The organism is Klebsiella oxytoca NBRC 105695 (assembly GCF_001598695.1).
GTDB classification, from domain to species: Bacteria; Pseudomonadota; Gammaproteobacteria; order Enterobacterales; family Enterobacteriaceae; genus Klebsiella; species Klebsiella oxytoca.
In genome coordinates, this window is record NZ_BCZK01000002.1 from 57,436 (window position 1) to 115,106 (window position 57,671).

Consider the following 57,671-nt stretch of genomic DNA (forward strand, 5'->3'; position numbering starts at 1 on the left):
GTGTTGTTGCTGCGATCCTGATAGTCAATGCCTATCAGCAGGCGATGGTTCACGGCCCAGGTATCGACGCTGCCGTCGAGCTGGTTATCGAGAGTGATGGCGTTCATCTTTTCGTCCGAGCCGGAGTAACCGCGGTTCAGTTCGGTTTCGTTCAGCCAGCCCGCGGCATAGACCTGATTCAGCTCGACTTTGGTATGCAGGTAGCGCAGCTTCTGCCGCACCGACCAGCCGTTATCAAACATATGCTCGAAATTGTAGCCGACCATATTTTCACGGCGGTCGTACTTGTCGTAATCATCTTCACCTTCGAAGAAGGTGTTAGCAATTTTCTTGCCGTAGTGCGGTACCACGGTACCTTCATAGGGGAGACCCGAGTGGCTGCCGCCCTCCGGATCGCGATGCAGATAGGCCATTAAATCAAGGCGCGTCTGGTCGGTGATGCGCCAGGTCAGGCTGGGCATAATCGCGTAGCGCTGCTCTTTCAAGGTATCAAACTGGGAGTCCGCATAGCGGGTCATGCCGCTTAATCGCGCCGCCACCCGATCGTTATCGTCCAGCGCGCCGGTGACGTCAAACGCCGCCCCGCGCTGGTTGTTATTACCGGCAAACAGCTTGATTTCCCCTCCGGGATCGAAAGAGGGCTTACGCGAGGTGAGGGCGACGATGCCGCCGGGCGAAGAGCGACCATACAGCACCGAGGCCGGGCCGCGCACCACTTCGATATTCTCCAGGAACCACGGATCGACCACCAGTGAGCTATGGGAGTTGGTATCGCCCATCATTTTCAGGCCGTCAAGATAGACGTTATCCAGGCTGCCATCGGAGAAGCCGCGCAGGACGATATAGTCAAAGCGGTTGGAAGCGCCAATCTGGTTGCTATAAACACCGGGGGTGTAGCTCACGGCCTGACGGACGCTGATCGCTCCCTGCTCTTCAAACTGCTCGCGCGTGATGATGGATACCGATTGCGGGGTCTCAATATCCGGCGTGGCAATTTTGGTCGCGCCGCTTTGCATCTGCGAAGTGACGACGATGGTTTCGTTTTTTGTTGTTTCCTGGGCCAGCAGCGGGAAAGCGACGCCGCCGGTCACCCATCCTACCAGTAGCGCCAGGCGAGTTTTCGCAAACATGAACATCTCCAAAGGCATTTCTAATTGTTAATAAGAATTATTACCTTTTTGAGGCGTTCTATAGCTATGCGCAATGCCAGGATGCGTATGCGCGCTGCCAAAGCGGCGAAACAGACTTCGCGAAAAGGTGAAAAATAGATTAGCCCGTCTTTTGCACGTCGCAGGGGGAGATACCGTAGCGTCGACGAAAGGCGGTAGAGAAATTGGTGGCGTGCTGATAGCCCGACATCCAGGCCGCCTGCTGCACGCTGTACCCCTCCAGCAGATAGCCTCTGGCCCGCGCCAGTCGGCAATCGCGCAGGTAATCAAAAACCGAACAGCCGTAGGCCTGGCGAAACTTACTGCGCAAGCTGCTGGAGCTCATCGCGGCCCGCTGGGCCAGCTCGTTCAGGGTGTAGTCGTTTTCCGGCGCCTGCTCCAGCAGGCGGCGAACTCTCTCCAGGCGCAGCTGCTCGCCGCCTGCCGGGAGGATCTGCTTCGCGCTTTCATCCTGGCACACGCTCAGACCATGGCCGAACAGCTGCAGGATCAGCCCCTCCAGCATCAGTTGCCGGGAAACGCGGCCCGGCGCGCTCTGCTGGGCATATTGCAGGCCGCTCAGCAGAAAACCCGGTATCTGCCAGATGAGCGTTGGCGTCTGGCATCTTTCCCATTCGCGCATTAATGAAGCAAGCAGTCCGTCGCGCCAGGCGCCGTCCGGGTAGAGTCCAAGGGAGAGCGTGCGGAGCCTGCTGTTGGCATCGTGACGGGCGCACATGACCTGATGTTCGCTAAGGCGTGAGGTGAACGCCATCCCGGAACGCACAAGGTGCTGCTCGCCGTTGAGAGTCAGGGAAACGCTGCCTTCCAGCACCACCAGCATATAGAGAGGGCTGCTATGGCGGGAGGTGGTTTCATAGGGCTGCAATACGTGAACATCTGAGTGGGTGATGCACATCCCGCAGGGCAGCGTCATCTCTTCCACTTCACCTTGCAGCACCGGGCTGGCGTGCGAGGGCTCCGGCGTTTGCAGCAGCGGAAAGCGATAGTCGATACCATAGCGTTCACCAAACGCCATAAACTCTCTGACGGAGAAGGTTCTTCTCAGCGCCTGGCGGGCCGGCTCGTTCTGCCCAGGAGTATTGTTCATGCGGTTTTCTGCACTGGAGATGAGGCTTCATCGGATGAGGTAACCTTACCATTGTGCGGGCAGGGCGACAATAAAGATGAGAATGATTATCAGTGTTTGCATTGCATGCTGCGGTTACTGCAGAACGGCGCGCGGATAGCCGCTATCCGCGCGCGGGAGAGTCAGGCGTCGGCGTTATCCAACGGCCAGGAGTCAAACAGGTAGCCGTCGAAGTAAATATCATCGACGTTGGAGAACTCCAGCAGACGGCGTTTAACATTTTCCAGATGCTGCCACATGGCGAGTTTTGCCGCCCGGGCGTCTTTTTTGATTAAGGCGGCAAGGATCCGTTTATGATCCACCAGCCACTCCTCGCGGTAGTGAGTGTCGCCGAGATGGCGGTGCAGCTGGATCCACATGGGATTATTTTCCCGCCACTGCCATGACTGGCGGAACAGTTCTACCAGCATACTGTTGTGCGTCGCTTCGGCGATGGCCAGATGAAACTGCATATCGCCGCTTTCGGAACCGCCCGGCGCGCTGCTGGCCAGCTCGCGCTCTTCCAGCTGTAAGGCCTGGCGCATTTTGATGATATCTTCCCGGGTTGCCTGCAGGGCGGCAAATTCGGCGATATTGCTTTCCAGCAGTTGGCGGGCCTGCAGCAGCTCAAATGGACCGGCATCATTACAATGCTTCATGTCCGCGCTCTCCACCGCGCCTTCCGCCGCGACGTTATCCAGCACATAGATCCCGGCGCCGCGGCGCACTTCGACCAGCCCTTTAATTTCCAGCATGATCAGCGCTTCGCGGACCACGGTACGGGTTACATCCAGCATCTCGGCGATCTCGCGCTCAGGCGGCAGGCGATCGCCAGGGTTATAGGGCGTCTTGACGATGAGATCGCGAATTAACGCGCCGACTTCCTGATAAGGTCTGTGCTGAGAAGTTTGTGATTTCATGGTGTTAAGTTGTGATATGCAGTAGCCCGGTGGTTGACTATAACATTTGGCCGGCGGGTTGGCATCACTCTCGGCCCGGAGAGGGAAAACGGGTCAACCAAATTATTGTTCAGTTGACCCGTGAAAGAAGGGAGACTACAGACTGGCGCTAACCGCCGCCACGCACTCGCGGGCGCCGCGCTCGCACAGCTGTTGATACGCCAGGGTAACCGCGTTGACGAAGTCGCCATTGTCCGGCAGATCGTGGGCAAAGATCCCGCTGATGGCCAGCAGCGCGGCGACGCGCTCCGCGCCCTGATAACGCTGATTAATCTGCTGGATCTCCATTAGCAGCGGGTCGACAACATCAATGGGTTGTCCCTGCTCATCGCTTCCCTGGGTATAGCGCATCCAGCCCGCCACGCCGAGCGCCAGATGGCGCCAGCTGCTGCCGTTTTGCAGATGCAGACGAATTGGGTCAAGCAGGCGCTGCGGCAGCTTCTGGCTACCGTCCATGGCGATCTGCCAGGTGCGGTGACGCAGGGAAGGGTTGCTGAAACGGGCAATCAGCAGCGTGGCGTAGGCCTGAAGATCGGTGCCTTCCGGCATCGAGAGCGTCGGCGCCTGCTCCTGCATCATCAGGGCAAAAGCCGCTTTGCGGTATGCCGGGTTAGTCATGGTGTCGGCGATGGTTTCATAGCCGCCGAGATAGCCGAGATAGGCCAGGAAAGAGTGGCTGCCGTTGAGCATGCGTAGCTTCATCATTTCAAACGGCACGACGTCTTCAACAAACTGCGCGCCGACTTTGTCCCACTCCGGGCGGCCGTTGACGAAGCTATCTTCAATCACCCACTGACGGAACGGTTCACAGGCGATGGCGCACGGATCGTAGACCCCAAGCTGGTCGGCAATCTCCTGTAGGGTTTCAGGCGTTGCCGCGGGCACAATGCGGTCAACCATGGTGCACGGGAAGGTCGCGTGAGCTTCAATCCACGCCGCCAGCGCTGGGTCACGGGCCTGGGCCAGGCCAAGTACCGCCACTTTCGCCACGTGGCCATTCTCGCGAACGTTATCGCAGGACATCACCGTAAAGGCGTTTAGCCCCTCTTCGCGGCGCAGGCGCAGCGCTTCGACGATGTAGCCTATAGCGGATTTCGGCGTCGCCGGATGGGCGAGGTCGTGTTGAATCAGCGGGTTATTCAGATCGAGCTGACCGCTGGCCGCATCGGTGCAGTAGCCTTTTTCCGTTACCGTCAGCGAAACGATCGCCGTTTGCGGTCGCGTCATGGCGCGCAGAATACCGTCACAGCCGTCGATTTCCGGATGCAGCGCCTCTTTCATCGAACCGATAATTTTCAGCGCGGTGCTGTCAGCGCCTTTTTCCGCCACGGTATAAAGCAGCTGCTGATTTTTCAGATTCTCAATCAGGAGGCGGTCGTTGCCCGGCATCAGGTTGACTTCGCAGATGCCCCAGTCGCTATCGCTGGTTTCCAGCAGATGATGGGTATAAAGCGCCTGATGCGCGCGGTGAAATGCGCCGCAGCCCAGATGAACGATGCGGGATTCGAGACGAGAACGATCCCACGCAGGGCGCGTAACCGGCAGGTTGCTGTCGGCAATGGTTGCAGTCATAGCAAACTCCAGAGTGGGCCGCAACAGGCGGCCGAAGAGGAAAAGGCGGAGCCTGCTGCTCCGCCGGTCAGGAATTAGCGGCTAAAAAAAGCGCGCTGGATCGCCAGCTCCACGCCGCGGACTTCGGCCAGCCCTTTCAGGCGACCAATTGCGGAATAGCCGGGGTTGGTTTTCTTTTTCAGATCGTCGAGCATCTGGTGGCCGTGGTCAGGACGCATCGGGATAAGATCCTCTTTACCTTCCGCTTTACGGCGGTGCTCTTCTTCGACAATGGCCTTCACCACTTCATACATGTCCACGTCGCCGTGCAGGTGCGCCGCTTCGTGGAACGTTTTCGGGTTCTCTTCACGTAGCGTAGAGCGCAGGTGGGTAAAGTAAATACGCGGACCGAACTGCTTAATCATATCAACCAGGTCGTTGTCGGCACGTACCCCGTAGGAGCCGGTGCACATGGTAAAGCCGTTCGCCATGCTGTTCACGGTATCGACCATCCACTGCATATCTTCAATCGTTGAGACGATGCGCGGCAGGCCGAGGATCGGACGCGGCGGATCGTCCGGGTGGACCGCCATACGCACGCCAACCTCTTCGGCAACGGGAATAATCGCTTTCAGGAAGACGGCGAAGTTCTCGCGCAGTGCGGCTTTATCGATATCTTTGTAGGTTGCCAGATGCTGGCGGAACTGGTCGAGAGTATATCCTTCTTCCGCGCCCGGCAGACCGGCGATGATGTTACGGGTCAGGCGCGCTTTATCCTCTTCGCTCATGGTGGCGAAGCGCTGATTCGCCTGGGCGACCTCTTCGGCGGTGTAGTCCGCTTCCGCACCCGGACGCTTAAGGATATGCAGCTCAAACGCCGCAAATTCAATTTGATCGAAACGCAGGGCTTTGGAGCCGTCCGGCAGGACGTATTCCAGGTCGGTACGGGTCCAGTCGAGGACCGGCATAAAGTTGTAGCACACGGTACGAATGCCGCACTGGGCCAGATTGCGTAGGCTCTGCTGATAGTTAGCGATCCACTGCGCGTAGTTGCCGGTATGGGTTTTGATCTCTTCGTGAATCGGTACGCTTTCAACTACCGACCACACCAGCCCGGCTTCTTCCACGATGGCCTTACGCTTGAGGATCTCGTCAACCGTCCACACTTCGCCGTTCGGGATATGGTGCAGGGCGGTGACCACTCCGGTCGCGCCCGCCTGACGGACGTCAGCTAAAGTGACCGGATCGTTAGGGCCATACCAGCGCCATGTCTGTTCCATGCTTAACCTCTTTCACGTTTTGACCTGTTCCAGGCCGCTGCTTTGATGGGAGTGTCGGTTCCGGTCAACCATCGTAACGGAGAGAAACCAGACGATATGGCGTATAAGTTCCTCCAATTGGTCAAACATGTCAACCATAACAGCGAAATTGGTAAACCAAAATGTGATGGAGATTCGCTAATGGCCTGAGTGCTAACCCATCGATATTTTAGACTCGTTGCGTCGCGCGGAGAGATTCTGCTGAAGCTCAGGAGGGCATGAGGTCCCGCGAAGCGGGTCTTTATAAATGGTTAACCAATGGCGTCAACATATCGACCAGATGCGTCAGAAATCCGCTGGGCTTGCAACAGATCACACTTTTTAATTAATACGATTTCCTTATAAAAACTACGTGTTATCATTTCGCTGGTAAATATCTTTTCAACTCTCACCGAGGCTTTGATGCTGGAGAATGTCATCATTAGATAATCAGCTTCCCGACCTTATCAGGCCGGACTGGTTATCGCTGCGCTTAAACTTTACGCGAACACCCGTGGGTGTTGGCTCGTTTTTACGCATGATGATTAACAGGTTTCTTCAGTATGAATCTATCCCGTCAGGAACAACGTACCTTACACGTTCTCGCTAAAGGTGGCCGGATCGCGCATATTCGCGATGCATCAGGCCGCGTAACCTCTGTTGAATGCTACAGCCGCGAAGGGCTCCTGCTCAGCGACTGCACGCTCGCCGTTTTCAAAAAACTCAAAACCAAAAAACTCATTAAGTCCGTCAACGGGCAGCCCTACCGTATCAATACCACCGGGCTGAACAACGTTCGCGCTCAGCTGGACAACCGCTAAGGAGCAACTGATGACAAACCATAACTTCACCTTTCACATCACCTCAGAGCGTGATGCTGATGATATTCGCGAAGTTGAAACCCGGGCCTTCGGCTTTAGCAAAGAGGCCGATCTGGTTGCCGCTTTGCTCAACGATGAAAGTGCTCACCCGAGCTTATCTCTGCTGGCCAAACATAATGGAAAAGCCGTTGGGCATATTTTGTTCACCCTGGCGACGTTCAAAGGGGAGTCTGACTCTCCGATGATGCATATCCTTGCCCCCCTGGCGGTGGTGCCGGAATACCAGGGCGTGGGCGTAGGCGGATTGCTTATCCAGCGCGGTATTGAGCATCTGAAGGCAATGGGGAGCCTGGCGGTATTCGTTCTGGGACATGCCACTTATTACCCGCGGCATGGCTTTGAACCCTGTGCCGGAGATAAAGGCTATCCGGCGCCTTATCCCATTCCCGAGGAGCATAAAGCCTGCTGGATGCTGCAGCGGCTTTCGTCCCGGCCGCTGGGGAGAACCGGTCAGATACAGTGCGCCCGGGCGTTAATGAAACCCGAGCACTGGCGCGAGTAATCAATAAGGAAATGATGATGACGATTAGTACGATTATCAGGGATTCCGCAAACGCAGTTTTGCCGGAGGTGGAGCGCAAAATCCCCTGGGATGAACCGGCGTTTAGCCAGCGTATGCTGGAGAATCATCTGTCGCAGGAGCACGACTGGGCCAGCCGCAGGCTGGCGGTTATTGAACAACAGGTGGCATGGCTTGCCGGGCAGCTGCCCGCCGGCGCGCGCATTCTGGATCTCGGCTGCGGGCCGGGTTTTTATACGCGCCAGCTGGCGGAGCGCGGCTTTTGCTGTACGGGCGTGGATTTTTCTCCGGCGTCGATCGCCTGGGCTCGTCAGCAGGCGCAGGCGGCCAGCCTTGATATTACCTATCACCAGCAGGACGTTCGCCACTACCAGCCGGAAGAACAGTTCGATTTCATTATGATGACCTTCGGTGAACTGAATGTGTTCAGCGCGGCTGAAACCCGGGCGTTGGTTAATCGCTGCGCGCAGTGGCTGGTGGCTGGAGGAAAACTGCTTATCGAAGTTCATACTTATGCTGAAGTTAAACGGCAGGGGATGGCTGAACCCAGCTGGCAGCGCTGTCCGCAGGGGCTATTTCTGGATGTACCGCACCTGCTGCTGACGGAGCACGCCTGGGATCCCGCTGCGCAAACCAGCGCAACGCGATTTATGGCGATTGAAGAGAACGGCAACGTGACGCGCTTCGGCAGTCAGATGACCGCCTGGCAGGATGACGCCTGGCTCAACCTGCTGCATACGGCAGGTTTTACCTCAATTATCCGCCCGGATGGGGCGGCATGGCCGGTCAGCGATACTTTTACCGACAAGCTGTACGCGCTGCTGGCCGAAAAAAACGAATCTTATTTTCTTACTACCCACTCAATGAAAGGAATACCAACATTGGATATCCCACGTATTTTTACGATTAGTGAAAGCGCCCACCGCATCCATAACCCGTTTACGCCGGAAAAATACGCCACGCTTGGCCGCGTGCTGCGGATGAAGGCCGGAACGCGGATACTCGACCTTGGCAGCGGATCGGGGGAGATGCTCTGTACCTGGGCGCGCGACCACGGTATTAGCGGCACCGGCGTCGACATGAGCGCGCTGTTCAGCCAGCGGGCTAAGCAGCGGGCAGCAGAGCTCGGGGTTGCCGACCGCGTCACGTTTATCCATCAGGACGCCGCTGGTTATGTGGCCGATGAAAAATGCGACATCGCCGCCTGCGTAGGCGCGACCTGGATTGGCGGCGGCGTAGCCGGGACGATCGAACTGCTGAGTAAAAGTCTCAAGCCCGGAGGCATACTGTTGATTGGCGAACCGTACTGGCGCCGGGTTCCGGCAACGGAAGAGATAGCGCAAGCCTGTGGCGCCTCTTCGCTCGCCGATTTTCTGACGCTTGCCGATCTGGTTTCCTCTTTCGATGCGTCTGGCTATGACCTCGTCGAAATGGTGCTGGCGGACCAGGAAGGCTGGGACCGCTACGAAGCGGCGAAATGGCTCACCATGCGCCGTTGGTTAGAGGACAACCCCGGCGATGAATTTGCGCCAGAAGTTCGGGCGGAGCTGACAATTGCGCCAAAGCGCCATGCGACTTACACGCGTGAATACTTTGGTTGGGGGGTATTTGCGCTGATCAAGCGGTAGTTGAAATCCCCGGCGTAGCAGGCAAGCTATGCCGGGGTATCGCGCTTAATGTTGCGGATGTTCTTTAATAAACAACGTCAGCACGAAGAAAATCGCCACGAAAGCAATAATCAAGTTGAAGCCCAGCGAGACGCCGTAAATCTGAGAAACCTGACCAATCAGCCAGCCTGCAAAGGCTCCGCCCATGCCTGAGGCGACATAGATCAGTCCCATCGTTGAGCCGCTTTTATCGGTGAGTTTTGTCGCCACGGCGGAGGCCGTAGGGAACAGTACCGACATCGCGAAACCAAATACCATAAACAGCCAGACAAACTGGCTGGCAAAGTAGCGGCTGGCAATAATGGCAATCAGCGAGAATAGTGAAAACAGGATCAGCGTTTTGCGATCGCCCAACTTCAGATTGATAAACCCGCCAATAAACCGGCCAACGGTGAACAGCATGGCAAAACTGGATATGACGTAGGCCGCCGTCACAATCTTCTCTTCTGCGGTAGCGCCGACGATATCCAGCGAGCTATAGAAGATAGGGAAAAAGTTCAGAAAAGCCGCTTCCGCAGCAACGTAGAACAGGATAAAACCAATCACCAGCATCAGGCGTTTCTGGCCAAGGATATGCATAAAATCAGAGAGCTGCATATCCATCCCCTGCGCTTTTTCCAACCGCAGACTGCTGAGTACCAGAATGATAATCGCAACAATAATGGCAATCCCGACATAGAACAGGCGCCATGAGACATGATGCGAGAAAAGCTGCTGTAAAATCAGCGGAGTGACGATCATCCCCACGCCGAACATCGCGTTGGAAACGTTGAACATCATGCCGGCTTTTTCTTTGTAGAAGGTCGGGATGACGGTAATGATGGAGACCAGCATCGAGCCGATACCCAGGCCAACAATCAAATAGAAGCCGAAAAACAGCAGCACGCTGAACGCCAGGCTGGTGCCGACCAGACCAACGGCCATCATCAGCGAGCCAATCAGCATCATGATCTTCAGCCCCTTTTTATCGGTAAAGTAGCCGGTGAGCAGACTGGCGACCAGAAAGCCTATCTGGAAGAACATGATCAACGTGCCTATCTGCCCCATGTTCAGATTGATATCGTGCTGGACCTGCTCAAGAATCAGACCCTTGGTGTTCTGTATGCCGCCAAGAAGGAACATGGTGACGAACAGCAGGAAAAATACTTTCCATTTTTGTTGGTTAGCCATTGTTTTATTTCCCTGTGTTAGCAAGTGGGCTTTTGGTAATGGTGGCCAGCGGCGTCGAAAAGCGACTGTTCCGCCCAGCCGTAGCAGTAATAGAGCAGGTCGTCGCAGTCGCTCTGTTCTGCCGCATCGATGGCTTCCAGTAGTGCCATCGGGGTCAGGTTCCACATCTGGATGCCGCTGTAAATGAAGGTGCCTGGCTGTGATTTTTCACGCACCAGATTGTTTTGCTGTTTTACAAATTCAATCGGGAAGCCTTCGGCTTTGAACTGTTGATAGCTAATGTTGTAAGGCAGTTTGAACAGGCGCATAAAGGCGCTGAAGGCGCTTTCACGCTGGGCATCATCTTTGGCGAAATGTTCAATGAGTCCCTGCACGTCCGCACCGCCGCCGAGCTTATGGTAGGGGAAGTGCTTGAGTGCTTTAGAATAACGGGTAAGAGACTGATAATCCTGACCTAAAATCCACGAGTAAGCCGGGGGCCAGAGATCGAGCCACAGTTCGCTGCCGCCAGCATCCCGGTCACTAATGCCGGCCAGCAGATTCTGTACAAAGCGGGAGACGCTATGCTGGCGGAATGCCATCCAGCGCTGCAGAAGTTCATCATTTAATAACGCATCGACGGTCGCATCATACTGGCCGCTGTGCATTTGCGCCGTGAGGGTGGCCAGACGTTGGCGGACCGCATCAGCATTGATGCCTGTCCGATGCATTTCGCGCTGACAGTGCGGGCAGAAGCAGGTGAATAATCCTCTGGGGCTCACGCTCTTTCCTGCCCAGTCGGGGTAGCGGATGCGGTCGATCAGAAACGTCGAATAACCGTACCGGGCCTTAATCGCGCTGAAGGTGTTGATCCACAGTTCAATGACGTCAGGGCCATTAGGGCATAGCCAGTGTTCAACCGGATTGCCGCGAAAATCGATCACCTGATTGTTTTCGATCTGCCCGGCAAAATCGCCGTTGAGAATATTCACCCAGGGGATCACTTTATAAGGGCCGCGATCGGTGGCCTGCTGCAGATCCAGCAGAGGATCGGCGCCCGCAACAATCGTAGGATCAACGCGCTGGTGCAGACGTAGTGGCGGCATATCGAGTTTGACATGCAGCGTGGCGGTACCTTGCACAAACTCATGTTTTGGATTGTGCGGCAGGCGGCCGGTAGGGTAGGGGTTACGTTCAAAAATGGTGTTAACCTCAACAAAGAGGCTATCGACGCCGTTCATTTTGTTAATACGTTCCAGTACTGAATCGACGCCTTCATCAAGAATATCGTGTGGGTGTAGATGGATCCCGGCCATGAGATGCTCCTTTTTTATTCCGGCTGCTGGTTTGTCTTTAAATAAGCTGCGTGTCGGGCATAAATTGAATCGAGGGATACACCGCATGGAGCGCCAGCATCGCCATTCCATACAGCGGTGCTTTTTCTTTTAAATCGGAAAGCTCAACGGATACCCGGGTATTGGCAAACAGATGCCTGTCGAGATTGGCTTGTACTCTTGGGAGAAAAAGCTCTGCGGATTGGGAAACGCCGCCGGTAAGAATGACTTTCTCAAGGTTGGCTATTGTCACCATATTGAGAATGCCGATGGTTAAGTAGTCCGCCATCTCCTCCAGCAACATGGCGGGTACCGTTTCCCCCTGGGCAGCGGCGATAAGTATTTCATGGGCGTTCATGCTTTGGCCGCTGAGCGCGGACATTCTCTCTTTGAGTCCGGAGCCGGAGCAGTAGTTTTCGAAGCAGCCCTTATTTTTCCAGTTCTGAGTCAGATGGTTGCGTTCGAAGAGCATATAGCCGATCTCACCGGCAGCATTATTGATACCCCGGATAATTTTGCCATCCATCAGCAGCGCCGAGCCCAGGCCGGTGCCGATACCAATAAGTGCGGCGCTATGAACGTGGCGACATTTCCCCTGCCACATTTCGCCAATCAGCGCTGCCCGAATATCATTTTCCAGTACCACCCTGATGTTCAGACGCGCGTTGAGCTCATCGGCAAGCGGAATGTTGTCCCAGTCAGGGAGATTGGGGGAGCCTTCAAGCACCGTTCCGCTACGGTAATCAACGATGCCCGGCGTGGCGATGCCGATGACTTTCAGCTTGTCGCGAGAAATAGGCTGCCGTTCGATAAACGCCTCGATACTGGCGCTGAATCGGTCGAGAAACTCCCGGCGAGTCGTGACCTCATAGGTTGATTCCTGATGCTGGGCCAGAAGCTGCGCATTGAGATTGAAGAGGGAGAAGGTGATTTTCGTTCCGCCTAAGTCAATGCCGATCCCAAGGCCATGGTTGGGATCGAAGTTAACCAGAATCCCTTTGCGCCCGAGACCGCCTTCTTCGCTGACGCCGCTTTCGTAGATAATTTTCTCTTCCAGCAGGTCGCTCACGATTTCAGAAATTGTGGCTTTAGTAATGCCGGTTGCCTTGGCGATCTGAGCGCGAGAAAGAGGAGAGTTCTCACGGATGACGTTGAGGACCACAGAGGCGTTCATTTGTCTTAATGTGTTGGGAACATTCAGCTTCAAGATGTTATTCCTTTGGTTTGTAAACTAAACTAATTAATCAAAAAAAAGCTTTTTTAGCTTGTTTAAAACACATTAACGCTTTTTGTTTCGGCTTATAAAGCGTTATTTTTGATCATATAGTTTGTTTTGTATATTTTATGGGGGCGATCACAAAATGTACTGTACGGCCATTATCGGGAGGGGCCACGGATGGAACCACGCCCTCGGTCATAGGCAGAGACTGATAACGAACACGCTCTGGAAACACCCACGCTATAGCATTGACAGCGTCGCCTGTAACGTTACACTAAACCGTTGTAGTGCATAATTTATAATAAGATGGCAGCGTTGACCGTTATGCCTGATGCCATTCATTCATTGCCGCAAAGGAGAGGTATGGCGAACATTCGTGATGTCGCAAAACACGCTGGCGTTTCCGTGAGCACCGTATCCAACGTGCTAAACGGTCGTACCGATCAAATGCGGGCTGAAACGCTGACGCGCATCCAGCAGAGCATGCAGACGCTGAACTACTTCCCGAATCGCGTGGCGCAGCAGTTGAAGACCGGCCAGGCCAAAATGATTGGCTTGCTGGTTCCCTCCATTGTGAATCCCAGTTTTGCCGCGCTGGCGCGTGAAGTCGATCTGGCGGCGAAAGAACGACAGTACCGGGTACTGATTGGCAACACCTATCGGCAAATCGAAGAAGAAGCCGCCTTTCTTGATGATATGTTCTCCCATGGCGTGCGGGGGATTATCGTCGCCGCTTGCGATATCGAAAAGCCGCATTTTGCCCGCGCGGTAGAGCAGGGCATGGTGATGGTGAACTATGATGGCCGTATGCCTGTGCGGGCACAGGCGGATAATTTTTCCCTCGACAGCGTCTCAATGGACAACATTGCTGCGGGGCGAATGGCCGCAGAACATCTTATCGCGCAGGGGTGTCGTCGTCTGGCGTTTGCCACCGTGGCTGGAATGACGCCGAGTCGCGCTCACAAAATAGAAGGGTTTCTTTGCGCGGTGAAAGAGCAGGGGATATATCGCGATGGGATGATCGTGGAAGGACAGGCGATGGCGGCCTATGGCGACACCGAAATGACCGAACTGGGGCGCGCGCTGGCGTTAAAAATCAGCCAGCAGCCTACGCTCCCGGATGGCATCGTAGCGATTAACGATGCGCTCGGCATCGGGCTGATGACCGGCCTGCACCAGGCCGGAATCACGATACCGCAGCAAATTTCCCTTGTGGGCATCGATAATATCTCCCTTTCCGGGTTGATTTTCCCGGGTCTCACTTCCATCATGCCGCCGCTGAAAACGATGGCAGAGGTGATGGTAGACCGGTTGATTATGCGCATAGATAACCCGTCTATCCCGCCTGCGGAGTTTTTATTCCCGCCATCGCTGGTTTCCCGGCAATCTGTGCGTAGCCCGGAGGCCTGAGCCCGGAGCGGCAGAGAAGAACAGGCTGTTCTTCTCTGCATTTCATACCAGCGTTGGGGCCACGGTCAGAAGAATGTTGGCGAAACGGCGCGTTTCACCAGAAGCGATGACCAGCATGGTGTCCGGCGATTTCGCCTGTAAATAAAATGCATTACGCTCAACATGTTCAAATTCGATGGTTTCTGCCAGCAGGCTACGATACTCACGCTCAATCGTGTTATCGAATTCCGCCGGGCTACTCATCAACGTTGCTTTTTCAACATTTATATACCGGAGAATTTTCTCGAGTATAATTACGCTACCGATCAGCCCCGGTGAAAAATTAAGCCAGATAATACGTGCCTGCGTTGAAGTATTGGTTAAAAAAGAGTAATTAGCGTCGGTGATTAAAATTTTCGCCTTATGCCCGCATTGCGCCAGCGCCTGTAATAAATCAGGATGAATAATCTCTGCGTTGATCATATAGCCTACCTTTTAAAAGCTGGCGGGCATAAATACCCGCCACGTTTTTATGCCCGATAAACTCCACCATTAATATCGATGGTCGCTCCGGAAACAAAACCGTCATATTCGGATGCGAGGAAGCAAATAACCCTTGCTACATCTTCCGCGGTGCCCGCTCTGCCTAAAGGAATCTCCTGAATTGTCCGATCGGCAGAGGCCTGGGTTGTATGCTGGTTATGAAAACGCGTCCCCAGAATCAGCCCCGGGGCAACGGCATTAACGCGGATGCCGTGTTCGCCCAATTCCGCAGCCAACGAGCGCGTCCAGGTCAGTACGGCTCCCTTGGTGGTGGAATAGACCAGAGATCCAGCATGCCCGCCAGAACGTCCGGCTAAAGAAGCCAGGTTAACGATACTTGCGCCTTCGGAGGCCGCTTTCAGCCAGGGGAGCGCCTGTTGGGTGACGTTCATCATCGTGGTCATATTGACGTCGATGACCGTGCGCCAGAAATGCGCGTCAATCTCTCCCAGCCATTTGCGGGCAATAATACCGCCGACGTTATTGACCAGAATATCAATGCCGCCCAAAAATTCTGCCGCCTCCGCCACGCAGCGTGCGGCATCGTCCTCATTGGTTAAATCAGCGAAACCGCAGGCCGCGCGAGCTCCCCGCTGTTCGGCAAATGCAAGTAATTCCCTGGGGCCTTCCTCGCCGCTGAAATAATGTATATAAATATCACATCCGGCCTCGATAAGTTTTTTCGCGCTTTCTTTACCAATACCTTGTTCTGCGCCGGTAATAAACGCTTTTTTACCCGTTAATAATCCCATCGTATACTCCTGTTATTCAGTGTGAAACGGCGCCAGCTTATTATCTGGCACAGTGTTAGCGTTTTCTTCGCGTGGTTATCCCTGCCTGCTGAACGTGGCAAATAGCAGGGTTTAATAACTAATAGCCGGCGAGTCCTGGCAACCAGGTGGTTAAAGGGGGAGCCATGGCGACAATAATGATGCCGACAAAAACCACCGCCAGATATTTCGCCATGGGTTTAATCACGTGCTTCATCTCTACGCCGCAAATAGCGCAGGTGGTATATAATCCCAGACCGATCGGGGGGGAAAACAGGCCAAAACCCATCGCCATGATCATCACGATGCCAAAGTGCAAGGGATTAAAGCCAAGCTGAATGGCAATAGGCACCAGGATAGGAGCGAAAATAATCAGCGCAGGCGCGCCTTCGAGAACCGCGCCAAAGATTATCAAAATCACGATGGTTAATATCAGGAACAGCCAGGCACCTTGCTCCATACCAATTCCGACCAGCAATTCAGCGATCTGCTGGGGGATCATTTGTATCGTCAGGGCATAGGACAAGCTGGTCGCGCAGGCCACGATGAACAGCAAAACACCCGACATCGCCGCAATATCCACGAACATTTTTATCGTCGCTTTCAGCGTCAGCTCACGAAACGCCAGTCGGCCCACCACAATGGCGTAGATGACGGCAAAAGCTGAAATTTCCGTTGATGTGGCAATCCCCATCATCACTCCACGGCCAATCATGAAGATCATAACCAGACCGACGGCGGCGCCAAGATAAAGCTGGGTTCGCGGGCGCAATTCCGGGTACGCTTCGCTGACGTTGATTTTCCCGCCGAAGCGGTTGGCGGCCACCATTAACAGCACCAACAGGCAGGCTGCCGGCACCAGACCGGCGATAAACAGCGCGCCGATAGAGATATTGGCGACGAACCCCATCACAATCAGGTTCACGCAGGGTGGAATGGTTTCTGCCATTACCGCAGATGCGGCAAAGACCCCGGCGGCCTCTTCGCCGTCTTGTTTCGCCCGGCGCACCGCAGGCATTAACACGCCGCCTACTGCCGCCACATCCGCCAGCTTTGAACCCGAGATGCCGGAAAAGAAGGCCATCGACAGTACGGTTGTCATATTCAGGCCGCCGCGAAATCGTCCCATGCCACGCACAATAAGCTCCACCAGACGCGTTGACATGCCGTTGATTTCCATCGCCGCACCGGCAAGTAAGAAGAAGGGAATTGCCAGCAGGACAAAGTGATCAACCCCAGCCGCGACCTGTTGAGAAAAGAAAACAAACGGCAGGGAAGGGTCGCAGATAAAAAATACCATTGCCGACATGCCGAGCGTGAAGGCAATGGGCACGCCGGCGAGGATGCCCATGACAAAGCAAATCAGCATGAGTCCGGCAGCCGCGCTGGCCGGATCGGCCATCAGCGAGAGTTTCAGATAACCCAGTGCCGCTAGCGCCAGGATCCCCGCACCGCTGAGCAGAACGATCTTTGCTCGTTCGCGTAGGGCATGTTCCAGCGCAGCCACCATCATCACCACGGAGCCGATCAGGACCGGGATCACATAGATGGTTTGCGGTAGGCCCGTTTCGGTGGTTTGTAGCCGCGCAGCCTGGACGAGATCGTAGCTGGAGATGACCAGGCCGACGGAGACCAGGAACAGGATCCAGCGACTGGCATGCACGACATACGGTCTAATGGCATCAGGTAGAAAGCGCAGGAAAAGATCGACGCCAATATGTCCTCCTCTGCCCGTTGAGGTAGCGACACCAAAAAAGACCAGCGCTATCATCAGCGCGCGCGCCACCTCTTCTGCCCAATGAATGGGCGAATGCAGCGCGTAACGCCAGATAACGGAAGCAAATACCACCAGGACGTTGATAAATAACACCAGCGCTCCGGCCCAGGAGGTGAAGCAGGTTAAGCATTTGCTTAGCTGCCCCAACAGCGTCAACAAAGTATTTTCATCCTTTTTTTTCATAGAGATATCAGCCATGATGAACTCCTCACAGGGTTTATAGCTTTATCGTCAGCCTGGTTGAACCGCGTGGGCCGACGCTCTCCGGCTTAGGGTTTAGCGCTCGACGCCGTAGCGCTGAACTCATCCATCATCGGTTTTAAATCAGGATATTTATCAAGGAAGGTTTTCCACACGGGCTGTACGGCCTGCGCAAAGTAAGCGCGATCGGTTTCCCGAAAGGTCACTCCTTTAGCCTCGAGGTTTTTAATTGCCTCAAGCTCTTTTTGACTGGCCTGCTGACGTTCGTACTCGGTGGCTTCTTTTGCCGCGGCCAGTACGTCTGCGCGTAAGGGTTGCGGAATTTGCTCGAAGCTTTTCTTGTTCATGGCAATCATCAGCGGGTTATAGCTGTGGCGAGTCAGCGTACCGTTTTTGATAATTTCATAGTATTTGCTGGCGTAGATGGTTGGGGCATCGTGTTCCACTCCGTCGATAACGCCCATTTGCAGGCTGGAATAGACTTCCCCGCCCGGCATAGGAATGGCAACGGCACCCATGTGATTTAGCGTGGCGATAAAGTTGGGAACCGGCAGCACGCGGATTTTCAGATTTTTTAAATCCGCCGGTTTTTCAATCGTCTTTTTGGTATACACGTTACGTGCGCCGAGGTTATAGCCATAGCCCAGTACCATAACGTTTGCTTTATCCATCATCAGGCTGGAAAGCTTTTCGCCGACTTTGCCATCCAGCGCTTTTCCCACCTGATCGTAATCTTTGAACAGATACCCCAAATCCAGTACGCCAATTTCGGGTACCAGCGTCGCCCAGATTGAAGTGCCTGAAATCATCATGTTAATGGCGCCGATACGCACCTGCTGAGTAGCATCAGCCTCTTTTCCGAGCATCGCGTTTGCGAAGTAATTGAGCTTGATCTGGCCTTTTAACTTCTCGTTTTTATTGATATTTTCCTGGAAACGATTGAACCAAATATAGTGGGCGGAGGAATCATCAGCCGGCAAAGAAGAGTACACACGAAAATTGATGGCGGCCTGTGCTGAAGCGGTCAGTACACTACCTGCTATGAGCGCGGTACCGAGGCAAGCGAGTGCCAGAAAGCGCCTGGCGGAACGAAACGGTTTTGTTTTCATCATGATAATCCTTCTCACAGTGTAGGGGTCGCGATAAGGTTCTCTGGCATGGCTGAGTCAGCCAGTAGGGTTAACGAAAAATGGTTGTTTTCTTTTTCTGTAACGTTTTAGTGTAACGTTACAGACGCTATCTGACTCATTCTGCAAATGCAAGATGCTTGCTTTATCATTGGGAGTGATATGTGAATTTTGTGGCGGGTATCGCTAATTTTTTGGGGCGTGTTACAAAATGGAAACGAGGCTTTCGCTGTTTAGTCACTGTTTAGTTGAGCTGGCCTGCTATAGATATGCACGGGTCGACGGCAGCACCTGACAAGCAGTCGATGCGCAGCGCCGCGCGAGAAGCCTTTGCCTGATCTATCCTTCCATGCTTTGTAAGATATCCACTTGATTATGTGGGAAAATTATTCTGATTCGTAAAACAACCTAATTTCTCGCTGCTATCCTATGAGATTTAAAAAGTCAGGAAGACGTTTAACTTCGTCCTTCGATATTCAGTAGAAATCTGATCGTCTGGCTCAATTTGCATCCAGAGAAAAAGGAGTGCGATGATTTCTCATCTCACTCCGTATTTATTTGGCCATCCCGTCGGACCGGGACCCAATACCTGGCGCTTAAACTTGATAAAGTAAGCCCATATTTTGGATGTTCACCATCGTCGCTCATTCTGATTAGACCTGACGGTAGCGGTCCGTTTTATCAGAATTTGATGGTTACCTGATTGCCGAGCACCCAGGCGTTTTTAATCTCTTCGCTTCCTCCCGGATGAACGAGCAGCTGCAGGTTAGGGCGGACGCTCAGCCATGGCGTCGCGCGAAAGCTATAATGCAGCTCTGCGGCATACTCGGCTCTGCGAACCGGGACATACAGGGGGTTATCATAATCATCTATCCCCCGCATCTGGTTCAGGAGCTGCGCCCGACGGGCGACCCTGTCGTTGGCGTGCATTTTACTGACGCCGAAGCTGATAAAGTCCTGCGGACGGCTGGCGAAAGGGCCTTTATAAATAGCCCCCGCCTGGATCTGATAATCCATGGTCGCCGTCTTTTTATCATTTATTGCCAGATGGCCGAAAAGGCTCAGGCCATTTTGGCGCTGGCTGCTCGAGGGGGTTATCTGCTGGCCAATATAGAGATAACCTCCGTAACGCCCTCCGTGTCGCCGGGCGGCCTGCTGCGTGAGGACATAGGGATCGCCATTGTCGTCATCCAGCACATCATTGGCGTCCGCCGTGTTATACCATCCGCCGAGTTTCCAGCTTCCGGGGAGTTTTGCCGCGCCGAGAGTAGGTCGATATCCCAGTTCAAAAAGGTACATGTACCCCAGATGCCCGGTACCATCCAGCTGGAAGCTTCCGTGGCGGGTGGCGTAGGCAGGGTTGTACTGAAACGCGCCGGCCTGGACGTAAAGCGCCGGGGCAGGGCTGTATTTAATACGGCCGCCCCACTGGCCTATGGGGGTGTTATACCAGACGCCGCTGCCGTGGCCGGCTAAAGAGCCGCACAGCGACAGGTTTTGAAAAAAGCAGCCGTTGTTATCAAAATCCTCTCCCGGCGGCATCAGGCCCACCTTGAGATCCAGCTTTTTATCCCACCCGGTTTTTTTGAACCAAAACTGCGTCGCGTGCCATGTTTGCCCCCGACCGTAGTTGCTCTGAACGCCGGAGCCTATTACCGGCGCACGCGGATCCTGCAGGCGATCCTGAGTCAGGTCTCGCCCGTTACGATTATTCACCGAGGCTTTAAATTCACCGTCCTGAATACCAAAAACCTTTTCCAGGTCCATATCTATGCCGAGAATATACTGGTCGCTATAGCGCAGAGTTTTATCGCGATCGTAACCGCCGGACATATTTGTGGCCGTCATTGCGCTATATTCCAGCGTAAAATCATAACCATGACGGCGCAGATCCGTACGCACGCCTCCCCACTCTCCGGTCATATTTTTTGCCGTGGGAGAAAAAAGCGTCTCGTTGGCCAGCGCCAGAAAAGGATGTAGTAAAGCCAGCAGCATCGTGCCGCTGTGGATGAGTTTATTCATGTTTTTCACCGCCCGTTGATGAGCCAGGTCTATGAATGATCCCGGGTCAGGCGCAGCTGAATCAGCCGACTACGCCGACCTTCTGTCAGAAGCGGCTCCGTGCTTCCCGGAGCCACCGATCGTCTATGGCGACAGCTCTTCTAACGATTTCCCTTTGGTTTCAATGGCAAAAAGCCAGGTAATTAAACCGCCAATCAGCGCAATGACCGCGAAAGTGATAAACACAAAGCGGATCCCGAAGCCGCTGACGATAAAACCGACCATCAGTGGGCCTATGGAAGACCCCGCCCGGAGCCATGCGCTGGAATAGGCGGTGCCGATAGCGCGCAGTCGGGTGGGATAAAGCTCAGCCGCGTACAGATAAAGCGAAAAGGCGATGGTTTGCAGAATGGCGTAGGTGAGGCTGCCCAGAATCAGAATTTCAACGGCGGATTTTGCCCCCAGAACAGAAAGCGCAATCAGCGGAACGACGGCCAGGAGAAAGGCCCATGTGTACCAGCGCTTGCGGCCAACACGGTCGATCATCAAGGCGCAGATCACCGAAGCCACGACGCCGCAGGAGGAGGTGATCCAGCCGTAGGCCAGGCTGGTGTCGAGGGAGAGGTTAAACCAGGTTTTGTACAGGGTAGGGAACCAGGTGATCATCCCATTGTTGACGCTATATACGGTCAGCCACAGCCCCCACAGCATAAAGGTTCGGGATTTGTAGATACCGCCGAAGAGGGCTTTTACTCCTTCCGGAGCCGCTTTGTGCACCGTCGGGGCTTTTATTTCCGGTTCGGGCAATGACATCCCGCGCCTGATAACCTCAGATTCCAGCGTTGATACGACGTTCTCCGCTTCTTTCAGTCGGCCTTTTGCGGTCAACCAGCGCGGTGATTCCGGCATCAGCCAGCGCAGGGGAACGGTCAGCGCAGAAGGCACCAGACCGATTAAAAACATGACTTTCCATCCATAGATGGGCACCAGAAAATACCCCACCAACCCGGCAAACATCATGCCGATGGGGAAAATTACCTCATACAACAAAAAGAAACGCCCGCGCTTTTTGGCGCCGACAAATTCATTGATATAGGCGCTGGCCACGGGAACCTCGGCGCCGATGCCCACGCCCTGTAAAAAGCGAATGATAAGAATTGACCAGCCGTTCCAGGCAAAAAGGCAGGCGGCATCCATCAGCACGAACATGATAATGGTGATACGTAAAACGCCGATACGGCCTATTTTTTCCGCCAGTGAGCCAAAAAAAAGTGCGCCGCACAGCTGTCCCACATAGCTGGCCGCAATAATAAGACCGACAAATGTCGGCGTAAGACCCCATTCCTGAGTAAGCTGGGGGAGAGCAAATGCGATTGCAATAATGGTATAAGCATCAAAAAACGTCGATAAGCCGACGATAACGCGGATCGCTTTCAGCCGTCGGGTGATGGGGAGGCGTTCCAGCCTTGCCAGCAGCGCATCTGGCGTGGACGCCGTTCCGCTGGCAACGGCGTAATCTGAAGCAATGGCCTGAGTTGACATAGTATTACCCTGTTAAACGTTGTCTGGGGCATACACGTAAGGTTCTGAATAACCACAGGGCAACGAACCCTTATTCATAGACGTGCTGCATATAATGCTGTCTGAATTGGTTTGTGATAACGTTACTGCAATCGATTTCACTTGCAGCTAATCCTTTGCTGGATTTGTCGCTAAGTCAATTGCGCCAGTTGTATAAATGTCGAACAGTTCACAATCTGAAAAAACTTACGCGTAAAAAGGCCAGGCGGCGAACGTCGAGTAAAGTGAACAAGCTGAGTGAATTAACCACCGGGGGAGCGGCCCCTGGCAAAGTGAAGCACCATTCCTTTTGTCCGGGCGAGGTTTGACGTAAGATCCTTTAATCTCTCGGTTTGCATGATGGTATCCCTTGAACGGGCAACACGGATATTTACCCGCTTTGATGAGTTGGAGCAGCAGATGGATCAAGAAAGTGAACTGAACGATTTGCCGGAAAAAAAGCTGGCGACAATGCGGGATGTTGCTCGCGCTGCGGGCGTGAGCGTCTCGACCGTTTCGCGCGTACTCGATGAAAGGTTACCCACCTCGCGCAGCGCCTCGGCAGATAAAATTCGCCAGGTGGCGCGCGAGCTTGGCTACCGTCGGGACTATGTTGCTTCCAGCCTGCGGCGTGGCGATACCGGAACGCTTGGCGTCCTGGTTCCGAGACTGACCGATGCCGTCACGGCGATGCTTTTTGAAGAGATAGCCAGGGCGGCGGCCCGGCGAGGCTACTTTGCTATTGTCGCGACCTGCGGAGATAGCAAGGAGCAGGAGAAAAACGCCGTTGAATCGCTGCTGGATCGCCGCGTCGATGGGCTGATCATGTCCACCTGCCGGCTGGACGATCCTTTGCCGCAAACCCTGCGTGAACGGGATGTTCCTCACGTACTGGCGCTGCGCACCGATGGCTTTAGCCCCTCTTCGGTCGGGGACGATGAGCTTGGCGGCTATCTGGCTACCCGACACCTGATTGATTTAGGCCACCGGGATATTGGCCTGATTGGCGGCCCTGATTTTGCCTCCAACGCGCGCAACCGGCGTAAGGGTTTTGAGCGGGCAATGCAGGAAGCCGGGCTCAGGATCGAAGCGGAATGGTGCTGTCACTCTGATTTTAATATCGCCTCGGGGGAGCAGCAGGGAATGAAGATCCTCAGCCAGCCTCATCGCCCGAGCGCGCTGTTTGCCGTTAATGATGAGCTGGCGATTGGCGTCCTCGCGGCCGCGCACCAGCAGGGGCTGGTGATTGGCGAAGATCTCTCCCTGGTGGGCTACAATGACATTCCCCTGGTGAGCAGACTCCCCGTGGCGCTGACCTCGGTCAGGACGCCGCTGGAGCATATTGCCAGCAATGCGGTTGATATGTTATTGAATCCAGAGATAAATAATAATATGCGGGTTACCACGCCCTCCCTTATTCCACGTAAGTCTACCTCGTCTCCACGTAAATAATCCGCCTGAGATCCTCCCCGGCTTTCCTGGAGAAAGCGGGGAGGGTTGATTTTTGTAAAACGGATCTCATCCCGGATGCGGATCGCTGTTTAGTTTGTGATCTGCGTTGCATTTTTAACCAACATGGCGTTGACGGTTTTATTTTTCAGGTTCAATGTCAATGGCGTGAAAACGATTGCAGAAACGATTTCACTTGCGTTTCAAATAATCGATTAACCGTAAACAAATGCTTATTCATCAAGGGGATATTTATGATTAACATCGATCTGAGAGGTTTGACTCCGGCTCCGGTTACACCATTCACTCGCGATGGACGCGTAGACTATGATGCCATTCAGCGCCTCGGTAGCTGGCTGGGCAGCATCGACGGTGTGAAAGGTCTGGTGGTGCTTGGACACGCGGGAGAAGGGACTTTTCTGACCCAGGAAGAGCAGGCGAATGTGATCCGCGCATTTGTGAAGTCCGTGGATGATAAGCTTCCCATTATTGCCGGTATCACCGGGGAAGGGACGGAAGTGGCCGCGCTGGAGGCGAAGCGCGCCGTTGCCGCCGGCGCATCCGCAGGTTTGCTCTATCCTTCACACGGCTGGCTGCGCTTTGGCTATCAGGACGGCGCGCCTCAGGATCGCTACCGCGTGGTGTATGAGGAAAGTGGCCTGCCGCTGATTCTTTTCCAGTATCCGGATGTCACTAAAGCCACCTACAACCTGAAAACGCTGCTGGATATCTCCGCGCAGCCGGGCGTATTTGCCATGAAGAATGGCGTGCGTAATATGCGCCGCTGGGATACTGAAATTCCGGTTATTCGCCGCGAGCGTCCGGATCTGCAAATCTTAAGCTGCCACGATGAATATCTGCTGCATACCGCCTTTGATGTGGATGGCTTCCTCGTCGGCTACGGCAATATCGCGCCTGAACCGTTAATTGAGATGATCAAAGCGGGTAAAGCGGGCGATTACGTTAAAGCGCGTCAGCTGCACGATCGACTGCTGCCGGTGACCAAAAGCGTCTACCACCGCGGTTCTCACATGGAAGGGACCGTGGCCCTTAAACATGCTCTGGTTGCGCGCGGGATCCTTGAACATGCCACCGTTCGCTCTCCGCTGCTGCCGCTGGAAAATGGCGCTGAAAAAGAGATCCACGACGCCATGCGCGCCGCTGAGCTGGGCCGCGTCGGTTAATTTGTTCTGAGTCTGTTGTTAATCCGCAATACAGAAATATCGCTTACTGTATTGCGGATCATCGGTTACTTCGCCCCGCTATCTTTTGCTGCTCTTCATCATAATGCCGGGGCTTTCACCTCTGTATATTCCTGGGTGATTTATGAAACTATTAAGCTTTCGCGTTAATGATAAAAACAAATATGGCCTGGCGACCGCTGACGGCGTCATTGATCTACAGGCGCAGTTTCCTCAATATGGCAGCCTGCTGGAATTTATACCGCATCTTCATCTTGTTGATACTCTGCCGCCGTCTGCGAAACAAGCGAACTACTCTTTCGACGAGATCGCTTTTCTGCCGGTCATTACTGAACCGAAAAAAATCATCTGCGCTGGCGTGAATTATCGCGATAAAAACGCTGCCGGTAACGAGAAGTCCTCTAATCCCGTGTTGTTTATCCGCTTTGCGGATTCACAGACCGGCCATCTGACACCGCTCCTCAAGCCGGAGTGCAGCAATGAGTTTGACTATGAAGGCGAAATGGCGCTGGTGATTGGCCGTGGGGGGCGCAATATTCCTCAGCAGGAGGCGCTGCATTATGTGGCTGGCTACAGCTGCTATATGGATGGCTCGGTGCGCGACTGGCAGCATGCCTGCTTTACCGGCGGGAAAAACTGGCCTGCGACGGGCGGCTTCGGCCCCTGGCTGGTGACGGCGGATGATATCCCCGACCCGCAAAATCTGAATATTACCACCCGGCTCAATGGCCAGACGGTGCAGCAGGATAATACGGGCAGCATGTTGTATTCAATTGCCGAACTCATTGCGTATATCAGCACCTTCAGCGCGCTCTCTCCGGGAGATGTCATTCTGACCGGTACGCCCGGAGGTATCGGAAAAAAACGTACCCCGCCACTCTTTATGCAGCCCGGGGACAGGGTGGAAGTCGAGATTGAGCAGATCGGATGCCTGATGAATACCGTACGCAGCGATGCCGCTGTAGCGCGATAAATTGTCTTTCACCGGCAGGTGACATCCAAAGGTATGGTGAGCGCGCGTTTGTCCGGCGGCCATGTCTTCTTGCGAAGGGGTAATGCCGGATTGGGAGCCGTGGAGGCAATATATGATATTGGTTCAGTTTCTGGTGGTGCTGCTGTTTCTGTACATCGGCATGCGGGTCGGGGGGATCGGCGTGGGGTTTGCCGGCGGTGCCGGCGTAATTGTGCTCAGTGCGCTCGGCGCCACGCCGGGTGATATGCCGATGCTGGTTATCGTATTTATCATGGTGGTGATCGTGGCGATTGCCGCCATGCAGGAGGCGGGCGGTATTGAATATCTTGTTGACCTCACCGAGCGTCTGCTGCGCCGCTATCCGCGATTGTTAGTCATCACCGCGCCGCTTTCCACCTGGCTATTGACCATGATGGCCAGCACCGGTCAGGTCTCCTTTGCCTGTATGCCGGTTATTGTCGGCGTGGCGAAAGAGAACAATATAAAACCTACCCGGGCGCTTGCTCTTTCCGTCAGCGCCTCTTTGCTGGGCATTGTGGCGTCGCCCATTTCTGCGGCGGTGATTTTCTTCTCGGGGATTCTGGAAAAGGGCCATTCCGGCTGGGGCTATATTGAGCTCATTGCGGTATCCATACCCTCCACCTTTCTGGCGCTGCTGGTCACCTCCGTTTTTTACCTGTGCTGGGACAGGATCCGCCATCAGGATCGGCTCGATGACAATCCGGTTCCGATTAAAGCAAGGACTGAGCGGGCGATCCCGCCCTGTGCCGGACGTTCGGTGCTGATTTTTATCGTCGGACTGGTTGTGGTGCTGGTTTATGCGATTGTCACCAGTCCAAAATTAGGGCTGATTGTCCATCCGGCCATGAGTAGCGGACAGGCGCGGGTAGGGGTGATGCTGGGCGTTGCGCTGCTGATTGTGGTGTGCTGCCGGGTTAACGTACACAAGGTCCCGTCCGGATCGGTGTTTAAAACCGGCATGACCTCCTGCATCTGTATCCTCGGCGTCGCCTGGCTGGGTTCAACTTTTATGGATAGCAATCAACAGTGGTTGCAAAGCGCGGTCTCGTCACACTTGTTGGATTCGCCCATTATGTTGGCCATCATTATTATGGCGGCCTCATGCTTCTTGTATTCTCAGGCGGCCTCCACAAAAATTTTATTTCCCGCCGCGCTGAGCATGGGCGTAGCCCCGGCTATTTTGGTGGCCTGCTTCCCGGCCACGGCTTCTCTTTTTATTTTGCCAAACTATCCGACGCTGTTGGCGGCGGTAGAGCTGGATGATACCGGCTCCACCAGACTGGGCCGACATATTATCGATCATCCTTTTCTGCTGCCCGGCCTGGCATCGGTGCTGCTGTCAATGCTCTTCGCCGCGGGGCTGGCTTATGGCATTCAGTGAATCCTAATAGTCCTTCATGTTGGGATGAGAAACGGATATGGGCCGTATCATCATTTAGCTCAATCCGACATGTTATACCTTGTGTAGGCCGGTGGAATATCGAAGATAGCTTTATCTGGCAGGGAACTTAAAAAGCCTGCGAGGCTAAACGGGGGATTTACAGTTTTCCGGTATCCGTCTAACCAGCCGTACTCGGACTACCTGACCCGCCCCTTTCTTGCGGAAGGGGGCTTTCACAATGGGGCTGAAAATTGGGGGTGCCTACAAATTTGCGCGGGTGACGGAACGGGTTCTGGAGGACTGGGTAAATTAACGGGAACGGCTATCAGGGGAAATTCCCACCCATCAGCCTGTTCTGAGGGGGGTTATTTCTTTTTCACATCGGGCAAATCAGCGTCCTCCGTTCCGGGGGGCACGGGGACACTTTCGCAGCCGCGTTTCTGACTCATGCTGGCGCCCGTCAGTGATGCGGACGACAAGGGGGGCGACGTTTTCGCCTGAATATCGTGAATATAATTTGCCTGGCAGGCCGGTAGCTGCGGAGTGAAGGCAGCAACAGAAACCCTGTGTGAATATTTTTCATCTTTATTTACTCCTATAATAGTAATAATATCCGGAATGAGAACAACAGCTTGCAACGTTTTTCTTCCCCGCTGAGGGAATGTTGTTCTGACTAAGAGTTAGCCATAACGTCCCCCGTGAAAAGGAGTTTATATGGGCAACACTACTGTAGATAACCGGTATGCTAACCGGGCGTTACTGTTTGTTACGCTGGCCTGCATCATACCGTTGCTGATTATCTTCTCTGTTTCTCTCAGCAACCCGGGCAGCCCGTTTCTTAATCAGATCGCTGATGCCACCCGCAGCACTCCTTCCGTAACCTCGGCATTCAATCCGGTGATGACTAAAGTGATGGATATCTACGTTAAGTCGGCGCCTGTTGCAGGTATATTGGCCTTTATGTTCTTGCTCAAAAAAAGAAAACCTCTGGAAATAAAAAAACGGGCCGAACTTATACGGGCATGTTTTTTAAGTCCTTTCGTTTATGTGTTTTTTATTTATTTCTTTCTTATGCACAACCTTGAGCTGACCACTGCCGGAAGAACGATTAGATGGATGTCTGAAAATAACTTTAGTTTATTGCTTTTATATATCATGCTTTATATAGCAACATTCTTCATAACCTATGCTGTTTGCTACACTCCTGTTCTCGCCTGTAAATTAATGAGAGAAAGGCAGTAAGCTGCCTTTCTCCTGTTCAGTTAGTAGGCCGGGCGAATAATCTCGTTGTTCAGCTTGTCAATGAACTTATCGTCAATCAACGCCCCTATGAGACCCGCGATAATAATGCCAATAATGCCGACCACAGCTGTAGACACACCAGCAGCAACGAGCATAGCCCCCAATGTGGCCGAAAAAACGGCCAGAGCTACTGATGAGGTTAGTCCGCTGACAGTCCAGGACTCTACTTCCCTCATCAGAGGCCCCCAGTTACCGGTCTCGTAACCCGTAATTGACTTCTCCCTGACATTATTTCCCTTCGTGACATAATCAGCCACTTTAAAGGCTCTACCAAGCGCAGTGAATTTGTTTCCCATATCTTCAACATTAAATGCTTTCCATGCATTAATAACTGCAGTTTTATCCGCAGCCTTGATCTTCATATTGGGGTTAGTCATCAGTTTATTCATTGAAGCCATCGCCTGATCATAGGTGCGGATCTGCTTCCCCTGAAAATTTTGGATATTACTGGCAACTTCGCGGGATAGCGCTTTATATTTTTCTCCCAGAAGAGCACCGGCCTTATCCCCGACGCTGATGATGACTCCGCTGGTTTTATCCAGAACCTCTTTATCACTCTCATTTTTAACTGATGCAAAATTTCTGACAATATCTTTAGCAAATTCTGCAGTAAATAAAGGATGCCCCTGCGCAAGGGTGGTGAGTTTCATGTTATCCAGGTCACCGTTTTTTACCTCAATTTTATACAGTGCTTTGATATCTTTAGCCTTAAAATACATGGTGTATGTATCAGTCTCTTTATTCCTTGAGACTGTAAGATGGTGTAGTAGCCGCATTGGTACTGTCGTTCCGACATAATAAAAGGATTTCTCGTCAGTCGCTCTCCAGTTCCGGTATTTTTTTGGGGTAGTATCTATATTTTCACCTCCGTTAAAACCATCCAGTGGAGTACCGACTCCGATAGAATTGAGCTTTTCCGGATTTTTCAGATTGTATTTATGTCCTGTTTCAAAATCTCCGACCGAACCAATATATCCGGGTACAGTTATTCCCATGACTAGCCCCGTGAGACCAGCCTGTCTGGCCTGAGTGGCAGTAAGACCTTCCATACTTATCGCCATAGTCCCTTCCGGGGAGATTGCGTGCACTGTAATCTTCACTGAAGGGTTGAGCTTGCGCGCGGCCTTAATTAGATTTGAAAGCCTGGCTCTTACGTTTTTATCAGCACGTATGGCATTGATCTGTTTCTGCTCAGCTGGTGTCGTATTACTATGGTTCCCACTGTTGCCTGAAGATCCTCCACCTGGTAATGGACCCGTTCCCCGCTCTTTACTCCAGGTTGTACCGTCACCGAAACCACCATAACTGAATCCCGCCATATGAATTTCCTCTTTGATTTTAATAGAAAAAATAATGATAAACTGTATAAGTAAACACTGTATATTTATACAGTGTTGTACCCTGGTTATTTTCACCTGTCAACAGTGTGGATTACGTTTTCAATGAGTTTTATAAAATGGTAGATAGCAGGGGAATGATAACGGAATTGAATGTTTCCCTGTTGTGGCACACTAAATTTGGCCACGTGATTAAAGGTGATATTCTCACCTCAACACAAAACAGGTGACTTAATGAACAAGAAAACCTAACGTACTTTTACCCCTGAGTTCAGACTGGAATGTGCACAGCTGATTGTCGATAAGGGTTACTCATATCGACAGGCTAGTGAAGCGATGAATGTCGGTTCTACCACGCTTAAGAGCTGGGTTCGCCAGCTCAGGCGGGAGCGTCAGGGTATTACGCCCTCTGCAATTCCCATTAGCTCAGAGCAGCAACGTATTCGCGAGCTGGAAAAGCAGGTTCGCCGCCTGGAGGAACAGAATACGATATTAAAAAAGGCCACTGCGCTCTTGATGTCCCACTCGCTGAACGGTTCACGGTAGCCGCCAGATTGAGTGGCAGCCACACAGTTGTCAGCCAGGATAACATCAATACTAAAATGCCCGTCAGGCGTATACATGCCTGCCGAATCTGCTTAAGCGCCAGTTCGCGGCACCGAATCCTGACCGGGTATTGTGCGGAAATATTACGTATTTCTGGTCACGAAATTGCTGGTGCTATCTGGCGGTCGTTATGGATCTTTTTGCCCGCAGAATCATCGGCTGGAGTCTGTCAGCAAATGCCGATACAGCGTTGGTAAGCGGTGCCTTGCGGATGGCCAGTGAGATGTGTGGCCAACCACGTGATGTCATGTTCCATAGCAACCAGGGAAGCCGGTTACCGGCCTTAAATATCAGTCACTTCTCTGGCGTTACAGAATAAGTCACAGCATTAGCCGGCGGGGAAACTGCTGGGATAATAGTCCCATGGAGCGCTTCTTCCGCAGTCAGAAAACAGTATGGGTGCCGACGGAGGTTTACGCAGGCAAGGACAGGGCCCGGCAGCAAATTAATGATCATATATGGAGCTACTACAATAGCGTCAGGCCTCACCATTACAACGGTGGGCTGACGCCGGAAGAGTCGGAGAACAGATTTCTTAGCCTTCTCTGTCGCACCGCGGCTTTCCATTCGACGCAGTACATTCAGCAGCACCAAAGGCTTAATGTTTTTCACCGGCAAGTGGCCGAGAAAGGGGAAAATATTTTTATTAAAGGCTTCGATAATGTCAGAAGCATACCCTTCTGACCATCTGCTCGCCTTCGTACCGTGCCATTCAAGCGCCACAGACTGGAAGGTATTATTGAGTTGCACATCGCGAACCAGCTTTTCTTCTTTCTTGGCAAACGATGGATCCATACCTTCGGCCAGTTTTTTCTTGGCTTCATCATGTAGTGCCCTCGCTTGTGCAAGGGACACTGCTTGATAAACACCAAAAGCCATACGCTTCTCTTTTCCATTGAAGCGATATTTCATCCGCCAGTATCGGGAGCCAGAGGGAACAACCTCAAGATACAAACCAGCACCATCTGCCAGCTTATAGGCTTTCTCTCTGGGTTTAGCAGCGTGCGCATTAAGCTTCATTGGGGGCATCTCTCAGGACTGAACCCAAAATGCCCCCACTTATGCCCTCAACTATGTCTTGATTTCGGATGAGTCCAGTTGATAACAGCAAATAAGATACGCGCCAGAAACAGCAGTAGAAGGGCTTCGAGTTGATTTAGATAGATCTGGGAAAAGTTTGAAATGGTGCCGATAATAGGAGTCGAACCTACGACCTTCGCATTACGAATGCGCTGCTCTACCAACTGAGCTATATCGGCCCTGCAAGACGTGCTGACGAGCGTAAGCACGGGTTAGAAGGTTAAAACTAAGTGGGTGATGCGTCAATGCCCTTGTGAATCAAACGGCTACTTTTGCATCACCCAATGCGCATTAAGCACGAATGGTATCGTCGCCGAAACCAATCCACTTATAGGTCGTCAGGGCTTCCAGCCCCATCGGGCCGCGCGCGTGCAGCTTCTGGGTGCTGACCGCCACTTCCGCGCCGAGGCCGAACTGGCCGCCGTCGGTAAAGCGGGTAGAAGCGTTGACGTACACTGCCGAGGAGTCCACCTCGTTGATAAAGCGGTTCGCGTTGCCCAGGGTGCGCGTCAGGATGGCGTCGGAATGCTGAGTACCGTGCTCGCGAATATGCGCTACCGCTTCATCCTGATCGGCCACCACCTTCACGTTCAGATCCAGCGACAGGTACTCATTGTCATACTGCTCCGCTTTCACCGGCTCTACGCTGGCCGGGCCGTTTTGCAGCGCGGGCAGGGAGGCCGCATCGGCGTGCAGGCTGACGCCGCTTTCCGCCATCTGCTTGCTCAGCGCGGGCAGGAAGCGTTCGGCGATATCCTGATGTACCAGCAGCGTTTCGACCGAGTTACAGGCGCTCGGGCGCTGCACTTTGGCGTTAACGATCACTTTCAGCGCTTCGGCAACGTCAGCGGAGTGGTCGATATAAATATGGCAAACGCCGATCCCGCCGGTGATCACCGGAATCGTCGACTGTTCGCGGCACAGCTTATGCAAACCTGCGCCGCCGCGCGGGATCAGCATATCGATATACTTATCCATCTTCAGCATCTCGCCGACCAGCGCCCGATCCGGACTCTCAATCGCCTGGACGGTGGCTGCCGGTAAGCCGCACTCCTGCAGCGCCTGCTGAATCACTTTCACCGTGGCGGCATTGGTGCGCCAGGTCTCTTTGCCGCCGCGCAGAATCGCCGCGTTGCCGGTTTTCAGGCACAGAGAGGCGACGTCGACGGTCACGTTCGGGCGCGCTTCGTAAATCACGCCGACCACGCCCAGCGGCACGCGGCGGCGCTCAATGCGCAGGCCGCTGTCCAGCAGGCCGCCGTCGATCACCTGACCAACCGGGTCCGCCAGGTTGCAGACCTGACGAACATCGTGAGCAATCCCGCTCAGGCGCGCCGGGTTAAGCGCCAGGCGATCGAGCAGCGCCTCGCTCAAACCGTTAGCGCGCGCTTCCGCCAGATCCTCAGCGTTAGCCCGCAGGATCGCGTCGGTCTGCGCTTCAAGATAGTCGGCAATCTTTTCCAGCACCTGGTTTTTTTCGCGGCTTGAAAGCTGCGCGAGTTTGTACGAGGCCGCTTTGGCAGCAATGCCCATTTGTTCCAGCATTTTCAGCTCCTTAACGGATAATCATGTCGTCACGGTGGACGGCGACCGGGCCATATTCATAGCCCAGAATGGCATCGATCTGCTGCGAGTGCTGCCCGGCGATACGGCGCAGCGCATCGCTGTTATAGCGGCTGACGCCGTGGGCGATATCGCGGCCTTCAAGGCTGCGAATGCGGATCACTTCGCCGCGCGAGAAGTTGCCGGTGATGGTTTTAATCCCTTTAGGCAGCAGGGAACTGCCGCGTTCAAGAATTGCCTGGGTCGCTCCGGCGTCAACGGTAATTTCGCCCGCCGGCGGTGCGCCGAAAATCCAGCGTTTGCGGTTTTCCAGCGGCGACTCCTGGGCGTGGAAACGGGTGCCTACGGAAACCCCCTCCATCACGTCGCCAATCACGCCAGGGCGGCTACCGGCGGCAATGATCGTATCAATACCCGCGCGGCAGGCGACGTCGGCGGCCTGCAGCTTGGTGCCCATACCACCGGTACCTAAACCCGACACGCTATCGCCCGCGATAGCGCGCAGGGCGTCATCAATGCCGTAAACGTCTTTAATCAGCTCGGCCTGCGGGTTGTTGCGCGGGTCGGCGGTGAACAGCCCCTGCTGATCGGTCAGCAGCAGCAGTTTATCGGCGCCCGCGAGAATTGCCGCCAGCGCCGAAAGATTATCGTTATCGCCGACTTTAATTTCAGCGGTCGCCACGGCGTCATTTTCATTAATGACCGGCACGATATTGTTATCCAGCAGCGCGCGCAGGGTATCGCGGGCGTTAAGGAAGCGTTCGCGGTCTTCCATATCGGCGCGGGTCAGCAGCATCTGGCCAACGTGAATGCCATAAATAGAAAAAAGCTGTTCCCACAGCTGGATAAGACGGCTCTGGCCGACAGCTGCCAGCAGCTGTTTCGACGCAATGGTCGCGGGCAGTTCCGGGTAGCCGAGGTGCTCACGTCCGGCGGCTATCGCCCCGGAGGTGACGATCACAATTCGATGACCCATCGCGTGCAGCTGCGCGCACTGACGCACTAATTCAACGATATGGGCGCGGTTCAGGCGGCGGGATCCGCCCGTTAAAACACTGGTGCCCAGTTTTACCACCAGCGTCTGGCTATCACTCATGATTCTCTGCCGTTCAAAAAGGAGTTTCGATATCGAATTGATGTTGTAACAGGAGTGAGCCCGCTTGCCAACACCTGGCGTGGTGGACGAACCACTTCATTGCGCGGATCGGGCATTCTGGCGAGAAAATATGACACATTCATGACGGAAATAATTTAATACCCTTTTTTAGAAAAAGTTCCATGTTGTCATAAATTTTTAATATTAGAGCGTTAAAAAACCTGCAGTTTTTGACAGGGCTTCCGCCCGGAATTGATTAGCGCGTATAAATAAATTACCAGGACTGAATAATGAAAAAGAGCTCACAGGCATTAATGATGATGGGTCTTATTGCTTCTTCGGCTACCCAGGCGGCAGAAGTTTATAATAAAAACGGTAATAAACTGGACGTCTACGGCAAAGTCAAAGCGATGCACTATATGAGCGACTATGACAGCAAAGATGGCGATCAGACTTACGTTCGTTTCGGCATTAAAGGTGAAACGCAGATTAACGACGATCTGACCGGCTACGGCCGTTGGGAATCGGAGTTCTCCGGCAACAAAACCGAAAGCGACTCCACGCAGAAAACGCGTCTGGCGTTCGCCGGGGTGAAAGTGAAAAACTACGGCTCATTCGACTATGGTCGTAACCTCGGCGCGCTGTACGACGTCGAAGCCTGGACCGATATGTTCCCGGAATTCGGCGGCGACTCTTCCGCGCAGACCGATAACTTTATGACCAAACGCGCCAGCGGCCTGGCCACCTGGCGCAACACCGATTTCTTCGGCGTGGTAGATGGCCTGAATCTGACCCTGCAATATCAGGGCAAAAACGAAGGGCGCGACGCGAAGAAACAGAACGGCGACGGTTTCGGTACCGCCCTAAGCTACGACTTCGGCGGCAGCGACTTTGCCGTCAGCGCGGCCTATACCAGCTCCGATCGCACGAACGACCAGAACCTGCTGTCTCGCGGTACGGGTAAAAAAGCGGAAGCCTGGGCAACCGGCCTGAAATATGACGCCAACAATATTTACCTGGCGACCATGTACTCAGAAACCCGCAAAATGACGCCAATCAGCGGCGGTTTTGCCAATAAAGCGCAGAACTTCGAAGCCGTGGCGCAGTACCAGTTCGATTTCGGGCTGCGTCCGTCCCTGGGCTACGTGCTGTCAAAAGGTAAGGATATTGAGGGCGTAGGCAGCGAAGATCTGGTCAACTATATTGACGTTGGCGTGACGTATTACTTCAACAAAAATATGAATGCCTTTGTGGATTACAAAATTAACCAGCTGAAGAGCGATAATAAGCTCGGCATCAACGATGATGATATCGTTGCTGTCGGTATGACCTATCAGTTCTGATAAGTTAACAGCTAACAGACAACAAAGCCGCCGTGGTGACAGGGCGGCTTTGTTATGAGTGATTAACGATTTTTTGCCAGATGCAGATTATCGTTATTCATGGTTATCTGGGCGTTATATTCCTTCGGCAGGCGGCGAGCCTGGTAGAATACCGATTGCCAGTATGGATTATCCAGCGAAGAGCGCATCACGCCCTGGCTGGTGGAGGCATGAAGAAAATTACGGTCGGTATCATAGAAACCGACGTGCATGCCGCCTTTAATACGGAAGAAGACTAAATCTCCCGGCCGCAGCTGCCGCGGGCTTACGCGCTCGCCCATATGCAGAAGCTCGCGCGTCGTAATGCGCTCCATCGGCAGGTTGAAGCGATCTTTGAGCGTGCGCCAGACAAACCCGGAGCAGTCGACGCCGCTTTGCTCCGTCCCGCCCCATTCGTAGGGCGTTCCCTCCCAGGTATGCATTTGATCGTGCAGCGCGGCGATCACCGGGATCAGATCGTCTGAACCTCCGTCGATGGTCGAGTGACTACTCTGGGCGGCGGTTTTATGCGGTTTCGATGAGGATGAACATCCTGCCAAAAGCAAAAAAGGAACAAACAGTAGCGCGTGAGAGAGTCTGGGCTTCATATCATTGTTTTTCGTCACTGAAAACGGGCCGTGATATTTTATAGCCGATTCGCTACGGCCTCAGAATGACCAAACGCAAAATTTACGAAACCTTACGTAATTAATAGGGGCAGGATCGTGTAGTGAAAAATAACGCGCATTATTTAACGCCAACCTGAACTTATCGTATTAATAAATTTTTTCTCCGTGAAACAATATTTCACAAATATTCGCGTGTGACGCAACCGGGCAAATTCACTTCAAGGTGAAAGATCCTCATCATCCCGCCATTGCGCCGCCAGGCTCCCCTCCAGTACTTTTGAGGGATAAAAGAGAGAGTGGGGCGGGCTAATGCATCTGGATTTTCGCCAACTGCGCAACTTTGTGGCGCTCGTTGAGTACGGCAGTTTTAATCGTGCGGCCGAGGCGGTGTGCCTGTCGCAGTCGGCATTCAGCCGCAGCATCCAGGCGCTGGAGCAGAGCGTCGGGCATCCTTTATTTGACCGGCAGAGCAAGCTACCGACGCTCACTCTGCACGGGCAAAAGCTGCTGCCCTACGCCCGCCGTTTTCAGGAACTTAACGTCGAGCTCAGCAGCCAGCTGCGCGAAGCGGACGATGCGCAAACCGGCGAGGTCGCCTTTGGCTGCGGCCCGGCCCCCGCCGCGAGGCTGATTCCGGCTGCCATCGGCGAGTTTCATCGTCTTTTGCCGCAGGCGAGGGTGCGCTTTCAGATTGATAACTGGCTGGCTCTGCATCAGGCGCTCACCTCCCAGAGCTATCCTTTTGTCGTCGCCGACAGCTGGCAGGCCGAGCTCGACCCGCAGCTGCGCGTTCAGCCACTCAGCCCGCAGCGCTGCTTTTTCGTCTGCCATGCCGGGCATCCGCTGGCAAAACAGGGTCCGGTCTCTATTCAGGCGATGCTGCGTTACCCCTTTGCGGCACCCTATCTGCCGCCGGGCGTGCGCAAAGTGCTGGCGACCCTCAGCCAGCAGCAGGACTTCGCGCCGGCGATTCAGTGCGACCATATCTACGCGCTGCTTTCGACCCTGGCGCGAACCAATGCGATTAGCTTCGCCAGCGAGGATGGCTTCGCGCTATGCCAGCACAGCCATCGGCTGGTTAAGCTGGAGCTCAGCGATCTGCCTGAAGAGTGGCGGCTGATGCAGACCCGGTTTGCCATTATCTCTCCGGTTCATGCGGCTCAGCCGCCGCTGGTTGCGAAACTGATAGAGATGATCCTCCATACCGATCGTCAGCATCAGCTGCAGCTGCTGGCCCAGGAGGAGGGGAGTTAACCGGCGTTTTTCGCCTGGCCTTGGGCATCGTACTGCGGCCAGCGATTTTCCAGCTGCTGGGCTTTCAGCGCCCGCTCGACAAACTGGCCGTCCACCCACTGGCTGACGTCGAAAGCGCTGCGGATCAGGCGGCCCGAGTGAGCCTGCCCGACGCTGCTGCTAAAGCTGGCGGTCAGGAACGGGTCGATGCGCGGCGAGGTGGTAAAGTTCAGATCCTGCGGCTGCAGCTCTTCGAGAAACAGCGCCTGCGGGATCTGGCTCTGCTGCGCCATCTCGGCGGACCAGGCGTCGCGATTGGCGGGGTCACTGATTTCAGCGGCGTTCTTCACCAACACGTTAACGATCTGCTGGGTCGCCTGCGGCCAGGCGTCTATAAACGTCTGCGTGCCGAGGAACCCGGCCTGAGTGGTGTTCTGGCGGCCGGAGTCACCGCTTTTGACGACCACATCAATCTTATCGCCGCGTAGCGCCAGCAGCGAAACGCCGCCCCACACCGCATCGACGCGACCGGCCGCCAGCGCCGCTTTGCCGGCGTTCCAGTCGAGGTTGATCACCTGCAGGCTGCGCTCGTTGAGGCCGACGGTTTGCAGCGCCCGGTCAAAGGCCAACTGGTCCGCCGTGCCGCGATAAACCGCCACCCGTTTGCCTTTCAGATCGGCGAGGGTTTTAATCCCGGAAGCTTTGGTCACCGCGAGGTAAGATTCCGAACCCCGGCTGCCCAGCAGCAGGCGCGTCGGCAGCCCGTTGGCCTTACCGATAATCGCCGCCAGATCGCCGAGGTAGACAAAATCCAGCTGGCGGTTGGCTAACGCTTCATTTACTGCCGGACCGGCGCCTTTGAAAAACTGCCACTGCACTTCCACGCCCTGCGGCTTAAACACCTCTTCCAGCTGATGGCGGATAAACGCCATGCCGACCGGCCCCTCAATAAAGGGTTTACTGCCCGCGCTCTGGTCCGGCACGCCGATGCGGATAGTGCGTAGCGTTTCGGCCTGGACGCTGGACGCCAGGCCGATGACCGCGACCAGCGCCAGCAAGGTGCGGTTGAATATTGCTTTCATCATAACGTGTTGCTCCCTTGAGTTTTTTCTCACCCTAAAGAGCCGACGGGCAACGTGTTAAATGCTTTTATTCGCCAAGCATTGCCGAAAAAAAGCTAAATCAGAAGCCGCGTGCCCGCCAGGCTGAAATGCATTTGATGCATCGCGATTATTCGCCTTACGCAATGGCGGCGAAGCGTGAGGCACGTTTTGATAGCGACATGACTGACTGAAAAGTGGACCGAAATGTCGCAGATGATCTTAAGAACGGATGCTCCCGGCAGGCCGGGGTTCAGGCTTAACGGCTGGCCGTGGCTGCTGCCTGCGTTACTGCTGCTGCTGTGGTACATCGCCGCGCACGAGGGATGGATGCCGGAGCAAATTTTGCCCGCGCCGTCGGTGGTTGCCGATACCGCCCTGTCGCTGCTGAGCGGCGATCTACTGGCGCAGTGGGGATTCAGCCTTCAGCATCTGGCGCTTGGCCTGCTGCTGGGCGCCATCGCAGGCACGCTGCTCGGGGCGCTGTTCGGCCTGGTGCCGGCCGCCGCGCAGCGGGTGGAACCGCTGTTTTACGCGCTGGCGCAAATCCCGACGCTCGGCTGGATCCCGCTGTTTATGGTGCTGTTCGGGATCGATAACGGCCTCAAGCTGGCGGTGATCGTCAAAACCACCGTAGTACCGATGACCATTAATACGCAGCAGGCGGTGGCCGGCGTGCCGTTGACCCTGAGCGAAGCCGCAAGAGTAATGAATTTTTCCCGCTGGCAGCGGCTGCGCTGGCTGGTGATCCCGGCAAGCCTGCCGGGTTGGTTTACCGGCCTGCGTCTGGCGCTATCGCAGGCCTGGGTGTCGCTTATCGTCGTGGAACTGCTGGCTTCTTCGGAAGGTATTGGCTACCTGATGGTCTGGGGTCGTCAGCTGTTTCAGTTGGATATCGTCTTCGTCACCATTGCGGTGGTTGGCCTGAGCGGCATGCTGATGGAGTGGGCGGCGAACCGGGCCTGTTCCCGGCTGGTGTTCTGGCCGCAGCCTGCCGCCGGACGCCTGGCGTGGAAACCGCAGGCCAGCTGGCGGGCGCTGCAGCTGCCGTTAGTTCTGCTGGCGCTGTGGCAGCTGGCCAGCCAGTCAGGCTGGATTGATGAAGCCTTGTTCTCTTCGCCGCTGGCGGTAGCGGTGCGCTTTATTCAGGGCATCCTGAGCGGGGAGCTGACTACGGCGATGTTGGCCAGTCTCGGACGGGCCTTTGTCGGCGGCGCGCTGGGGATTACGGGCGGTCTGCTCTGCGGACTGCTGCTGGCGCTGCGCCCGCGCGCCGGGCAAATCTTCACGCCCACGTTAAACGTGCTGCGCCATATCGCCCTGTTTGCCTGGCTACCGCTGCTGACCGCATGGGTGGGCAACGATAACGGCGGCAAAATCGTCTTTATCGCGCTGGCGTCGTTCTTTCCGATGTTCTTCAGCACGCTGCAGGCCGTGCTGCAGCGTAACCCGCAGCTCGATGAAGTGGCCAGGGTACTGCGCCTGGGCGAATTAGCGCGCCTGCGCAGGGTTATTCTTCCCGGCGCGGCGCCGGGGATCTTCGCCGGTCTACGGCTGGCGCTGATTTACGCCTGGCTTGGCAATATCGGCGCGGAATATTTCATGTCCTCCGGCGTCGGCATCGGCAGCCTGATGATCAACGCCCAGCAGCTGCTGGATATGCCCACCATTCTCTGCGGCATGGTGCTGGTCGGTATCACCGGCGCGGCGCTGGATAAAGCCGGACGTTTACTGGAAATGCGCGCCACCCGCTGGCGTCAACAGGAGCAGCTATGACCTCTTCAACTCTGGTCTCTTTTCGCCACGTGCGTAAATCCTGGCAACAGGTAACGGCGCTACAGAATTTCAGCCTGGATATCGCCGCCGGTGAACTGGTGGCGCTGGTGGGCAGCAGCGGCTGCGGTAAATCGACGCTGCTGCGGATGCTGGTAGGCCTGGAGTCAGCGACCCAGGGCGAAATTCGCATTAACGGCGAGCCGGTCACCGGCGTGGGCAAAGAGCGCGGCATCGTATTTCAGGAGCCGCGCCTGTTTCCGTGGCTGAAGGTGATCGACAACGTGATGCTCGGTCTGGCGGATGAAAAGCTCAGCCGGGCGGATAAGCGCCAGCGGGCGCTGGAAATGCTGGAACGCGTGCAGCTCAGCGAATTCGCCAACGCGCTGCCCGCGCAGCTCTCCGGCGGTATGGCCCAGCGGGTCGCCATTGCCCGCGGCCTGGTGGCACGTCCGCAGATTCTTATGCTCGATGAGCCTTTCGGCGCGCTGGATGCCCTGACGCGCCATACCCTGCAGCAGGAACTTTTACAGATACATCAGCGCGCGGGAACCACCACGCTGCTGGTGACGCACGATGTGGAAGAAGCCGTCGCCCTGGCCGACCGGGTCGTTGTGCTCTCGCCGCGTCCGGGGCGGATACGGGAAGTGGTAAGCCTGGCGCTGCCCCATCCGCGCCAGCGCGATGATGCCGCGTTTACCGCCGCCTGCCGCCAGATACGCAATCTGATTACTTCTGCCTGATTCTTTAATGTAAGGAGCAACTTATGGGACACCCCTCCGTCTTCCCGACCGGCGCCACCCTCTACGATCCGCAGCGCGCCTGGAGCGGCTACACCCTTTTCCAGGCCACCGAACACGGCGCGGTGCTGGTGGATATGAACGGTCACGTGGTACGCGAATGGCCTGAACTGCATGGATTTCCCAATAAAATCCTGCCCGGCGGCGCCATCCTTGGCCACAGCGGCGAGCGCGATCCGCGCTACGGCATGCAGGATATGCTCGATCTGATCCAGGTGGACTGGGAAGGCAATGTGACCTGGAAATTCGATCGCTATGAGCAGGTGAGCGATCCCGGCAATGAAACGCGCTGGATGGCGCGAGCTCATCACGACTATCAGCGGGCAGGCAATCCGGTGGGCTATTACGCGCCGGGGCTGGAGCCGCAGGTGGATGGCGGCAATACCCTGATCCTCGCCCATACCAACCTGCTGAACGAAGCGATCTCCGACAAGCTGCTGCTGGACGACACCATTATTGAAGTTGACTGGCAGGGCAACGTGGTGTGGGAGTGGCGCTGCAGCGACCATTTCCACGAGCTGGGTTTCGACGACGCGGCGCGTACCGCGCTCTACAACAATCCGAATATGCGCGCCAGCGGCGGTGGAATGGGCGACTGGATGCATATCAATTCGATGTCGGCGCTGGGGCCGAATAAGTGGTATGACGCTGGCGATGCGCGTTTTCATCCCGACAACATTATCTGGGACGCCCGTGAATCCAACATTATCGCCATTATCGACAAACAGAGCGGCAAGATCGTCTGGCAGCTGGGCCCGGACTACAGCAAACCGGAGTTGAAACACATCGGCTGGATTATCGGCCAGCATCATGCGCATATGATCCCGCAGGGGCTACCGGGCGCGGGCAATATCCTGATTTTCGATAACGGCGGCTGGGCCGGATACGGCGCGCCGAATCCGGCATCGGCGGACGGAGTGAAAAACGCCTGGCGCGATTACTCCCGGATCCTGGAGATCAATCCGCTGACCCTTGATATCGAATGGCGCTATTCGCCTTATGAAGCGGATTTGCCGCAGCCGACCGATTCGTACCGCTTTTACAGCCCGTACATCAGCAATATGCAGCGCCTGGAAAACGGCAATACCCTGATTAACGAAGGATCGAACGGGCGCATTTTTGAAGTGACCCGCGATCACGAAATTGTCTGGGAATATATTTCGCCGTTCTGGGGCAAGACGCTGAACAACAATATGGTCTATCGCGCCTACCGCATTCCCTACGCCTGGATCCCGCAGCTGGCGCAGCCGCAGGAGACGCCGATTGCGGCGGTCGATGTACGAACCCTGCGCCAGCCCGGCGCGGCGGCAGCGGGACCGGCGCAAAGCGTGGTGCGGGTGGCGGGCGTACAGCCGTACAGTAAGAGCGCCGATGCGCTGTGCGTGGCAACCGATAACGATACCCTGCGCCGCAGTCCGAAGCTGTTCCGCGTCGCGGAAAGCGCGTTCACGCCGATAAGCGCGGCGAGCGAGCTGGAGAGTAAAAGGCCCGTGCTGCTGTTCGTAGGCGCGGAGCGCTGCGTGCACTGCCGCAAGCTCTGGCAACTGCTGGCGCATGAGAAACTCAGCTCGCGAATTGCTCAACTGGATACGCGCTATCTGGATGCCGACCAGCATCAGGATCTGGCGACCACGCTCGGCGTGCGCGGCCTGCCGACGTTGCTGCTGCTTAAAGCGGGGCAGCCAGCAACGCGCGCGCCCGCGCAGCTTTCGGTGGATAATCTGTTCGACTGGCTGAATCGCGCAGCAGAGTAAGTCGCGATTATTGCGGACTGGCGTTTGCCGGTCCGCCGTTGATCTGGCGGATAAAGGCCATCGGCGAATAGCCCATCGCTTTGCGGAACATCGCGGTAAAGGCGGCCGGATACTCATAGCCCAGACTCAGCGCGACTTCGGTAATCGAATCCCCTTCCCGCAGCGCCGTCATGGCGTACATCAGGCACGCCTGCTGGCGCCAGTCGCAAAACGCCATCCCGGTCTCCCGGCGAAACAGACGATTAAAGGTGCGTACGCTTTTGCTCAGCTTTTGCGCCCACTGCTGCGGCGTGCTGCGGATACTGGGCTGTTGCTGAAAATCGCCGCATAGCGCCGCGAGGTGGCTGTTCTGCGGGAGCGGGGTAAACATCGGCAGCGGCGCGGCGGCGCCCAGTTCATGGAGCAGGAGCGCAATCAGGGCGGCATCGCGCCCGCTCTCTTCATACAGCAGCGGCAGCTGGCAGGCGGCCAGCAGGAGCTGATGGGTCAGCGGAGAAACCTGTAACACTTCGCAGCGCTCGCTATCACGCGGGGCGACCTGCGCATCAATATACAGGCTGTGGGTGCTGACGCCGGGCATCCAGACGCGATGCGGTTTTGTCGCCGGGATCCATACTCCGCTGAACGGCGGGACCAGCCACTGGCCGTCATCCGTTTCGACCTTCATTAACCCGTTCATCGCGTACAGAAACTGCGCCCGGCGGTGGCTGTGGCGCTCCAGCAGCGTATTGGGCGGGTAGTCGCTGCCCAGCGCCAGCACCCGGCGAGGCAGATGATCGACGTCATTAATCGCAACGTTGCGCATAAAAAGTTGCCCTGGCTGAAATTCGTAATAGATTGGCTTTAAAGCGTAAGCCGGCCATGAGGTTATTCTATATCGTTACCTCCTTTTGTGGAGGAGTTCGAATGAGCGACTGGCTTTTTCTGTGCGGCATACTATCCGGCGTGACCACCTGGCTCTTTGGTTTCGGCGGCGGTTTCGTTACCGTCCCGCTGCTCTATTTACTGGTCACCGGCGCGTGGGGAGCGCAAAGCGCAGTCGGACAGCAGGCGATGCAAATCGCGGTCGCCACTTCGGCGCTGGTTATGCTTTGTTCCGCGCTGCTGGCGACCTGGCGGCACGTGCGTACCGGCACCCTGAGCTGGCGTCGTCTGTGGGCCATGCTCACCGGCATTGCCGTTGGCGGCATCGCCGGCGCGCTGTTGGCGCTTGAGGTGAGCGGGGAGTGGATCCGCTGGCTGTTCGTTATCTACCTGCTGGCAACCGTTGCCGATTGCTACCTTCGCGCCGGATTTATGACTCCGCCATCCCGCCGGGTGGTGCCGTCGGTGCCACATGAGCTTACGACAGGCGGTATCATTGGCCTGATCGCCTCTTTTCTCGGCGTGGGGGGAAGCGTGATGACCGTTCCTCTGATGCGCCGTCGCGGCGTGCTGATGTCCGAAGCGGCGGCGATGGCCAACGTGCTGACGCTGCCGCTGGCGGCAACGGCGACGCTGACCTGGCTATTGCTGGCCTGGCTGTCGCCGGTGGCGTTACCGAATGGGTTTATCGGCAACATCTGGCTGTCGGCGGCGGCGCAGCTGGTGGCGGGAAGCTGGCTGGGATTAAAAATAGCCTCCCGCTGGCTGGCGCGTTTACCGGATCGCTGGCATGTGAGAATTTATCCGCTATTGCTGATAGCCGTACTGCTGGTGATGAGCGTGCGGGGATAATGAGGGACGCGGCGCTGCGCATCCATCCGAGAGTCGCCCGGATAAGCGTAGGGTATGAACCGGAAACATGGGTAACACTTTAGACCGGATACATGGGTAACAGTTATAACTGGCATATGAAGAGGAGACTCGTTATGCCCGGTTCATTCTGCTGTCATTTTACTTGCGCATGCTCGCGCGAGGCGCTGTGGCCGATAAAGGAAAATAAACGATGGGTAAAACGCTGACCATTTTCGATCTGGATAATACGTTGATTAAGGGCGATAGCAGTACGCTGTGGAGCCGCTTTATGGTGCGCGAAGGGTGGGTAAACGATGCCGATTACCTGGCGCGGGAAGCGATGCTGATGGACGATTACGATCGCGGCGAGATGAATATCGCCGATTATGTGGCTCTGATTCAGGCGCCGCTGGTTGGTGTGGCAAAGCAGGACGTGGATGCGCTACTGGCGCGCTGCGTGCGTGAAGAAATTATGCCGCGCGTTTATCCGCAGGCCTGGGATCTGATTCGGACTTTACAGGCAAAGGGCGAGCAGATACTGGTGATCTCAGCCTCGGTCAGCCTGCTGGTACAGGCAGTTGCGGCGCAGCTGGGCATCGAGCAGGCGCTGGGCATTGACGTCGAGATGGTGGACGGCGGCTATAGCGGAGTGATTGCCGGTACGCCGAGCTATCAGCAGGGGAAGGTGGTGTGTCTTGAGCAGTGGCTGGCGGCGCATCCCGCCTGTTCGGGCGAGGTGACCTTCTACACCGATTCGATTAACGATCTGCCGCTGTGCCTGCGCGCCGATCGCGTACGGCTGGTCAACCCGTGTCCGCAGCTGACGGCGGCGAATGCGCAGCATCAGTGGCCGGTACTGACGTGGCGGCTGTGATTTTCCCCCGGGGGGGCGTAAACGCCTTACCCGGCTACTTTTTCGTGCAGTTTGGGTAACCCGGATAGCTGCGCAGCGCCGCCTCCGGGAATGTTGTGATATCAGACTTCCCCGGGGAGGCGCAGCGCGATCCGGAAAAAACTAATCCGCTTTAAACAGCGGCACCACGCTGCCGCCAATATAGCGGCGGCGCAGCCAGGCGGACAGCGTATCCATCGCCATCACCACCGCCACCAGCAGCAGGGTAATAAACATCACCACGTCCCAGTTCCACAGACGCATATTTTCCGCATAAATCAGGCCGATCCCTCCCGCGCCGACAAAGCCGAGCACCGCGGCTGAACGGGTATTCGATTCGATCTGATACAGGCTCAGCGCCAGGAAAGTGGGGAAAGATTGCGTGAAAATGCTGAAACGGTGCTTCTGTAACCCGTTCGCGCCTACCGCCGTCAGCCCGCGTCCCGGCGAGCGCTCAACCGCTTCGTGCCCCTCAGCGTACAGACGCCCCAGCAGCCCGGTATCCTGCATGATTATCGCCAGTACCCCGGCCAGCGGCCCGAGCCCCACCGCGCGGACAAAAATCAGCCCCCAGATCGCCATATCGATACCGCGCAGCACGTCGAACAACCGGCGCATCAGCAGGGCAATCGTCCCCGGAATCACGCCGCGCATAATGTTGCGCGCCGCCAGGAAAGAGAGCAGCAGGGCGATAACCGTCGCGGTAAGCGTCCCGGCGAAAACAATCGCCAGGGTAATAGCGATTTGCGTGAAGTAATAGCGGAACGGCCAGTTAAAAAAGTCGTGCCAGACGAACATCCGCAGCAGATAGCGACTGATTTGCTCCAGTCCGCTGGCGAGCTGCTCGCCGCTGATGCCGAACTGCATAAAGAACCAGACATAGTAGAGCAGGCAGGCCAGCGTCAGCAGGCCGATATAGCGCAGATAGCGCCCCTGGGCCTGATACAAATGCCGATGCTGGCGACGGCTGGCAGCGATATCCGGTTGATTTTGCCACTGTCTCATTTTTTCCCCTCCAGAACCCACTGCCGCAGGCGGCCGGACAGCATATCCAGCAGCGAGACCACGAGAATAATCAGCAGCAGCGTGATGCTGACCTGATCGTAACGGTCCAGTTTGATATTGGTCATCAGCTCCTGGCCGATGCCGCCCGCACCCACCAGCCCAAGGATGGTTGAGGAGCGGAAGTTAATTTCGAGGCGCATAAAGCCGTATGAGAGGAAGATGGGTTTGACCTGCGGCCACAGGGCAAAGCGGATACGCTGCAGATGCGACGCGCCGCAGGCGGCCAGGCCGCGCACCGGTTTATCCTGGGCGCTCTCTACCGCTTCATAGAACAGCTTGGTCAGGCTGCCGATAGTGTGCAGCATTAATGCCAGGAAGCCGGGGATGGCGCCGATACCAAAAGCCATCACGAAAATCACCGCCCACGCCAGCTCCGGCATGGTGCGCAGAAAAGCCACCAGCACGCGGACGGCAACACGCAGGGGGGCAGGGGACCAGGCATTATTAGCGGCAACGAACGCCAGCAGGGTGGCAATCACCACCGCAACCAGCGTCGACGCCAGCGCCAGCTGCAGCGTTTCCCAGATAAGCGGTAGCTGAATCGGCAGGCGATAGCCCCAGTAAGCCAGAGAGCCCTTAGTATGCGAATCGGCAAACAGATCGGCGATGTGCAGCGTGGGCAACGTCTCAAACAGGTAATCGAGAAAATTGGGCAGCGAGTGCCAGATGGTAAGGAGATTAAACTCGGCCAGGCTGCCGGCGGCAAAATAGAGTACCAGCAGCAGGAGGGACCCGCTAAAGGTATCGCGCTTTTGTCGCGAGCGTACCTGCTGATAGTAGCGTTCGAATTGAGTGTGGGTGTTATTCATGCGTCGCTGTGTCTTCAACGAGTCGCTGCCCCCCGCGACACTCGCCGGGCGGCAGCGTCAGGGTGGGATTAACGCGCGCTAACCAGTTCGCGTTTCATATCAATAATCTGCTGAAAATCAGCCACGCTGCCCGGGCCGATATGCTGCGTGCCGCCCATCGCTTTAATAAAGCAGGCGTGATCCTCGGTATCCAGCTTTTTAATCGCGGTAATGACTTTGGCCTTAAAATCAGCAGGCAGGGAATTGCTGACCAGGATCGGGCCGTTCGGGATCAGCGGCGATTGCCAGATAATGCGGATTTGCTTCATCAAATCCGGGTGATCCATGCGAATCAGGCGGTTGAAGGCGCCGACGCTGTAGCCGCTATTATAGTCACCGACCATGGAGGTCCAGGTCACCGCACCGGCAAACTGACCGTTCAGCACGCCGAGAATATCCTGCTCGTGGCCGCCGGAGAAGGTCACGCTGGAGAAGAAGTTATTATATTTATTATCCGCGGTGCCGCCGAACTGCTGTTTAAAGGCGTGGTTAGGAATTAAAAAGCCGGAAGTGGAATCCGGGTCGGCGAAGCCAAACGCTTTGCCCTTCAGATCCTCTAACTTTTTATACGGGCTGTCCGCTTTGACAATCACCACCGAGTGGTAGCCGCGGGACCCGTCTTTATCATCTACGGCAATCCCAACAATATCGACCGCTTGCGGATTGTTAATATAAACGGAGGCGTAAGAAGACGGCGACATACTTAATACCACGTCAACTTTGCCACCCAGTAATCCCTGAATGACGCCGGAATAGTCGGAGGAGTTACGTAATTTTGTATCGACCTTCAGCTCTTTATCAAGGAATTGCTTAACGCACTGGTTGTCGCCAATTTGCTGCGTTGCGTTCTGACCGCCAAGGATACCCAGGTTTAATTCCTTCGGTTGTTCAGCAGCGCTTGCCTGCCACGCCATCATAATGCCTGCAACCGCTGCGGATAAACGAACTGCGCCAGTGATGTACTTTTTCATTATTTTGCCCGTGTGAGTGAAATTAATGCAATTGGCTAATTTCATCGCCATACAGCCGATGCAGAATATCCTGATTCAGCTGCGTGGGATGGTCGTCAAAAATAATCTTGCCTTTGGCTATGCCGATAACCCGCGTGCAGTATTCTCGCACCAGCTCCACCGAATGCAGGTTTACCATCACGCTGATGCCCTGTTCGCTAATTTCGCGCAGGACATTCATGATCCGCTGCGTATTTTTCGGGTCGAGAGAGGCGACCGGTTCATCGGCCAGCAAAATCCCCGGGTTTTGCATCAGGGCCCGGCAAATGGCCACGCGCTGCATCTGGCCGCCGGAGAGATTTTCCGCTCGCTGCAGCGCATGCGGCAGCATATTCATCCATTCCAGCAGGGAGATAGCGCGGGCGCGGTCGGCGTCGGGGAAGATTTTGAATAATGATTTCAGGGTTGAGGTTTGGCTCAGGCGTCCCAGCAGCACGTTGGTCAACACGTCGAGACGCGGAACCAGGCAAAAATCCTGGAAAATCATACCGCACTGGCTACGCCAGGCGTTCATCGCCCGCCCGGACAGCTTTGATACGTCCTGCGGCGTCCCTCCTTCCGGGAAGCTGAGGATTTCGCCGCCGCTGGCGCGATGGGTACCGTTAATGACGTGCAAAAGCGTCGATTTTCCGGCGCCGGAGCGACCGATCACGCCAACCAATTCGCCCGCATGCAGATCGAAACTGATGCTATCCAGTACGGTTTGCTGCGCGCGCCAGGCTTTGCTCAGGTTGCGTACGCTCAGGACCTTACGCTGCCGGTCGATAAACGGCGGCGTAAACGGTTGATAATCGGTTTCTGCAACCGCAGCCAGGGAACTGTTCATAAGTGCGTCCAGATTCGTCAGTAAACTGGGCACTATTAATGGTGTTTTATATGACTGCCAGATGACAATAAGGCGAACAAATAGTGAACGAACCGGTGAGTCAGCGTAACGGATGACGAAAAATTCCGTCAGTGATCACATTTTTGCATCGGCAATCCGGCGTCTGAAAATACTCAGCCTACCTTTAATACGCTATGCGTACGATATTAAGAATGATACGTATTTCATCTGATAGAGATGCCGCGTTTTATGCGACATTAGCCGCAACGGTTTTATTGCCGCTGGCGCAAAGCAAGGCCTCAGGATGTTCGTGCAAATCTTCTTTCTGCGTCGATTTAACCGAATAGATAATCTTTTCGTGCTTGTTTACGATTCACCGCGCTAAATTTTTTGTCGGCGACTATACCTTTTGTGCGGAGCATAATTTCATTATTTACGCTAATTAATGAAATTAACCACTATTTTTGTATTGATTATTGGTTTTTTCTTCTTATTTTTTGAATTTCTTCGGTTTTTTTGCTTTTTCGAATGAAAGTGTGGTTAAGAATAGTCTTAACAGCTAATAGCTAAGATCCTGGAACATATAATATTCACTTAAGAATCGACGCATATCCCACCAATAACCATATGAAAACAAATACTTTTTGTGTTTAACTCAATATCCTTATTTTTATTCTTCAGGCTTAAATTGACCTGGTCGGTAATTAGCCCCCAGCGCACTTATTGACACACATGGCGAAAAATCCTAAATTTGGTGACACAAGAAACAAGCAAGTCATTTAGTGTTCTTTGCCTCAAGCAATACTATTTTGTGGTTTTAGATTGGATATATTTATAAGAGGGAATTTGCTGAATTAGACTTTGCAGGCCTGGGCTATCAGCAGTGTTGTGATACGTTCAAGATTTCCAGGACTATGGGGTTTAACACTATATGGATTATAAATATTCTTTAGATCAGTGCATCTGGCCGGCGCATGATAGCTTTTTTTTAAAAGGTCTCGCTGAGCTTATTCTGGATATCGATGACTTAATCTATCTTTCACTAGAAAAGGTACGCCGGGAATTTGTATTTATTAACCTTAGCGCCAGTTCGCTGAATTATTTTATCCGCCGCGATAATGAGTGGTTGGCTGAAATGAAAGGAAAGCAGATTGTACTTATTGCTGCAAGGCGCTCGGAGGCGCTGGCCAATTACTGGTATTACAATGGCTCCATTCGAGGCGTGGTCTACGTAGACTTAGCTAAGGATATTCGTCAGGAGCTGGCTTACGTTATCAATGGCCGTTTTCTACGTAAAGATATAAAGAAAGATAAAATTACTAACCGGGAAATGCAGATAATTCGTATGACGGCGCAGGGAATGCATCCGAAATCTATCGCCAAAATTGAGAATTGTAGTGTGAAAACAGTCTATACCCATCGGCGAAATGCTGAGGCCAAATTGTATTCAAAAATATATAAGTTAGCGCTGTAATTAGTAATAAACGTTGTATTTAAAAATTGTGCACCAGGTCGTAACACCCAAAATAATTTGCGTCGCAGATAATAATGATGCGGCCTGAACTATGGCGGGAATGCACACAGACGTGGGACATCAGGTCCCTTAATAAACTCAGGATGAAAAAGCTATGAAAAAAAAGGTTCTTGCAATTGCTCTGGTAACCGCGTTTGCCGGTATGGGTGTCGCTCAGGCAGCTGACGTTACTGCTCAGGCAGTCGCTACCTGGTCCGCAACCGCCAAAAAAGACACAACCAGCAAGCTGGTTGTGACTCCGCTGGGCAGCCTGGCTTTCCAGTATGCTGAAGGGGTTAAAGGCTTTAACTCACAGAAAGGCCTGTTTGATGTGGCTATTGAAGGTGACACCACCGCGACCGCATTCAAGCTGACCTCTCGTCTGATCACCAATACCCTGACTCAGCTGGATACCTCTGGTTCCACCCTGAGCGTGGGCGTTGACTACAACGGCGCTGCGGTCGAAAAAACGGCTGACACCGTCATGATCGACACCGCTGCGGGCACCCTGGGCGGCAACCTCAGCGCGCTGTCTAACGGCTATAACACCGCTGGTCGCACCACCGCTCAGGACGGCTTCACGTTCTCCATCATCAGCGGCACCACCAACGGCACAACTGCCGTTACTGACTACAGCACGCTACCGGAAGGTATCTGGAGCGGTGACGTCAGCGTACAGTTCGACGCCACCTGGACCAGCTGATCCTCTCGTAGCACCAGGCAGGGGGTTCTCCCCCTGCTTTCTTTCACGGAATGAAATGATATGAAAAAACACATTCTGGCCATCGGCCTGTTGCTCAGCACAATGACGCCTGCCCTGGCGCTGGATGTGGGCGATATCTCTTCGTTTATGAACAGCGACAGCAGCACGCTGAGCAAAGAGATCAAAAATACGACCGACAGCGGTCGCTTAATCAACATCCATATGGAACGCCTCTCTTCGCCGCTGGATGGCGGTAAGGTGATCCCGATGGATAAGCAGGACGAGATTTTACTGACCCCCGCCAGCCTGCTGCTGCCCGCGAAGGCCAGCGACGTGATTCGCTTTTTCTATAAAGGCCCGGCGGACGATAAAGAACGCTATTACCGCATCGTCTGGTTCGATCAGGCGCTCAGCGATGCCCAGCGCAACGGCTCGACCCGCAGCGCGGTAGCCACGGCTTCGGCACGCATCGGCACCATCCTGGTGGTGGCCCCGAGAAAAGTGAATTACCGCTATCAGTACGCCAACGGCACGTTGACCAATACCGGCAACGCCACCCTGCGCATTCTGGCCTATGGGCCGTGCCTGAAACCGGCGGATGGTAAGGATTGCAAAGAAAACTACTTCCTGATGCCCGGAAAAGAGCGCCGCTTTACGCGCGTCAATGTGGCTGACAAAAAAGGACGGGTCGCGCTCTGGCAGGGCGAGCAGTTTGTTCCCGTGAAATAGACAACTGTGCTGACGGACCAAAACTATGCTTATACCAGGGATTGCCCCAGGACTTAAAGTGCTCCTTGCCTCTGGCATGGCCATCTTGCTTGTTCCGCTCAGCGTTTCCGCCGCGGCTGACAAAGTACAGCAAATCGGCGGCGTCATTATCCCTCAGGCCTTCAGCCAGGCGCTGCAGGACGGAATGAGCATTCCTCTGTTTATTCACCTCGAAGGCAGCAACGGTACCCAGGACGATCAGCGCATCGGCAACGCTTTTATCTGGCTGGATAACGGCGTACTGCGCGTCCGGCAAATACAGCTGGAAGAGAACGATAACAATGCCACCGTCAGCGAACAGACCCGAAAGCAGCTGACCGCGTTGGCCAATGAAGCATTCACTAAAGAACTCAAAATTAGTCTGACAGATGATGCGCAGCTACAGCTCAGCCTGCGCCAGCTGCTGCTGCAGCTGGTGGTGAGAAAGGAGGCGCTGGGTACCGTGCTGCGTTCGCGCAGCGAAGATATCGGTCAGTCCAGCGTCAATACCCTCAGCAGCACGATGAACTATAACCTCGGCGTATATAACAACCAGATGCGCAACGGCGGCAACAATACCTCCAGCTATCTGTCGCTGAACAACGTCACCGCGCTGCGCGAGCATCACGTGGTGCTCGACGGCTCGCTGTACGGTATAGGCTCCGGCAATCAGGACAGCGAAGTCTATAAAGCGATGTATGAACGCGATTTTGCCGGCCATCGTTTTGCGGGCGGGATGCTGGATACCTGGAATTTACAGTCCCTCGGCCCGATGACCGCCGTTTCGGCAGGGAAGATTTACGGCGCCTCATGGGGCAACCAGGCCAGTTCAACGGTGTTCGACAACTCCCAGTCGGCGACGCCGGTGGTCGCCTTTTTACCCGCCGCCGGGGAAGTGCATCTCACCCGCGACGGGCGCCTGATGAGCGTGCAGAACTTTGCCATGGGTAACCACGAAGTGGACACGCGCGGCCTGCCGTATGGCATTTACGATGTCGAGGTTGAAGTCATTGTGAACGGCCGGGTGGTCAGCAAACGTACCCAGCGGGTCAATAAATTGTTCAGCCGCGGACGCGGCGCCGGCGCGCCGCTGGCCTGGCAGTTCTGGGGCGGCAGCTTCCATATGGACCGCTGGTCTGAGAGCGGTAAAAAGACGCTTCCGGCTAAAGACAGCTGGCTGGCGGGCGCCTCGGCTTCCGGTTCGCTCAGCACCTTAAGCTGGGCGGCGACCGGCTACGGTTACGATAACAACGCCGTCGCCGAGACGCGCCTGACCCTGCCGATCACTGAGTCCATTAACGTGAACCTGCAGAATATGCTGGCCAGCGACAGCTCGTGGAGCAGCATCGGCAGCATCAGCGCCACGCTGCCCGGCGGCTTCAGCTCGGTGTGGGTCAACCAGGAAAAAACGCAGATTGGCGACCGGATTCGGCGCAGTAATGCCGACAACCGGGCTATCGGCGGTACGCTGAATCTCAATTCACTCTGGTCAAAACTGGGGACGTTCAGCATCAGCTATAACGATGACCGCCGCTATAACAGCCACTACTACACGGCGGATTACTACCAGACGCTTTATACCGGATCCTGGGGATCGCTGGGCCTGCGCGCAGGGATACAGCGCTTTAATAACGGCGATAGCAGCGCCAGCACCGGGAAGTATATTGCGCTCGATTTCTCGCTGCCGCTCGGCAACTGGTTCAGCGCCGGGATGACCCATCAGAACGGCTACACCATGGCCAACCTGTCGGCGCGTAAACAGTTTGATGAAGGCAGCACCATCCGTACCATCGGCGCCAACGTTTCGCGGGCGATTTCCGGCGACACAGGCGATGATAAAACCCTCAGCGGCGGCGCATATGCTCAGTTTGATACCCGCTACTCCACCGGTACGCTGAACGTGAACAGCGGCGTGGATGGCTACGTGAACACCAACCTGACCGCCAACGGCAGCGTGGGCTGGCAGGGGAAAAATATCGCCGCCAGCGGCCGCACCGACGGCAATGCCGGGGTGATTTTCAACACCGGACTGGAAAATGACGGCAAGCTGAGCGCCAAAGTTAACGGTCGCATTGTTCAGCTCTCCGGCAACCGCAACTACCTGCCGCTGTCGCCCTACAGCCGCTATGAAGTGGAGTTGCAGAACAGTAAAAATTCGCTCGACAGCTACGATATCGTGACCGGGCGCAAGAGCCAGCTGACCCTTTATCCGGGGAACGTGGCGGTGATTGAGCCGGAAGTGAAGCAGATGGTCACGGTCTCCGGGCGCATTCGCGCGGAAGACGGCACGCTGCTGGCCAATGCGCGGATTAATAACCATATCGGTCGTACCCGCACCGATGAGAACGGTGAGTTTGTGATGGACGTGGATAAAAAGTATCCCACCATCGATTTCAGTTACGGTAAAAACCAGAGCTGCGAAGTGGCGCTGGAGCTAAGCCAGGCGCGCGGCGCGGTATGGGTGGGCGATGTGGTCTGTAGCGGCCTCTCCACCTATGCCCGCGTGCAGCCGACAGGAGAAGGTAATGAAAGCTAAGTGGCTGGCATGTTTAGTGATGTTAACGGCGGCGCTGTGCGTGACGCGGGTCAACGCCGCGGTCACCAAAACTACCTGGCCGGATGCGGCGGCCATGCAGTTTGTTTTCGTGGAAAACAACTCGGATGATAACTTCTTTGTCACCCCGGGCGGCGCTCTGGACCCGCGTATGACCGGGGCTAACCGCTGGACCGGGCTGAAATATAACGGCTCGGGCACCATTTATCAGCAGAGCCTGGGCTATATCGACAACGGCTATAACACCGGCCTGTACGCCAACTGGTTCTTCGATATGTGGCTGGATAACTCACCGGCTTCGCACCCTTTACTCGGCCTGCGCTGTATCAACTGGTATGCGGGCTGCGATATGGCCACCAGCCTGATCTTGCCGCAAACTACCGATGCCAACGGCTTCTATGGCGCGACGGTAACCACCGGCGGACAAAAGTGGATGCACGGCATGATGTCCGATGCTTTCTACCAGTATCTGCAGCAGATGTCGGTGGGCAGCAGCTTCTCAATGACCATCAACTCCTGCATGACGTCGGTGAGCTACGATGCCAGCAGCGGCGCACGCTGCAAAGATCAGGCCTCAGGGTATTGGTACGTGCGTAACGTCACCCATACTAAAGCGGCAAACCTGAAGCTGATTAACACCCATGCGCTGGCGGAAGTGTTTATCAACAGCGACGGGGTTCCGACGCTGGGCGAAGGCAATGCCGACTGTCGCACCCAGACTATCGGTACCCGCTCCGGTCTGAGCTGCAAAATGGTGAACTACAATTTGCAAACCAACGGCCTCAGCAATACCTCAATTCATATTTTCCCGGCTATCAGCAACTCGGCGCTGGCCTCCGCGGTGGGCAGCTACGATATGCAGTTCAGCCTCGACGGCAACTCATGGAAGCCGGTGAGCGGCATCTCTCAGTACTATACGTTTAATGAGATGAAATCATCAGATTCAGTGTATGTCTTCTTCTCAAGCAACTTTTTTAAGCAGATGGTGACGCTGGGTATCAGCGACGTGAATACCAAAGATCTGTTTAATTTCCGTTTCTATAACACCACCTCGCCCGAGTCAGGCTGGTACGAGTTTTCAACCTCCAATACCCTGATAATTAAGCCGCGTGATTTCAGCATCAGCATTATTTCCGATGAGTACACCTCGGCGCCGACCCGCGAGGGCTACGTGGGCAGCGGCGAGCCGTCGCTGGATTTCGGCTATATTGTGACGACCAGCGGTAAGACCGCCGCCGACGAGGTGCTGATTAAAGTTACCGGTCCGGCGCAGGTTATTGGCGGGCGCTCATACTGTATTTTTAGTTCACCCGACGGCACGGCGAAGGTGCCGTTCCCGGCGACGCTGGCGTTTACGACGCAGACCGGGTCAACCAAAACTTACGATGCCGGATGCGATGATACCTGGCGCGATATGACCGATGCTCTGTGGTTAACCACGCCATGGACGGATATTTCCGGCGATGTCGGGCAGATGGACAAAACGACGGTCAAGTTTTCCATCCCGATGGATAATGCGATATCGCTGCGAACGGTGGATGATAACGGCTGGTTTGGTGAAGTGAGTGCTTCAGGAGAAATTCATGTCCAGGCGACGTGGCGTAACATTAACTAATTTGCTGCGGATGCTGATCTGCCTGCTGTCGCTGGGACTGGCGACAGCAGCGCAGGCTATCTCGGTGGGGAATTTAACCTTCTCGCTGGCGGCGGAAGACAATTTCGCTGCTAAGCGGGTTATCAACAACAATAAAAGCGCCCGGCTGTATCGTGTCTCTATCGTCGCTATCGACCGCCCCGGCGGCAAAGAGGTGCGTTCCCGTCCGGCGGACGGCGAGCTGCTGTTTGCCCCGCGTCAGCTCACTCTACAGGCGGGGGAGAGCGAATATTTTAAGTTTTACTACCACGGCCCGAAAGATAACCGCGAGCGCTATTATCGGGTGTCGTTCCGGGAAATTCCGACCCGTAATTACGTAATGCGTAATCAAAGCGGTACGGAAGTGAGTATGGATCCGGTGGTGGTCATGGACACTATCCTCGTCGTTCGCCCGCGCGAGGTACAGTTCAAATGGGCTTACGATCGCGCGGCGGGGACCGTCAGCAACACCGGCAATACCTGGTTTAAGCTGCTGATCAAGCCCGGATGCGATACCACGGAAGAGGAAGGGGATGCATGGTATTTGCGGCCCGGGGACGTTGTTCGCAAGGCTTCGCTGCGCCAGCCGGGGAACCACTACATTATCTATAACGACAAATTTATTAAAATGACAAAAGACTGTCCGGTGAAGTAGCCGGGCAGCGCTCGCCATCCGGATAACATTCATCATTGAGAATGATCTATTTTTGATTTTTTATGTTTTTTTGATGTTATTTTGCGCCGAAAAAATATCAACATTATGTCCGCTTTGATACGTGATGAAATGATGTTTTCGTATCCCGAATATATATGATATTCCATCATTAAATAATTCATGCTAATTGTCTTTATCGTTCCGGCTATGAATTTTTTCTATTAATATGGTTTTTCCTAAGAAAATTCCTAATGGCTGGTGGGTAAATTCCTGGATTAGATGAATTGAGAATTGTTTTCAAGCGCCATGTTTTTTCTATCTCGTTGTAATTAATGGTTTTTCTGCGATTTTTTATTTTTAAGTTAATTAAGAGACTCTAAATTTTTTTATCATTTTATTTTAGGGGTTCTAATTTCTTAGTTGTGAAGTGCCATTTCATCCATCCTTCATATTGACTCGTGGTAATTAAACACATAACTTCTGAAACATAAAGTGGCTGTTTCATATTGTGATTGCGCATTTAAATACAAATTATATGCCATGCATATGTTTTATTTTGTTTTATATAGAATCTGAATTATTCATCTTATATATGTTTAGTGGCGTTTTTTGCGCAGAGGAGTCGC

Annotated in this window: 47 protein-coding genes, 1 tRNA gene and 3 pseudogenes (1 of these 51 running past the window's edge); 24 read left to right on the forward strand and 27 right to left on the reverse strand. The window is 54.7% G+C overall.

The features are described 5' to 3' along the window. From foxA to uxuA, 5 genes are all read right to left on the reverse strand, one after another. A protein-coding gene (foxA, locus tag KO1_RS03930; RefSeq protein WP_126468324.1) for a ferrioxamine B receptor FoxA crosses the window boundary here: on the reverse strand, positions 1-1,148 show its 5' portion. It extends 961 nt beyond the left edge of the window; only the first 1,148 of its 2,109 coding nucleotides appear in the window; it begins with the start codon at positions 1,146-1,148; its stop codon lies off the left edge, out of view. A gap of 121 nt (positions 1,149-1,269) precedes the next feature. Continuing rightward, a complete protein-coding gene (locus KO1_RS03935) occupies positions 1,270-2,259 on the reverse strand; it encodes a helix-turn-helix transcriptional regulator (RefSeq protein ID WP_064406843.1) in 990 nt (329 codons plus the stop codon). A 161-nt stretch (positions 2,260-2,420) separates the two neighbouring features. Then, positions 2,421-3,197, reverse strand: coding sequence for a Uxu operon transcriptional regulator (gene uxuR, locus KO1_RS03940; protein WP_004099223.1), 777 nt, complete (start codon positions 3,195-3,197; stop codon positions 2,421-2,423). Between the two features lie 135 nt (positions 3,198-3,332). Continuing rightward, the gene (locus KO1_RS03945; RefSeq protein WP_047720344.1) at positions 3,333-4,808 is read right to left on the reverse strand and encodes a fructuronate reductase; all 1,476 of its coding nucleotides are present in this window, start codon (positions 4,806-4,808) and stop codon (positions 3,333-3,335) included. A 74-nt stretch (positions 4,809-4,882) separates the two neighbouring features. After that, a complete protein-coding gene (gene uxuA / locus KO1_RS03950; protein WP_004099225.1) occupies positions 4,883-6,067 on the reverse strand; it encodes a mannonate dehydratase in 1,185 nt (394 codons plus the stop codon). 581 nt (positions 6,068-6,648) lie between these two features. Here uxuA and KO1_RS03955 point away from each other — a divergent pair. The 4 genes and pseudogenes from KO1_RS03955 (at position 6,649) to KO1_RS28670 (ending at position 9,114) form a co-directional block, all read left to right on the forward strand. Continuing rightward, positions 6,649-6,906, forward strand: a complete 258-nt coding sequence (locus KO1_RS03955; RefSeq protein WP_004110819.1) for a YjhX family toxin — start codon at positions 6,649-6,651, stop codon at positions 6,904-6,906. Between the two features lie 10 nt (positions 6,907-6,916). Then, entirely contained in the window at positions 6,917-7,468 is a 552-nt protein-coding gene (locus tag KO1_RS03960) for a GNAT family N-acetyltransferase (protein WP_047720343.1), read from the forward strand. A 113-nt stretch (positions 7,469-7,581) separates the two neighbouring features. Next, a pseudogene (locus KO1_RS28665) lies at positions 7,582-8,010 on the forward strand (class I SAM-dependent methyltransferase); the annotation flags it as partial. Positions 8,011-8,349: 339 nt separating this feature from the next. Further along, entirely contained in the window at positions 8,350-9,114 is a 765-nt protein-coding gene (locus KO1_RS28670; RefSeq protein ID WP_224227116.1) for an SAM-dependent methyltransferase, read from the forward strand. A 45-nt stretch (positions 9,115-9,159) separates the two neighbouring features. Here KO1_RS28670 and KO1_RS03970 read toward each other — a convergent pair whose 3' ends face one another. From KO1_RS03970 to KO1_RS03980, 3 genes are read right to left on the reverse strand one after another with little or no spacing between them, the layout of a single operon-like run. Beyond that, a complete protein-coding gene (locus tag KO1_RS03970; protein WP_047720336.1) occupies positions 9,160-10,323 on the reverse strand; it encodes an MFS transporter in 1,164 nt (387 codons plus the stop codon). 17 nt (positions 10,324-10,340) lie between these two features. Further along, positions 10,341-11,618, reverse strand: coding sequence for a hypothetical protein (locus KO1_RS03975; RefSeq protein WP_047720334.1), 1,278 nt, complete (start codon positions 11,616-11,618; stop codon positions 10,341-10,343). A gap of 37 nt (positions 11,619-11,655) precedes the next feature. Next, entirely contained in the window at positions 11,656-12,843 is a 1,188-nt protein-coding gene (locus tag KO1_RS03980) for an ROK family transcriptional regulator (protein ID WP_024273765.1), read from the reverse strand. 375 nt (positions 12,844-13,218) lie between these two features. Between KO1_RS03980 and KO1_RS03985 the strand changes: the two genes are divergently transcribed. Further along, positions 13,219-14,265, forward strand: coding sequence for a LacI family DNA-binding transcriptional regulator (locus tag KO1_RS03985; RefSeq protein ID WP_024273766.1), 1,047 nt, complete (start codon positions 13,219-13,221; stop codon positions 14,263-14,265). Positions 14,266-14,307: 42 nt separating this feature from the next. Here KO1_RS03985 and KO1_RS03990 read toward each other — a convergent pair whose 3' ends face one another. The 6 genes from KO1_RS03990 to KO1_RS04015 form a co-directional block, all read right to left on the reverse strand. Next, positions 14,308-14,727: an RbsD/FucU family protein gene (locus tag KO1_RS03990; protein ID WP_024273767.1), complete on the reverse strand. Its 420-nt coding sequence runs from the start codon at positions 14,725-14,727 to the stop codon at positions 14,308-14,310. Positions 14,728-14,774: 47 nt separating this feature from the next. Continuing rightward, the gene (locus KO1_RS03995; RefSeq protein ID WP_024273768.1) at positions 14,775-15,539 is read right to left on the reverse strand and encodes an SDR family NAD(P)-dependent oxidoreductase; all 765 of its coding nucleotides are present in this window, start codon (positions 15,537-15,539) and stop codon (positions 14,775-14,777) included. Positions 15,540-15,657: 118 nt separating this feature from the next. Further along, a complete protein-coding gene (locus KO1_RS04000; protein ID WP_024273769.1) occupies positions 15,658-17,532 on the reverse strand; it encodes a TRAP transporter large permease in 1,875 nt (624 codons plus the stop codon). Positions 17,533-17,603: 71 nt separating this feature from the next. Then, on the reverse strand, positions 17,604-18,647 hold the full coding sequence (locus KO1_RS04005; RefSeq protein ID WP_024273770.1) for a TRAP transporter substrate-binding protein: 1,044 nt from the start codon (positions 18,645-18,647) through the stop codon (positions 17,604-17,606). Positions 18,648-19,343: 696 nt separating this feature from the next. Further along, the gene (locus tag KO1_RS04010) at positions 19,344-20,684 is read right to left on the reverse strand and encodes a carbohydrate porin (protein ID WP_024273771.1); all 1,341 of its coding nucleotides are present in this window, start codon (positions 20,682-20,684) and stop codon (positions 19,344-19,346) included. Positions 20,685-20,807: 123 nt separating this feature from the next. Continuing rightward, positions 20,808-22,205 (reverse strand): MFS transporter, encoded by a 1,398-nt coding sequence (locus tag KO1_RS04015; RefSeq protein WP_077257937.1) that lies wholly within the window; start codon positions 22,203-22,205, stop codon positions 20,808-20,810. Positions 22,206-22,643: 438 nt separating this feature from the next. On the opposite strand from KO1_RS04015, the gene KO1_RS04020 reads away from it, so the two are divergent. The 4 genes from KO1_RS04020 (at position 22,644) to KO1_RS04035 (ending at position 27,249) form a co-directional block, all read left to right on the forward strand. Beyond that, complete coding sequence (locus KO1_RS04020; RefSeq protein ID WP_024273773.1) at positions 22,644-23,675, forward strand: LacI family DNA-binding transcriptional regulator; 1,032 nt, start codon at positions 22,644-22,646, stop codon at positions 23,673-23,675. A gap of 251 nt (positions 23,676-23,926) precedes the next feature. Continuing rightward, entirely contained in the window at positions 23,927-24,856 is a 930-nt protein-coding gene (locus KO1_RS04025) for a dihydrodipicolinate synthase family protein (protein WP_032691959.1), read from the forward strand. Between the two features lie 142 nt (positions 24,857-24,998). Continuing rightward, entirely contained in the window at positions 24,999-25,847 is an 849-nt protein-coding gene (locus tag KO1_RS04030; protein ID WP_024273775.1) for a fumarylacetoacetate hydrolase family protein, read from the forward strand. 112 nt (positions 25,848-25,959) lie between these two features. Then, complete coding sequence (locus KO1_RS04035; RefSeq protein ID WP_024273776.1) at positions 25,960-27,249, forward strand: anaerobic C4-dicarboxylate transporter family protein; 1,290 nt, start codon at positions 25,960-25,962, stop codon at positions 27,247-27,249. Between the two features lie 365 nt (positions 27,250-27,614). Here KO1_RS04035 and KO1_RS28965 read toward each other — a convergent pair whose 3' ends face one another. Next, positions 27,615-27,887, reverse strand: a complete 273-nt coding sequence (locus KO1_RS28965) for a colicin release lysis protein (RefSeq protein ID WP_071790694.1) — start codon at positions 27,885-27,887, stop codon at positions 27,615-27,617. 76 nt (positions 27,888-27,963) lie between these two features. On the opposite strand from KO1_RS28965, the gene cui reads away from it, so the two are divergent. Beyond that, complete coding sequence (gene cui, locus KO1_RS04040) at positions 27,964-28,491, forward strand: colicin immunity protein Cui (RefSeq protein ID WP_024273777.1); 528 nt, start codon at positions 27,964-27,966, stop codon at positions 28,489-28,491. 20 nt (positions 28,492-28,511) lie between these two features. Here the strand turns inward: cui and KO1_RS28860 are convergent, their stop codons facing one another. After that, complete coding sequence (locus tag KO1_RS28860; RefSeq protein WP_024273778.1) at positions 28,512-29,870, reverse strand: colicin-like pore-forming protein; 1,359 nt, start codon at positions 29,868-29,870, stop codon at positions 28,512-28,514. Between the two features lie 294 nt (positions 29,871-30,164). Between KO1_RS28860 and KO1_RS26835 the strand changes: the two are divergent. Further along, positions 30,165-31,055, forward strand: a pseudogene (locus tag KO1_RS26835) (IS3 family transposase); the annotation flags it as partial. Here KO1_RS26835 and KO1_RS04055 read toward each other — a convergent pair. The 4 genes and pseudogenes from KO1_RS04055 to proB form a co-directional block, all read right to left on the reverse strand. Beyond that, positions 31,026-31,514: pseudogene (locus tag KO1_RS04055) on the reverse strand (tyrosine-type recombinase/integrase); the annotation flags it as partial. The pseudogenes KO1_RS26835 and KO1_RS04055 overlap by 30 nt on opposite strands. 163 nt (positions 31,515-31,677) lie before the next feature. Further along, positions 31,678-31,753 (reverse strand) — tRNA-Thr (locus KO1_RS04060). A 112-nt stretch (positions 31,754-31,865) separates the two neighbouring features. Beyond that, positions 31,866-33,119 (reverse strand): glutamate-5-semialdehyde dehydrogenase, encoded by a 1,254-nt coding sequence (gene proA, locus KO1_RS04065; protein ID WP_004099295.1) that lies wholly within the window; start codon positions 33,117-33,119, stop codon positions 31,866-31,868. A gap of 10 nt (positions 33,120-33,129) precedes the next feature. Next, a complete protein-coding gene (gene proB, locus KO1_RS04070) occupies positions 33,130-34,233 on the reverse strand; it encodes a glutamate 5-kinase (protein ID WP_004099297.1) in 1,104 nt (367 codons plus the stop codon). A 290-nt stretch (positions 34,234-34,523) separates the two neighbouring features. On the opposite strand from proB, the gene phoE reads away from it, so the two are divergent. Next, positions 34,524-35,576, forward strand: a complete 1,053-nt coding sequence (gene phoE, locus KO1_RS04075; RefSeq protein ID WP_047720329.1) for a phosphoporin PhoE — start codon at positions 34,524-34,526, stop codon at positions 35,574-35,576. 62 nt (positions 35,577-35,638) lie between these two features. Here phoE and KO1_RS04080 read toward each other — a convergent pair whose 3' ends face one another. Beyond that, entirely contained in the window at positions 35,639-36,202 is a 564-nt protein-coding gene (locus KO1_RS04080) for a C40 family peptidase (protein WP_004099299.1), read from the reverse strand. Between the two features lie 330 nt (positions 36,203-36,532). Here KO1_RS04080 and KO1_RS04085 point away from each other — a divergent pair, with 330 nt between their 5' ends. Next, entirely contained in the window at positions 36,533-37,477 is a 945-nt protein-coding gene (locus KO1_RS04085) for a LysR family transcriptional regulator (protein ID WP_004110892.1), read from the forward strand. Here KO1_RS04085 and KO1_RS04090 read toward each other — a convergent pair. Continuing rightward, complete coding sequence (locus KO1_RS04090; RefSeq protein ID WP_017146546.1) at positions 37,474-38,541, reverse strand: ABC transporter substrate-binding protein; 1,068 nt, start codon at positions 38,539-38,541, stop codon at positions 37,474-37,476. The two genes, KO1_RS04085 and KO1_RS04090, sit on opposite strands and share 4 nt — an antisense overlap. Positions 38,542-38,763: 222 nt before the next feature. Between KO1_RS04090 and KO1_RS04095 the strand changes: the two genes are divergently transcribed. The 3 genes from KO1_RS04095 to KO1_RS04105 are packed head-to-tail and all read left to right on the forward strand — an operon-like array spanning position 38,764 to position 42,883. After that, positions 38,764-40,332, forward strand: coding sequence for an ABC transporter permease (locus KO1_RS04095; RefSeq protein WP_024273807.1), 1,569 nt, complete (start codon positions 38,764-38,766; stop codon positions 40,330-40,332). Continuing rightward, a complete protein-coding gene (locus KO1_RS04100) occupies positions 40,329-41,072 on the forward strand; it encodes an ABC transporter ATP-binding protein (RefSeq protein WP_024273808.1) in 744 nt (247 codons plus the stop codon). The genes KO1_RS04095 and KO1_RS04100 overlap by 4 nt, the downstream gene beginning before the upstream one ends. A 23-nt stretch (positions 41,073-41,095) precedes the next feature. Next, positions 41,096-42,883 carry an aryl-sulfate sulfotransferase gene (locus KO1_RS04105; RefSeq protein WP_024273809.1) on the forward strand — a complete coding sequence of 596 codons (1,788 nt, stop codon included), beginning with the start codon at positions 41,096-41,098 and terminating at the stop codon, positions 42,881-42,883. Positions 42,884-42,890: 7 nt separating this feature from the next. Here the strand turns inward: KO1_RS04105 and KO1_RS04110 are convergent, their stop codons facing one another. Then, positions 42,891-43,688, reverse strand: coding sequence for an AraC family transcriptional regulator (locus KO1_RS04110; protein ID WP_024273810.1), 798 nt, complete (start codon positions 43,686-43,688; stop codon positions 42,891-42,893). Positions 43,689-43,789: 101 nt separating this feature from the next. On the opposite strand from KO1_RS04110, the gene KO1_RS04115 reads away from it, so the two are divergent. Both KO1_RS04115 and KO1_RS04120 read left to right on the forward strand, forming a co-directional pair. Next, positions 43,790-44,599, forward strand: a complete 810-nt coding sequence (locus KO1_RS04115; protein WP_024273811.1) for a sulfite exporter TauE/SafE family protein — start codon at positions 43,790-43,792, stop codon at positions 44,597-44,599. Positions 44,600-44,810: 211 nt separating this feature from the next. Then, on the forward strand, positions 44,811-45,473 hold the full coding sequence (locus KO1_RS04120) for an HAD family hydrolase (RefSeq protein ID WP_024273812.1): 663 nt from the start codon (positions 44,811-44,813) through the stop codon (positions 45,471-45,473). A 141-nt stretch (positions 45,474-45,614) separates the two neighbouring features. Here KO1_RS04120 and phnE (KO1_RS04125) read toward each other — a convergent pair whose 3' ends face one another. From phnE (KO1_RS04125) to phnC, 4 genes are all read right to left on the reverse strand, one after another. After that, positions 45,615-46,496: a phosphonate ABC transporter, permease protein PhnE gene (gene phnE, locus KO1_RS04125; protein WP_004099313.1), complete on the reverse strand. Its 882-nt coding sequence runs from the start codon at positions 46,494-46,496 to the stop codon at positions 45,615-45,617. Next, entirely contained in the window at positions 46,493-47,365 is an 873-nt protein-coding gene (gene phnE / locus KO1_RS04130) for a phosphonate ABC transporter, permease protein PhnE (RefSeq protein WP_004099314.1), read from the reverse strand. The genes phnE (KO1_RS04125) and phnE (KO1_RS04130) overlap by 4 nt, the downstream gene beginning before the upstream one ends. Before the next feature lie 68 nt (positions 47,366-47,433). Continuing rightward, positions 47,434-48,375, reverse strand: a complete 942-nt coding sequence (gene phnD, locus KO1_RS04135; protein ID WP_026056037.1) for a phosphonate ABC transporter substrate-binding protein — start codon at positions 48,373-48,375, stop codon at positions 47,434-47,436. A gap of 22 nt (positions 48,376-48,397) precedes the next feature. Then, positions 48,398-49,240, reverse strand: a complete 843-nt coding sequence (gene phnC, locus KO1_RS04140; protein ID WP_004099316.1) for a phosphonate ABC transporter ATP-binding protein — start codon at positions 49,238-49,240, stop codon at positions 48,398-48,400. A 931-nt stretch (positions 49,241-50,171) separates the two neighbouring features. Here phnC and ecpR point away from each other — a divergent pair. The 6 genes from ecpR (at position 50,172) to KO1_RS04170 (ending at position 57,045) form a co-directional block, all read left to right on the forward strand. Further along, positions 50,172-50,714, forward strand: coding sequence for an ECP biosynthesis operon DNA-binding transcriptional regulator EcpR (ecpR, locus tag KO1_RS04145; RefSeq protein ID WP_004099317.1), 543 nt, complete (start codon positions 50,172-50,174; stop codon positions 50,712-50,714). Positions 50,715-50,868: 154 nt separating this feature from the next. Continuing rightward, positions 50,869-51,456: a common pilus major fimbrillin subunit EcpA gene (gene ecpA / locus KO1_RS04150; RefSeq protein WP_004099318.1), complete on the forward strand. Its 588-nt coding sequence runs from the start codon at positions 50,869-50,871 to the stop codon at positions 51,454-51,456. A 60-nt stretch (positions 51,457-51,516) separates the two neighbouring features. Then, on the forward strand, positions 51,517-52,185 hold the full coding sequence (locus KO1_RS04155; protein ID WP_004099319.1) for an EcpB family pilus assembly chaperone: 669 nt from the start codon (positions 51,517-51,519) through the stop codon (positions 52,183-52,185). Positions 52,186-52,210: 25 nt separating this feature from the next. Beyond that, positions 52,211-54,739: a fimbrial biogenesis outer membrane usher protein gene (locus KO1_RS04160; RefSeq protein ID WP_004099320.1), complete on the forward strand. Its 2,529-nt coding sequence runs from the start codon at positions 52,211-52,213 to the stop codon at positions 54,737-54,739. Positions 54,740-54,758: 19 nt separating this feature from the next. Continuing rightward, entirely contained in the window at positions 54,759-56,372 is a 1,614-nt protein-coding gene (ecpD, locus tag KO1_RS04165; RefSeq protein ID WP_224227117.1) for a fimbrial adhesin EcpD, read from the forward strand. Continuing rightward, on the forward strand, positions 56,341-57,045 hold the full coding sequence (locus tag KO1_RS04170; RefSeq protein WP_004099322.1) for a fimbria/pilus periplasmic chaperone: 705 nt from the start codon (positions 56,341-56,343) through the stop codon (positions 57,043-57,045). Before ecpD ends, KO1_RS04170 begins: the two co-directional genes overlap by 32 nt. The last annotated feature ends 626 nt before the right edge of the window (positions 57,046-57,671 follow it).

Bases quoted from the DNA above. Each gene is read 5' to 3' on its own strand.
- phnC (WP_004099316.1), bottom strand. From the start codon at position 49,240: ATGAACAGTTCCCTGGCTGCGGTTGCAGAAACCGATTATCAACCGTTT.
- KO1_RS03990 (WP_024273767.1), bottom strand. From the start codon at position 14,727: ATGATCAACGCAGAGATTATTCATCCTGATTTATTACAGGCGCTGGCG.
- KO1_RS04005 (WP_024273770.1), bottom strand. From the start codon at position 18,647: ATGATGAAAACAAAACCGTTTCGTTCCGCCAGGCGCTTTCTGGCACTC.
- KO1_RS04010 (WP_024273771.1), bottom strand. From the start codon at position 20,684: ATGAATAAACTCATCCACAGCGGCACGATGCTGCTGGCTTTACTACAT.
- KO1_RS04120 (WP_024273812.1), top strand. From the start codon at position 44,811: ATGGGTAAAACGCTGACCATTTTCGATCTGGATAATACGTTGATTAAG.
- KO1_RS03955 (WP_004110819.1), top strand. From the start codon at position 6,649: ATGAATCTATCCCGTCAGGAACAACGTACCTTACACGTTCTCGCTAAA.
- KO1_RS04025 (WP_032691959.1), top strand. From the start codon at position 23,927: ATGATTAACATCGATCTGAGAGGTTTGACTCCGGCTCCGGTTACACCA.
- KO1_RS04000 (WP_024273769.1), bottom strand. From the start codon at position 17,532: ATGGCTGATATCTCTATGAAAAAAAAGGATGAAAATACTTTGTTGACG.
- KO1_RS04085 (WP_004110892.1), top strand. From the start codon at position 36,533: ATGCATCTGGATTTTCGCCAACTGCGCAACTTTGTGGCGCTCGTTGAG.
- KO1_RS04090 (WP_017146546.1), bottom strand. From the start codon at position 38,541: ATGATGAAAGCAATATTCAACCGCACCTTGCTGGCGCTGGTCGCGGTC.
- phnD (WP_026056037.1), bottom strand. From the start codon at position 48,375: ATGAAAAAGTACATCACTGGCGCAGTTCGTTTATCCGCAGCGGTTGCA.
- KO1_RS03960 (WP_047720343.1), top strand. From the start codon at position 6,917: ATGACAAACCATAACTTCACCTTTCACATCACCTCAGAGCGTGATGCT.
- proB (WP_004099297.1), bottom strand. From the start codon at position 34,233: ATGAGTGATAGCCAGACGCTGGTGGTAAAACTGGGCACCAGTGTTTTA.
- KO1_RS28670 (WP_224227116.1), top strand. From the start codon at position 8,350: ATGAAAGGAATACCAACATTGGATATCCCACGTATTTTTACGATTAGT.
- KO1_RS04155 (WP_004099319.1), top strand. From the start codon at position 51,517: ATGAAAAAACACATTCTGGCCATCGGCCTGTTGCTCAGCACAATGACG.
- KO1_RS04080 (WP_004099299.1), bottom strand. From the start codon at position 36,202: ATGAAGCCCAGACTCTCTCACGCGCTACTGTTTGTTCCTTTTTTGCTT.
- KO1_RS04105 (WP_024273809.1), top strand. From the start codon at position 41,096: ATGGGACACCCCTCCGTCTTCCCGACCGGCGCCACCCTCTACGATCCG.
- uxuR (WP_004099223.1), bottom strand. From the start codon at position 3,197: ATGAAATCACAAACTTCTCAGCACAGACCTTATCAGGAAGTCGGCGCG.
- ecpA (WP_004099318.1), top strand. From the start codon at position 50,869: ATGAAAAAAAAGGTTCTTGCAATTGCTCTGGTAACCGCGTTTGCCGGT.
- KO1_RS03995 (WP_024273768.1), bottom strand. From the start codon at position 15,539: ATGGGATTATTAACGGGTAAAAAAGCGTTTATTACCGGCGCAGAACAA.
- KO1_RS03975 (WP_047720334.1), bottom strand. From the start codon at position 11,618: ATGGCCGGGATCCATCTACACCCACACGATATTCTTGATGAAGGCGTC.
- KO1_RS04115 (WP_024273811.1), top strand. From the start codon at position 43,790: ATGAGCGACTGGCTTTTTCTGTGCGGCATACTATCCGGCGTGACCACC.
- KO1_RS04100 (WP_024273808.1), top strand. From the start codon at position 40,329: ATGACCTCTTCAACTCTGGTCTCTTTTCGCCACGTGCGTAAATCCTGG.
- KO1_RS04095 (WP_024273807.1), top strand. From the start codon at position 38,764: ATGTCGCAGATGATCTTAAGAACGGATGCTCCCGGCAGGCCGGGGTTC.
- KO1_RS04015 (WP_077257937.1), bottom strand. From the start codon at position 22,205: ATGTCAACTCAGGCCATTGCTTCAGATTACGCCGTTGCCAGCGGAACG.
- KO1_RS04160 (WP_004099320.1), top strand. From the start codon at position 52,211: ATGCTTATACCAGGGATTGCCCCAGGACTTAAAGTGCTCCTTGCCTCT.
- KO1_RS28860 (WP_024273778.1), bottom strand. From the start codon at position 29,870: ATGGCGGGATTCAGTTATGGTGGTTTCGGTGACGGTACAACCTGGAGT.
- phoE (WP_047720329.1), top strand. From the start codon at position 34,524: ATGAAAAAGAGCTCACAGGCATTAATGATGATGGGTCTTATTGCTTCT.
- KO1_RS03935 (WP_064406843.1), bottom strand. From the start codon at position 2,259: ATGAACAATACTCCTGGGCAGAACGAGCCGGCCCGCCAGGCGCTGAGA.
- cui (WP_024273777.1), top strand. From the start codon at position 27,964: ATGGGCAACACTACTGTAGATAACCGGTATGCTAACCGGGCGTTACTG.
- KO1_RS04110 (WP_024273810.1), bottom strand. From the start codon at position 43,688: ATGCGCAACGTTGCGATTAATGACGTCGATCATCTGCCTCGCCGGGTG.
- KO1_RS03970 (WP_047720336.1), bottom strand. From the start codon at position 10,323: ATGGCTAACCAACAAAAATGGAAAGTATTTTTCCTGCTGTTCGTCACC.
- phnE (WP_004099313.1), bottom strand. From the start codon at position 46,496: ATGAGACAGTGGCAAAATCAACCGGATATCGCTGCCAGCCGTCGCCAG.
- ecpR (WP_004099317.1), top strand. From the start codon at position 50,172: ATGGATTATAAATATTCTTTAGATCAGTGCATCTGGCCGGCGCATGAT.
- KO1_RS04020 (WP_024273773.1), top strand. From the start codon at position 22,644: ATGGATCAAGAAAGTGAACTGAACGATTTGCCGGAAAAAAAGCTGGCG.
- KO1_RS03945 (WP_047720344.1), bottom strand. From the start codon at position 4,808: ATGACTGCAACCATTGCCGACAGCAACCTGCCGGTTACGCGCCCTGCG.
- KO1_RS04170 (WP_004099322.1), top strand. From the start codon at position 56,341: ATGTCCAGGCGACGTGGCGTAACATTAACTAATTTGCTGCGGATGCTG.
- KO1_RS04030 (WP_024273775.1), top strand. From the start codon at position 24,999: ATGAAACTATTAAGCTTTCGCGTTAATGATAAAAACAAATATGGCCTG.
- proA (WP_004099295.1), bottom strand. From the start codon at position 33,119: ATGCTGGAACAAATGGGCATTGCTGCCAAAGCGGCCTCGTACAAACTC.
- KO1_RS03985 (WP_024273766.1), top strand. From the start codon at position 13,219: ATGGCGAACATTCGTGATGTCGCAAAACACGCTGGCGTTTCCGTGAGC.
- ecpD (WP_224227117.1), top strand. From the start codon at position 54,759: ATGTTAACGGCGGCGCTGTGCGTGACGCGGGTCAACGCCGCGGTCACC.
- KO1_RS04035 (WP_024273776.1), top strand. From the start codon at position 25,960: ATGATATTGGTTCAGTTTCTGGTGGTGCTGCTGTTTCTGTACATCGGC.
- phnE (WP_004099314.1), bottom strand. From the start codon at position 47,365: ATGAATAACACCCACACTCAATTCGAACGCTACTATCAGCAGGTACGC.
- uxuA (WP_004099225.1), bottom strand. From the start codon at position 6,067: ATGGAACAGACATGGCGCTGGTATGGCCCTAACGATCCGGTCACTTTA.